This is a genomic window from Pseudomonas sp. CG7 (assembly GCF_023701885.1).
In the GTDB taxonomy this organism is placed as follows: domain Bacteria; phylum Pseudomonadota; class Gammaproteobacteria; order Pseudomonadales; family Pseudomonadaceae; genus Aquipseudomonas; species Aquipseudomonas zanjanensis.
In genome coordinates this window covers 1-55,731 of sequence record NZ_JABAEE010000045.1, presented here as the reverse complement: position 1 = coordinate 55,731, position 55,731 = coordinate 1, and the positions used below count along the sequence as shown (strand labels likewise).

Sequence of the window (55,731 nt, the reverse complement as noted above, 5' to 3'; positions counted from 1 at the left end):
GCCCCCCCCAGGGGTGTGGGTCCCCGCCCGGCCTGTCGGGCTGGCCCCTGGCTCCCGCTGGGCTGCGAAGCGGCCCCAAAAGATCTGTGAGCGCTACGCACTCAAGCGGGAGCAAGCTCCCTCGGCACAAAAACATCATTTTTTCATCTGAAAGAAGTGTGCTCAGCCAAAGAGTTTCTTGAAGAATTTCTGCATATCCGCCCACGATTTCTCATCGGCTTCCTTGTTGTAGGCGATGTCCGGTCCGCCATGGTCGCCGTGGCTCAAGCGGTCGGCGTCGGGGTTGCTGAAACCGTGCTTGGCGCCTTCGAGGTTGACGAATTTATAGTCGGCACCGGCCTTGTCCATCTCGCTCTTGAACGCGGTCACGTTGTCCTGGGTAACCATGCTGTCCAGGGCACCATGCTCCACCAGCACCTTGGCCTTGACGCTGCCTGGCGTGGCCGGGGGGTTGGTCACCAGCGCACCGTGGAAGCTCACCACGCCGGCCAGCGGCACACCCTGGCGCGCCGCGTCGAGCACGACTTTGCCGCCGAAGCAGTAGCCAATGGCGGCGAGTTTGTCCGGATCGGTCTGGGGCTGTTTCTTCAGCAGGTCGAGACCGGCCTGGAAGCGGGCGCTGGCCGCCTTGCCGTCCTTGAGCGCCGCCTGCATGAAGGCCATGGCGTCCTTGGGGTGCTCGGTGTTCTTGCCGTCGCCGTACATGTCGATGGCCAGGGCGCTGTAGCCCAGGCCCGCGAGATCACGGGCGCGGCGCTTGGCGTAATCGTTCAGCCCCCACCATTCATGCACCACCACCACGCCTGGGCGCGGGCCTTTGACGGCGTCGTCATAAGCGTAATAACCGATCAGCTGGGTGCCGTCGGCACTGGTGTAGGGGATCTCCTGGGTCTGGATGGCGGCGTGGCTCACACCGCTCATGGCCAGAAGTACAACAGCTAGCAGCCTGCGCATGACGGATCTCCTTATAAAAAGTGGTCCGCACAGATTAGCCGATTCATTCAGCGCCGGTTCAGAGAACGTTCAACGGGTGTTCAGGGACCGCTGGTTAAGGTGACGGCGACTCCACAACACATCCACGCTGCAAAGGAACTTGATCATGACTGCTATGAAAAAACTGCTGCTGGCTTTCACCGTGCTGGGCGCCAGCGCCATGGCCCACGCCGATGACAATATCGCCAGCCTGACCCTGGGCCAGACCAGCGACAAGGTGAAGATGTCCGACGCCTTGGACAGCGCCCTGAACCACCCGAACGCCGACGGCATCATCGGCAAGGACACCACTTATGGCCTGCGACTGGGCAAGCAGAACGACCAGGGCCGCTACTACGCCACCTACGACAACGTCTCTGGCACCCACAACGGCATCAAGTTGCGCCAGGAAAACCTGTTGGGCAGCTACGATGTGTTCTATCCGGTCACCGGCAGCACCAAACTGTTCGGTGGCGGCACGGCGGGCCTGACCAAGCTGACCCAGGATTCGCCTGGCTTCAGTCGCGACAGCGACATCGGCTACGCGGTGGGCTTGCAGGGCGGCGTGCTGCAACAAATTTCGCTAAACACCTCGATTGAACTGGGTTACCGTTACCTGCGCAGCAACGCCCGCACCGAGATGAGCCCGCACGGTGGCGCCAAGGTTGGCTCGCTGGACCTGACCAGCAGCGCCCAGACCTACCTGTCCGCCAACTACACGTTCTAAGCAGGCGAGGGCACGGTGAGGAAATCCAGCCGGATCGGTCGAAGACGATCCGGCGCCTTTCGTTGAGGTGCGCCGCGCCGGATTGTTTGATTTGCCTGGGGAGAGGCTCCATGAAATTACTGGTCGTCGAAGACGAAGCGCTGTTGCGTCATCACCTGCAAACCCGGCTCACCGACAGCGGCCATGTGGTGCAGGCCGTGGCCAATGCCGAAGAGGCCTTGTACCAGGCCCGGGAGTTCAACCATGACCTGGCGGTGATCGACCTGGGCCTGCCCGGCATCAGCGGGCTGGAGCTGATCCGCCGGCTGCGCGCCCAGGACAAGACGTTTCCGATCCTGATCCTGACCGCCCGCGGCAACTGGCAGGACAAGGTCGAAGGCCTGGCCGCCGGTGCCGACGACTACGTGGTCAAGCCGTTCCAGTTCGAAGAGCTGGAGGCTCGGTTGAACGCCCTGTTGCGCCGCTCCAGCGGCTTCACCCAGTCGACCATCGTCGCCGGGCCGTTGCTGCTGGACCTCAACCGCAAGCAGGCGTCCCTCGACGAGGAGCCGCTGGCGTTGACCGCCTACGAATACCGCATCCTCGAGTACCTGATGCGTCACCACCAGCAGGTGGTGGCCAAGGACCGCTTGATGGAGCAGCTTTACCCCGACGACGGCGAGCGCGATCCCAATGTCATCGAAGTGCTGGTAGGACGCCTTCGCCGTAAGCTGGAGGCCCCGGCCGGCTTCAAGCCAATCGACACCGTGCGGGGCCTGGGTTATCTGTTCAACGAGCGCTGCCAGTGATTCGTTCGCTTCGGCTGCGGCTGATGCTGGCCGCCATGACCCTGGCGGTGCTGTTCATGCTAGCCTTGTTGCCGGCCATGCAAGGGGCGTTCAGCCTGGCCTTGCAAGAATCCATCGAGCAACGCCTGGCCTCGGACGTGACCACGCTGATTTCCGCCGCCCGGGTGGAAAACAACCGCTTGAAGATGCCGGCGCAGTTGCCCGATGAACGCTTCAACCTCGCCGACGCCCGCCTGCTGGGCTACATCTATGATCGCGAGGGGCGGCTGGTCTGGCGGTCGAAAGCGACCCAGGAAGAAAACATCAACTACACGCCGCGTTATGACGGCCAGGGCAACCAGTTCGCCCGCATTCGCGAGAGCAATGGCCAGGAGTTTTTTGTTTATGACGTCGAGATCAAGCTGCTCGGCGGCCAGAGCGCGGCGTTCAGCATCGTCACCCTGCAACCGGTGCGCGACTACGAGGTGACCTTGCAGGGACTGCGGGACAATCTCTACCTGGGCTTTGGCGCGGCCCTGGCGGTGTTGCTGGCGCTGTTGTGGATCGGCCTGACCTGGGGCCTGCGGGCGTTGCGGCGCCTGAGCCAGGAGCTGGACGAAATCGAAAGCGGGGCCCGGGAAAGCCTCAGCACCGAGCACCCCCGGGAACTGTTGCGCCTGACCGGCTCCCTCAACCGCTTGCTTTATAGCGAGCGGGAACAGCGCAGCCGTTATCGCGACTCCCTCGATGACTTGGCCCACAGCCTGAAAACCCCGCTGGCGGTGTTGCAGGGCGTCAGCGAAGACATGGCCCGGCGCCCCGAGGACCGTGGCCAGGCCTGGGTGCTGCAAACCCAGATCGAGCGCATGAGCCAGCAGATCGGCTACCAATTGCAGCGCGCCAGCTTGCGTAAGAGCGGGCTGGTGCGTCATCAGGTGCGCTTGCGCCCGGTGCTGCAAAGCCTGTGCGACACCTTGGACAAGGTCTATCGCGACAAGCGGGTCACCGTCAGCTTCGATCTGCCGGAGCACTGCCAGGTGCCGATCGAACAGGGTGCCTTGCTGGAAATGCTCGGTAACCTGCTGGAGAACGCCTATCGGCTGTGCCTGGGCGAGGTGCGCGTGAGCATGCACCAGACCCTCGGCGGCACCGAGTTGAGTGTCGAGGACGACGGGCCGGGCGTGCCGCCGGATCAACGGGCGCGGATTCTCCAGCGTGGCGAGCGGCTGGATCGCCAGCATCCGGGGCAGGGCATTGGCCTGGCGGTGGTCAAGGACATCATCGACAGCTACGGCGCCCGCTTGACCCTGGGGGATTCAGAGCTGGGCGGGGCGGCGTTCCGGATTCACTTTCCGGTGGTTTGACTGGAATATTTTCGGTGTGTTTGCTGGCCTCATCGCGAGCAAGCTCGCTCCCACACTGGATTTTCGGCGCACACAAATCCCCTGTGGGAGCGAGCTTGCTCGCGATGAGGCCAGCCAGCACACCACAAAAAACCAATCCAGAAAATCAGCTCTCCAACTCCCGATAGGCCCCCGGCGTCACACCCGTCCACTTCTTGAACGCCCGGTGAAACGCCGAAGGTTCGGAGAAACCCAACTCCTCGGCAATCTGCTGCAACGACAGCTCGGCACGCCCCAGATGGTAGATGGCGATATCCCGCCGCAGTTGATCCTTGAGTTCCTGGAAGCTGGTGCCTTCTTCCCGCAGATGCCGGCGCAAGGTCTGCGGGCTGATGTGCAAATGGGCGGCGACGGTGTCCAGGTCGGGCCAGCGCGCCGTGTCGCGGCTGAGCAGGCGGCGCAGCTGGCTGCTGAGGCTGTGGCCATCGTCCGGGCGCGACAGCAGGTCGGCGGGGGAGTGTTCGAGGAAATGCTTGAGGGTGCGTTCGTCCTGCAACAGCGGCATGTCCAGGTAGCGGCTGTGGAACAACAGGCTGCTGCCGGGTGCGTCGAACGCCAATGGGTAGGGGAACAACAAGTCGTACTCAGCCGCGTGGGCGGGCTTGGTGTAGCCGAACGTCACCTGCTCCAGGCCGATCCGCTGGCCGATCAGCCAACTGGCGAGGCGATGCCAGACCACCAGCAGGCTTTCGGTCAGGAAGTGATCCGGGTCCCACAGCGTCGAATCGTCCAGTACCAGCCGCACGCGTTCGCCTTCGGTTTCCAGCGTCAGGCGCGGGGCGTCGGGGAATAACCCATAGAACAACAAGCCGCGCTGCAGGGCCTTGCCCAGGGTCCGACAGTGGATCAACGCGTGACACATCATCGCAAACGTCCCGGGTTTACTCGGTGCCCGGCCGAACCCCAAATATTCGTCCTCCATTGCCAGCCACAGGGCCTGCAACAGGCGGGCGAACTGCTCCGGCGCAATCCGCGCGCGCGGCTCATCCAAGAGTTCGGGGCTGATGCCCAGCTGTTGCAGCAAAGGCAAATAGTCGAAGCCTTGCCGACGCGCACCGCCCAAGGCGGCGCGGGCGAAGTGGCTGGCGATCGTGCGTTGGCGCATGGCAGAAATCCGTCCGTTAAGCGGGCGATGGTAGCAGGGGGCCGAGGTTGGACAAGGCGGATATCCGCCAAATCCCGGAGTGATAAACACCCTGTTGGCGGAAATCCGCCATGTTCTGCCGCCGTGTTTAACCGCTGAGGAATCCACAACGCCTTCTGTAATAACGGATGTAGGGCATTTCCAGAAAATGGCACGGGCTTTGCGATAGAGCCTGCAGGGCTGCCGCGTGCAGCCGAACAAAACAAATCCCTCCAGTGCAGGAGGGTTCGCAATTGAGGTGCCGTGGACGACAGGTGGAAGTCGTCATGCGGGACTCTTGAGGAAGGTTTGCCATGACGACTCGTCAGCCACTGTACAAATCCCTGTATTTCCAGGTGATCGTAGCCATTGCCATCGGCATTTTGCTCGGCCACTTCTACCCGCAGACCGGTGTTGCCCTCAAGCCATTCGGCGACGGGTTCATCAAACTGATCAAAATGGTCATCGCTCCCATCATCTTCTGTACCGTCGTCAGTGGTATCGGCGGCATGCAGAACATGAAATCGGTGGGCAAGACCGGCGGCTACGCGCTGCTGTACTTTGAAATCGTCTCCACCATTGCCCTGCTGATCGGCCTGGTCGTGGTCAACGTCGTGCAACCAGGCGCCGGCATGCACATCGACGTGTCGACCCTGGACACCAGCAAGATCGCTGGTTTCATCAATGCCAGTAAAGACCAGAGCATCATCGCCTTCATCCTCAACGTGATCCCGAACACCATCGTGGGCGCGTTCGCCAACGGCGACATCCTGCAAGTGCTGATGTTCTCGGTGCTCTTCGGTTTTGCCCTGCATCGCCTGGGTGCCTACGGCAAGCCGGTCCTGGACTTCATCGATCGCTTCGCCCACGTCATGTTCATCATCATCAACATGATCATGAAGCTGGCACCTATCGGTGCGTTCGGTGCCATGGCCTTCACCATCGGCGCCTACGGTGTCGGTTCGCTGGTGCAACTGGGCCAGCTGATGATCTGCTTCTACATCACCTGCGTGGTGTTCGTGCTGGTGGTACTGGGCGCCATCTGCCGCGCCCACGGCTTCAGCGTCGTCAAGCTGATCCGCTACATCCGTGAAGAACTGCTGATCGTGCTGGGTACTGCCTCCTCGGAATCGGCCCTGCCGCGCATGCTGATCAAGATGGAGCGCCTGGGTGCCAAGAAGTCGGTCGTAGGCCTGGTCATCCCGACGGGCTACTCGTTCAACCTCGACGGTACGTCGATCTACCTGACCATGGCTGCGGTGTTCATCGCCCAGGCCACCGACACCCCGATGGACCTGACTCACCAGATCACCCTGCTGCTGGTGCTGTTGCTGTCGTCCAAAGGTGCGGCTGGCGTGACCGGTAGCGGCTTCATCGTACTGGCGGCGACCCTGTCGGCCGTAGGCACCTTGCCGGTGGCTGGCCTGGCACTGATCCTGGGTATCGACCGCTTCATGTCCGAAGCCCGCGCCCTGACCAACCTGGTGGGCAACGCCGTTGCCACTATCGTGGTTGCCAAGTGGGTCAAGGAGCTGGACGAAGACCAGTTGCAGACCGAGCTGGCTTCCGGTGGTCGTGGTATCTCCGACGTCCGTGAAGATGACGAGCAGATCGCGGCGGCGCAGATTGCAGCGGCTGAAACCTCTGCTCCAGGCGCTATGAAGTAATCTTCAGGCTGCAATGAAAAACCCGCTTCGGCGGGTTTTTTATTGGTTCTCGATTTTGAAGCTGGCGCGCTTCTGTGGCCAGAGATTGCTCCCGCTGGGCTGCGCAGCGGCCCCCTGCGAATTACCTGAAGCTACGCGGTGGCAGATACATATTGGGGTTGCTTCGCAACCCAGCGGGAGCAAGCTCCCTCGCCACAATGGTCCCGGACTGAGCGGATTGGTCAGCCCGAACGATGCCCCCGGTGATTGCCCCACCCTCCATCCCTGCCTAGTCTTTCACCATCACCCTCTCGGAGATCGCCCATGCAAGGTCCACTGGCATCGCTCAAGGTTCTGGACTTCTCGACGCTGTTGCCCGGCCCGTTCGCCTCGCTGTTGTTGGCGGACTTGGGGGCCGAGGTGTTGCGCGTCGAGTCGCCGACCCGCCAAGACCTGCTGCGGGTGCTGCCGCCCCATGACCAAGGCGTATCGGCCAGCCATGCCTACCTCAACCGCAACAAGCGCAGCCTGGCCCTGGACCTCAAGCAGCCGGAAGCGTTGGAGGTGGTCACGCAGTTGCTGGGGGACTACGCCATCCTGCTGGAACAGTTTCGCCCCGGCGTGATGGAGCGGCTGGGCCTGGGCTACGAGACCTTGAAGGCCATTAATCCGCGGCTGATCTACGTGTCGATCACCGGCTACGGCCAGACCGGCCCCTATAAGGACCGTGCCGGTCACGACATCAACTACCTGGCCCTGGCGGGGCTGGCCAGCCACACCGGCCGTGCCGGCAGCGGGCCGTTGCCGCTGGGGATCCAGGCGGCGGACATCGCCGGTGGTTCATTGCACGGCGTGATCGGGCTGCTAGCGGCAGTCATCGCCCGTCAGCAGACCGGGCAGGGCCAGCACCTGGACGTGAGCATGACCGACTGCGTGTTCAGCCTCAACGCCATGGCCGGCGCCGGTTACCTGGCCTGTGGCGTGGAACCGGGTTGGGAGAACCAGATGCTCAACGGCGGCAGCTTCTATGATTATTACCGCACCCGTGATGGTCGCTGGATGTCGGTGGGCAGCCTGGAGCCGGCCTTTATGCAGGCGTTGTGCGAGGCTTTGGGGCGGCCGGAATTGGCGGCCACGGGGTTGTCGCCCAAGCCTGAACAGCAACACATCCTCAAGCAGGCGTTGCAGGCCGAGTTCGAGAAACGCGATTTCGCCGAGCTGTGCAGTTTGTTTGCCGGGATCGATGCGTGTGTCGAGCCGGTGTTGAGCCTGGAAGAAGCCGTGCGGCATCCGCAGCTACAGGCTCGGGAACTGGTGACACAGGTGCCCCGTGGGGAGGGTTCAAGTCAGGCGCAGATGGCCTGTCCATTGAAGTTTTCCCAAGGGCTGCCCGAGCCTCGGCATATAGGGGCGAGGCTGGGGGCGCATACGGATCAGGTGTTGGGGGCGTTGGGGTTCAGTGTTGAGCGGATCGACCCGGTGCTTACGCGCGGGGGGGGTTTGTAGCGCCTCTCCGGCCCCCTTCGCGAGCAAGCTCGCTCCCACATTGGATCTTCGGCGATCACAAAACCCCTGTGGGAGCGAGCTTGCTCGCGAAGGGGCCAGTCCAAGCACTACAAAAAATCGCTATTCGACTCGAGTCTCCCCACTGAACACCAAGGTACCGCGACAGCTGCGGCACAAATACCGCCGCCCCTGGCGCACCAGGCTGTGGCGCTGGGCCGTGAACGGAAAGTCGCTGCCGTCGCAAGGGCATTTATAGATATAGCGGGTCACGCTGCGGCGTTTGATTTCGTAGGTGTGGCAACGGTTGGGCGGCAGTTCGTACACCCCGCGCATGATCAGCTGCCATTCCTCGCCATGGGCTTGGATACGGTCGCCAAACAGTTGGTGGGCGATCAGGTGCGCGACTTCGTGGGCGACGGTCTGCTTGAGGAAGTCCTCGGCATTTTCCCGGTACAACTGAGGATTGAAGCGCAGCAGATTTTCATGCAGGTGCGCGACACCGGCCTTCTGGCCGCGCAATTTGAAGCTGACCACCGGGCGTTTGAAAGGACGTTTGAAAAAGGCTTCGGCTTGTTGGTAACACTCTTCGACGCGGGTATTGAGTTGCTCGAGCATGCTTTACGGGTCTCCAGAAGCCCGAGTATGCCGCAAGCGCCGGCCGTTGCGAATCGTCCAGGTGCCCAATGGTCGTTTCGCACACAGGAAGGCCGCCTTGCGGCGGCCTGTGTCGGCAGATCCTGCTTTTTTATGGGAGGGCGCTACGTCAGTTGGTATAGACCGGGCCGACGCCCAGCCCCCAGACGATCACTGTGAACGCCATGATGGCCACCAGCACCACCAGGCCGACGGCGAGCACCGAGCTGGAAAACAGAAAACCTTCGTCCTGGGGAATGTTCATGAACGTCGGCAAGCCGACGTACAACAGGTAGACCGTGTAGCAGATTGCTGCCGTGCCAACGATCATCCCCAGCCACATGTGCGGGTAGAGCGCCGCGAGGCCGCCGATGAACAAAGGGGTCGCGGTGTAGGTGGCGAACGCAACGCAACGGGCCAGGCTCGGATTGGCGTCATAGGTGCGCGCCATCCAGTGGATGAAGGCCCCCATGACCGCCACGCCGCCCAACATGGCCAGGTACGACATGATGGTCATCCACAGCGCGCTTTCCTGCGTGAGCATGACCGGTGGACGATTGCCGATGACCCATCCCACCTGCGTGGTGCCAATGAACGCCGAAACCGCGGGAATGGCCGCCAGGATCAGCGTGTGGGTGAGGTACATGTGGCTGATGCTTTCCTCCTGATCGCCACGGATTTCTTTCCATTCTTGATCAGGGTGGGTAAAGAGCCCCACGACATGATGGATCATAGTCAGTCACTCCTTTGTTATTGCCATCGCCCCCCAACGGAGCGCCTACGGGCCAAGTGGCCGGGTAAGTGAAGGTCTGTAAGTGTGTGCGACCTTATGCCGCAGTATAGAAAGGAGTTACCCCGAGGGGGATGGGGGGCTTAGAGCAAATCGCGCTGTAGCGGGACCGGTTAATCGCGGCTTGATCTGTATGCACAATTTCGCTGGCGAACAGATTCCCCTGTGGCGAGGGAGCTTGCTCCCGCTGGGTTGCGAAGCGACCCTCTGGGGCCGTCCTGGTGACGTCTGCTTCGCAGCCGAGCGGGAGCAAGCTCCCTCGCCACAAGGGCCGTGCCACAGCGGGGATTTTTTGCGTAAAATGCCGGCCTTTCGTCACACCTCACGGATTTCGCGTCATGGGCACTCTTACGGTCAACCAGAACAAACTGCAAAAGCGCCTGCGCCGCCTGGCCGGTGAGGCGGTCGCCGATTTCAACATGATCGAGGACGGCGACAAGGTCATGGTCTGCCTGTCCGGCGGCAAGGACAGCTACACCTTGCTCGACGTGCTGATGCATTTGCAGAAGGTGGCGCCGATCAAGTTCGACATCGTCGCGGTGAACATGGATCAGAAGCAGCCCGGGTTCCCCGAGCACGTGTTGCCGGCCTACCTTGAGTCGCTGGGCGTGGAATACCACATCGTCGAGAAAGACACCTATTCGGTGGTCAAGGAACTGATTCCCGAAGGCAAGACCACCTGTTCGCTGTGCTCACGCCTGCGCCGCGGCACGCTCTACACCTTCGCCGACGAGATCGGTGCGACCAAGATGGCGCTGGGGCACCACCGCGACGACATCGTCGAGACGTTCTTCCTGAACATGTTCTACAACGGCTCGCTCAAGGCCATGCCGCCCAAGCTGCGTGCCGATGACGGGCGCAACGTGGTCATTCGCCCGCTGGCCTATTGCAACGAGAAAGACATCCAGGCCTATTCGGATTTCAAGCAGTTCCCGATCATCCCCTGCAACCTGTGCGGCTCCCAGGAAAACCTGCAACGCCAGGTGGTCAAGGAAATGCTCCAGGAATGGGAACGCAAGACCCCGGGCCGCACCGAGAGCATTTTCCGCGGCTTGCAGAACGTCATTCCGTCGCAACTGGCGGACCGCAACCTGTTCGATTTCACCAACCTGCGCATCGACGAAAACGCCACGCCGCGGTTCGTCAATGTGGTGAACCTCTGACGGTCGCAGCGACGTCTATTCACGGCGCTTGCGAGCGCCGTTTTCATTTTTTAACCCAGGAGAGGGCATGCGCGATTACAAGTGGCTGCACGAGTACTGGCTGAACCGCTTCGGTTCGGCGGCTGAACTGGAAGCCCACCTGCCTGTTCCCAAGCCCCCGGCGCAACTGCGCAAGATCAGCGACGACCGCTACCTCTCGACCATGGCGCTGCGAGTGTTCCGCGCCGGGCTCAAGCACAGCCTGGTGGACGCCAAGTGGCCGGCCTTCGAAGAAGTGTTCTTCAAGTTCGACCCGGAAAAAGTCGTGCTGATGAGCGCCGAACACCTGGAGCGGCTGATGCAGGACGCGCGGATCATCCGCCACCTGGGCAAGCTCAAGAGCGTACCGCGCAACGCGCAGTTGATCTTGGACGTGGCCCATGAAAAGGGCAGCTTCGGCGCGCTGGTCGCCGACTGGCCGGTGACCGATATCGTTGGCCTGTGGACCTACCTGAAGAAGCACGGCCATCAATTGGGCGGCCTGTCGGCGCCGCGCTTCTTGCGGATGATGGGCAAGGACACCTTCGTGCCCAGTTATGACGTGGTGGCGGCGCTCAACGCCCAGGACATCATCGAAAAAGTCCCCACCAGCCTGCGGGACCTGGCGACGGTGCAGAATGCCTTCAACCAGTGGCATGAAGAAAGCGGTGGGCGGCCGATGTCGCAGATATCGATGATGCTGGCTTACACAGTGAATCATTGAGACCGCGTCGCGCCAATCGCGAGCAAGCTCGCTCCCACAGGGGATTTTCAGCGTTCAAAAATCCAGTGTGGGAGCGAGCTTGCTTGCGATGGCGGCCTATCAGGCAACGGAGGGTTCGCCTTCGCCAGCCAACCGCCGATTCAACTGAAACCGCCAGCGCACATACAGCAAGGCCGAGCAGAACACGGCCACGCTCGCCGCCATTTCCAGCACGCCGAACAGCTGCCGGTTCGGGTCATAGGCCGCCAATGCGCCCTTGATGAAATACAGGTTCACCACGAAGCACATCCACGAATGTCCACGGGCACTGCCGCTGAGCATGCCGGGTGCAAGTATCAGCAGCGGCACCAGTTCGATCAGCAGAATCACCCAGGGCCGGGCGCCGTGCAGGTCGGCGATCAGCAGGTAATACGCGCTGAGCAACCCCACCAGGCCGAAGAAGCACAGCAGGCTGAGGACGCGGGCCAGGCGTACGCGCGGTTCCAGCCATTGGATCGCAGGCAATATCTTCGGCTTCTTAGCCACGGCCGTTCTCCAGCAACAGGGCGGTTTTCGCCAGGCGCGAACCCAAGGCGCGGCAGAGGGCGACTTCATGCTCGTTCAAGCCACTTTTCCCGTCGGCCCCGGCGTGATGGCTCGGGCCGTAGGGCGTACCACCGCCCTGGGTGTCGATCAGGGCCGACTCGCTGTAGGGCAGGCCGGTGATCAGCATGCCGTGGTGCAGCAGTGGCAACATCATCGACAGCAGGGTGGTTTCCTGGCCGCCATGCAGGCTTGCCGTGGAGGTGAAAACCCCGGCCGGCTTGCCCACCAGCGCGCCGGTCAGCCACAGGTTGCTGGTGCCGTCGAGAAAGTACTTGAGCGGCGCGGCCATGTTGCCGAACCGGGTCGGGCTGCCCAGGGCCAGGCCGGCGCAGTTCTTCAGGTCATCGAGGCTGGCGTAGAGCGGGCCTTGCTCCGGAATGTCCGGGGACACCGCTTCGCACTCGGTGGAAATCGCCGGCACCGTACGCAGCCTGGCCTCCAGCCCGGCCTGCTCGACACCACGGGCGATCTGCCGGGCCATTTCGTTGGTGGAGCCGCTGCGGCTGTAATACAACACCAGGATATACGGCGTGGTCACGGCAGGATCTCCAGGATCTTTTCCGGCGGACGGCCGATCACGGCCTTATCACCGGCTTCCAGGATCGGCCGTTCCATGAGTTTCGGGTGGGCGGCGATGGCGGCGATCAACTGGTCCTGGCTCAGGCTTTCGTCGGCCAGGTTCAAGTCCTTGTATTCGTCCTCGCCGGTGCGCAGCAACTGCCGGGCGCTGATGCCGAGCTTGGCCAGCAGGCGTTCCAGTTGCGCGGCGTCGAGCGGAGTTTCCAGGTAGCGGACCACGGTCGGGTTCAGGCCGCGGGCCTGCAACAGTTCCAGCGCACCGCGGGATTTCGAGCAGCGCGGGTTGTGATAAAGCGTCTGATCGGTCATGAGCGGGTCGCATCTTGCGTAAGGTGGCGGCTATTCTACTGTGCCGCGAAGTCCCTAGCACCTTAGAGAGGCGAAGGGTCGCAGCAGCGTTCACATTCAAACAAGGATTGGCAGATGACAAGGCGATTGACGGCGGCACTGACATTCATGGGCATCCTGTTGCTCGCCGGTTGCGGAAACGACTACGGGGTGGACCAGAACGGCCAGGCTATCGCCTCCCAGCGGCTGGACAAACAATGGCTGGTGCTCAACTACTGGGCGGAGTGGTGCGCGCCGTGCCGCACCGAGATCCCTGAGTTCAATGCCCTCGCCGAACAGCTCAAGGGGCGCAACATCGGTGTGTTCGGGGTCAACTTCGACCAGGTGCAGGGCGAAGAACTCAAGAGTGCCAGCGACAAGATGGGGATTCGCTTCACGGTGCTGGCGCGAGACCCGGCCGAGATCTTCGACCTGCCTCGCAGCGAAGGGTTGCCGGTGACCTACATCATCGACAACCAGGGCAAGGTGCGCGAACAGTTGCTGGGAGAGCAGACGGCGGCGGGGGTGATGGCCAAGCTTGAGGCGTTGCAGGCACTCAAGTGATCCCCAACTGACATAGGGCGTTTGGTTATATAGGTTCTTTGTGACAGGGAGCTTTTGTGGCGAGGGAGCTTGCTCCCGCTGGGCCGCGAAGCGGCCCCAGATGTACCTGTCACGTTGATGTGTCAGACAGAATGGAGGGGGCCGCTGCGCAGCCCAGCGGGAGCAAGCTCCCTCGCCACAGGGTCAACCATGTCCCTGCGCAGGCTCAGGCCTCAGCCTTCCTCCAGCCACCACCGCAACGGCTTGCCCTGGGCCGGCCAGAAGCGCATTTGCTCGATGGGCGAGACGTCCCAGCGTTCGACCTTTTCCAAGGCCTGCAAGAAGCGCGTCTCCTGCTCCATCACCGCCGGGGCGCAGAGTTTGCGGGTGCTGCCGATCTTGCCGAAGCTCAAGCGGTGGCCTTCCAGGGTGTAGGGCGCGAACCAGTGGTTGCAGCCGCCGTTGCCGTAGGCGCGGCCGTCATCCCCAAGGGTGATGGTCAGGTGGCTGTAGTCCATCAATGGCCGCTCGCCGATCCACTCCAGGATGTAGCTGCGGTTAGGCTGCAACTGCACAGGTTCAGCGGCACACCCCATCAGGCTCATGCCGATCGACGCGGAGAGGGCCAAACGTTTCATCAGGCGGCTTCCTGGCATTTCGGGCACAGGTGTTTTTCACCCACGGTGGTCCAGCCCAGCTCGGCGATTCGTGCGGTGGCGGCCGGCTTCTCGGCCTTGACGCCAAGCTTGGCATCGACGGCGAATTCGAAGCTCAATTCTTTGGCGCAGCTATCGCAGTTGACCTGCCAGGTATGGATCGCCAGTTCGCCGAACACCGGGCCGGTGGTCATGGCGGTCCATTGGCCCATGGGCTTGAGCAGGTGCCGCACGGTGTCCACGGTCAGCCGCATGGACAAGTCCTTGCTGCCCTTGAGCGTGACGAGCAACACATCGTTGGCCTGGATCGAACCGCCATTGCCGGTGACCTGGTAGCGGCCCGGCGCCAGGGCGCGGACTTCGGTCAAGGTATGCTGCGGGTTCATCAGGGTGTAGCGGAAATCGTGTTCGGCCATGGGTCCTCCAAATAGGCGCGACATGCTAGCACGGGGCATGGGTTGGGATGGTCTCGATGGCGGCATCGGGAGATCGGGCCGACGAAACTCCATCCCCTGTGGGAGCGAGCTTGCTCGCGATAGCGGTGGGCCAGTCAACATGAATACTGACTGATCCGCCGCCATCGCGAGCAAGCTCGCTCCCACAGGGGGTGTGTTGGCTCGGGTTAGCTGTCTACCAGGTTTTGTGGCGTGCCAGCCGCCCAGGCGGCGATGTTGTCCAGGGTGGTCATGGCAATGGCGGCCAACGCCTCATGGGTCAGGAACGCCTGGTGGGCGGTGACGATCACGTTGGGAAAAGTCAGCAGCCGTGCCAGCACGTCATCCTGCAAAGGCAGGTCTGAGCGGTCCTTGAAAAACAACTGGGCCTCCTCCTCGTACACATCCAGGCCCAGGTAGCCCAACTGGCCGCTTTTCAAGGCCGCGATCAGGGCCGGTGTGTCCACCAGGCCGCCGCGCCCGGTGTTGATCAGCATGGCGCCGCGTTGCATCGCGGCCAGCGTTCGGGCGTTGATCAGGTGTCGGCTCTGTTCGTTCAGTGGGCAGTGCAGGCTGATGATCTGTGCTTGCGCCAGCAATTCGTCCAAGGGCAAATAGCGGGCGCCCAAGGCTTCGACCTGCGGGTTGGGGTAGGGGTCGTAGGCCAGCAACTGGCAGCCGAAACCGGCCATGATCCGTGCGAACGTAGCGCCAATCTGCCCAGTGCCGATCACCCCGACGGTCTTGCCCACCAGGTCGAAGCCGGTCAGCCCATGGAGACTGAAATTGCCGTCCCGGGTGCGGTTGTAGGCGCGGTGCAGGCAACGATTGAGGGCCATGATCAACGCCACGGCATGTTCGGCCACGGCGTGAGGCGAATAGGCCGGGACCCGGACGATGCTCAAGCCCAGGCGCTTGGCGGCGAGCAGGTCGACGTGGTTGTAGCCGGCCGAGCGCAGGGCGATCAGTCGCGTGCCGCCTGCGGCCAGCCGCTCCAGCACCGGGGCGCTGAGGTCATCGTTGATGAAGGCGCACACCACGTCATGCCGTTCGGCCAGGGCCACGGTATCCAGGTTCAGGCGGGCGGGCTGGAACTGCAACTGAAGGCCGGCGGGTGTCGAGGCCTGGGTGAAACTGTCGCGGTCGTAGGTCTGGCTGCTGAAAAAAATCACGCGCATGGCGGCCTCCTGGCAGAAAAAACAAGCCCGTAGGAGCTGTCGAGTGCAACGAGGCTGCGATCTTTGCGCTGACCATTGAATTGCAAGTGAAAGATCAAAAGATCGCAGCCTCGCTTCGCTCGGCAGCTCCTACAGTCCGGGGTAGGAGCATGGATTTTCAGCGATTCCGGTTCCAAGGATATTGCCCTGGATCAGGCACTGATACGCGCCTCGCTGGCCAGGCGATTGATGGCCCGCTCCAACTCTTCCAAGGCGACGGCGGCCTTGGGGTCCTGTTGCTTGAGCAGGGTTTCGCTGCGCTGGCAGGCCGCACGCAATTGCGGCACGCCGCAGTAGCGGGTGGCGCCGTGCAGGCGGTGGACCCGTTCGATCAAGGCGTTGTGATCGTTGGCCTCGCTGGCCTGGCGGATGGCTTCGCGGTCGGCTTCCAGGGACGCCAGCAGCATCGCCAGCATGTCCGCCGCCAGGTCGGCCTTGCCGGCGGCCAGGCGCAAGCCTTCTTCATGATCGAGCACCAGCAGCTCGCTGGCACCCTGGGCATCGTTGCTGCGCTCCGGCGACTGGTTGCGCAGGGCCAGGCCGGTCCACTTGAGCACCACCTGGGCCAGTTGCCGTTCGCTGATGGGTTTGGTCAGGTAGTCGTCCATACCGCTTTGCAGCAGGGCGCGCTTTTCGTTGGCCATGGCATGGGCGGTGAGGGCGACGATCGGCAGCGGCGTGCAGTGCCGCTCGCTTTCCCACTGGCGGATCGCCTCGGTGCTCTGGCGACCGTCCATGCCCGGCATCTGCACGTCCATCAACACTAGGTCGAAAGTTTCCTTCTGCACGGCCTTGACCGCCGCGTAGCCGCTTTCCACCGCCAGCACCTTGGCGCCCATGTCTTCGAGCAGGGTCTGCACCAGCAACAGGTTGGCCGGGTTGTCGTCCACGCACAGCACTTTCGGGGCGCGGCTGGAAACCGGCTCGCTGGGTTCGCTGCGGGTCGGGCGCGGGTTGACGAGGTCGGACAGCGAACGACGCAACTTGCGGGTGCAGGCCGGCTTGGCCTGCAACTGACTGTGAGGGTTGGGCACCGAGAGGTGGTACAGGGTCTGTTCGGTGGTGGGGCACAGCACGAGCACTTTGCAGCCCAGGTGCTCAAGGTCCCAGATGTGCTGGTTGAGGCGCTCCGGCGGCATGTCGTTGCTGGTGATGCCCAGCACGGCCAGATCGATCGCCTGGTCGGTCTGGTGGGCGACGGTGATGCCGTTGGTCAGGCTCTCCAGGGTGTTGAACGGCGTCACTTGCAGGCCGCAGTCTTCGAGCTGGTGCTGCAGGGCCTGGCGGGCCAGTTCATGATTCTCCAACACCGCCACGCGCCGGCCCAGCAATGGCGGGCCCGGCAGGTCCTCGGCATCGTCACGGGTCTTGGGCAGGCGCAGGCTGATCCAGAACTCCGAACCTTCGCCCGGTGTGCTGTCAACGCCGATCTCGCCACCCATTTGTTCCACCAGGCGCTTGGAAATCACCAGCCCCAGCCCGGTGCCACCCGGTTGCCGCGACAGTGAGTTGTCTGCCTGGCTGAACGCTTGGAACAGTGCCCGCACGTCCTGGCTGGACAGGCCGATGCCGGTGTCCTGGATGCTGATGCGCAACTGCACGCTGTCTTCGTGCTCGTCCTCGAGCATGGCCCGGGCGACGATGGTGCCCTCGCGGGTGAACTTGATGGCGTTGCTCACCAGGTTGGTGAGGATCTGCTTGAGGCGCAGCGGATCGCCCACCAACGACAGTGGCGTGTCCCGGTAGACCAGGCTCACCAGTTCCAACTGCTTGGCGTGAGCTGCGGGGGCGAGGATGGTCAGGGTGTCCTGCAGCAGGTCCCGCAGGTTGAACGGAATGTTGTCGAGCACCAGCTTGCCGGCCTCGATCTTCGAGAAGTCGAGGATCTCGTTGATGATCCCCAGCAGGCTGTCGGCGGATTTCTCGATGGTGCCCAGGTAGTCGAGCTGGCGCGGGGTCAGTTCGCTTTTCTGCAACAGGTGGGTAAAACCAAGGATGCCGTTGAGCGGTGTGCGGATTTCATGGCTCATGTTCGCCAGGAACTCGGATTTGATCCGGCTCGCTTCCAGCGCTTCCTTACGGGCCAGGTCCAGCTCGATGTTTTGGATCTCGATGGTTTCCAGGTTCTGGCGCACGTCTTCGGTGGCCTGGTCGATGCTGTGCTGCAATTCTTCCTGGGCGTTCTGCAAGGTGCTGGCCATGCGGTTGATGCCCGAGGCCAACTCATCCAGCTCCTGGCTGCCCAGTGGTGGCAGGCGCGTTTCCAGGTGGCCGTCCTTGAGTTGCGCCACGGCTTGCTTGATCTGGCTCAGCGGACGGTTGATCGTGCGGCCCATGCGCAAGGCCAGCAGCGCGGTCAGGCACAGGCCGGCGCCGATCAGCAACAGGCTGGCGAACAGGCTGCGATAACCGCGCAGCAACATGCCGCTGTGGGACAACTCCAGCTCGACCCAGCCCAGCAGGCGGTCGGCCTCTTCGGGGATCAGCTCGCCCGCCAGGTTGCGGTGCTTGCCGAATACCGGCAGCAGGTAGCGCGTGGCGTCATTGCCGGTGCGTTGCAGCAACTGCGCACCGTTGCCCTCCGGCGCCCGGTTGAGCATGGTCGGGCCGGCATGGGCCAGCGGCGCGCGGTCAGGGGCGAGGAAGGTCACGGCGCGCACGTCCGCCTGCTCGAGGGACTGGGTGGCGACGCGCTCCAGCAGATCGATGTCCTGGCGGCTCATGGCCGGAGCGACCAGCGGGGCCAACTGTTCGGCGATCATCTCGCCCCGTTGCAGCAACTGGGCATGCAGGTCCGCTTGCTGCATCCAAGTGAAATAGCCGCCCAGGACCAGCGCCATCAGGCTGGTCGGCAACAGGGTCAGCAACAGCACACGGCCTTTGATTCCCAGTTTCTTGAGCACACTTGTCTCCTGCATCCAGCGGTCTGATTGAACTGTGCGCGCATCCGGCGCGCACCACCTGCGCAGTGTAGCGATTTGCGGGCGGGTGATCTTTGGAAAATTCGTGTCCGCTGTGCATCGCCAGGCTCAACCCTGGAAACCCGTTTGATTCTGTTCTACCTCCCGACGCCTGTCTCCTGCCCGCTCACCCTCCCCAGTCACCAGCCACACTTCACTGACACTCAGCAACCGTGCCAATGGCTCCACCCGCTGTCGAGGTATACCCCGCGTGCTCCAGTTCGTCAGGCATTGCGGGCTGATACCGAGCACCTTGGCAAACCCTGAGGGAGAGATGCCGTACTCTTCCAATAGGTTGCGCAAGCGTTGCCCGCAAGCGCGCCGGGTGCTGGGTTGTGGATCCTTTTGTTTCGCGTCGACCATCGTTATTGCTCACATCTACTAATACGTTTAGCGGTACAACTTAGAGAACACGGAGCAAAGCCAGATACTCCTGACTGCTTGGTCATCAATACAAAAGGAAAGAGCCCACAAACAGGCAGGAGGAGTGCTTACAGACGATGCTTACAACAGAATGCATCGGCGATTTGAGCGCTAGGGTCTGTAGGAAAAGGACTGCGTGGTGTACCGAATCGACTCCACGAGCCTGAGCATTCCGCGCGCGCGAGGATCCGGTGGCGAGTGATCAAGCTCCCCCGCAAAGCAGCACACGCCTCGCTTATTCCCATAAGCCATAACCCCCTTACTTTGCGTGATATGGCCTTGCCGGGTTTGCCGGTATGATAGGCGCCCCCGCAGCCCGGATTGCGAATACGCCATGACTTTGCAGTACCCCACCATCGCCGATTGCGTCGGCAACACTCCGCTGGTCCGCTTGCAGCGCTTGCCCGGCGAGACCACCAATACGCTTTTGCTCAAGCTCGAAGGGAACAACCCGGCGGGCTCGGTCAAGGACCGGCCGGCGTTGTCGATGATCACCCGTGGTGAATTGCGCGGGCAGATCCGGCCTGGCGATACGCTGATCGAGGCGACTTCCGGCAATACCGGGATTGCCTTGGCGATGGCGGCGGCGATCAAGGGTTACAAGATGATCCTGATCATGCCCGATAACTCCAGCGCCGAGCGCAAGGCGGCGATGACGGCCTATGGCGCCGAGTTGATCCTGGTGACTCAGGAGGAGGGCATGGAAGGCGCCCGGGACCTGGCCGAGCGCATGCAGGCCGAGGGGCGTGGCAAGGTGTTGGATCAGTTCGCCAACGGCGACAATCCCGAGGCCCACTACACCACCACTGGCCCTGAGATCTGGCGCCAGACCGACGGCACGATCACCCATTTCGTCAGCTCGATGGGCACCACCGGCACCATCATGGGCACCTCGCGCTACCTGAAAGAACAGAATCCGAACGTGCAGATCATCGGCCTGCAGCCGATGGAAGGCTCGGCCATACCGGGCATTCGTCGCTGGCCCGAAGAGTATCTGCCGAAGATCTACCAGGCCGACCGCGTGGACCGCATCATCGACATGGCCCAGAGCGAAGCCGAGGATGTGACCCGTCGCCTGGCGCGTGAAGAAGGCATCTTCTGCGGCGTGTCTTCGGGCGGTGCCGTGGCGGGGATGCTGCGCCTGTCCAAGGAAGTGGAGCATGCGGTGATCGTCGCGATTATCTGTGACCGTGGCGACCGTTACCTGTCGACCGGCATTTTCGACGCGCCCAACTGATGGCCAAGCAAGAGAGAGGCCTGCGCTTCCAGCCCAGCGGCGGAAGCCGGGCCCCGCAAGTGCCCACCGGTAAAAAGCAGCGCTTGACCATTGAGCGCCTGGCCAACGATGGCCGGGGCATTGCGTTTGTCGACGGGCGGACCTGGTTCGTCATCGGTGCCCTGGCCGGTGAAGAGGTCGAGGCGCGGGTGCTCGGTGCCCATGGCAAAGTGGTCGAGGCGCGCACCGAGCGTGTGTTCCTGCCCAGTGAACTGCGCCGCCCAGCGCCGTGTGTCCATGCCGGTCGTTGCGGCGGATGCAGCGTCCAGCATTTGCCCCATGACGAACAACTCGCCCTGAAACAGCGCATGCTCGCCGAGCAGTTGTCGCGCGTGGCTGGGGTTGAGCCGCAAGAATGGGCCGCGCCGTTGAGCGGGCCTGAATTCGGTTACCGACGTCGCGCCCGGGCGGCGGTGCGTTGGGACCAGAAAGCGAAAAAGCTCGAAGTGGGGTTCCGCGCCGTCGCAAGCCAGGACATTGTCGCCATCGGTGATTGCCCGGTGCTGGTACAGCCCTTGCAGCCGATCATGAGCCGCCTGCCGGAGATGCTGCGACGCTTGAGCAAACCCCAGGCGCTGGGGCATGTGGAATTGTTCGCCGGTTCGTCCCTCGCGGTATTGCTGCGCCATATGGCGCCGCTGTCGGAGGCCGACCTGACGATCCTCAAGGATTTCTGCGCGTTTCATGAGGCCCAGTTGTGGCTGCACGGTGAAGGTGAGCCGCAACCGGTCGAACCCGGACAGGCGCTGGGGTTTCGCCTGGATGCCTGGGACCTTGAGCTGGCGTACCGGCCCGGGGATTTCATCCAGGTGAACGCCGGCGTCAACGAGGCGATGATCGCCCAAGCGTTGCAATGGTTGGCGCCCCGCCCCGAGGAGCGGGTGCTGGATCTGTTCTGCGGCTTGGGCAACTTTGCCTTGCCGCTGGCCAAGAACGTGCGCCAGGTGGTGGCTGTCGAAGGCGTGCAAACCATGGTGGACCGCGCGGCGGCCAATGCCGTCAGCAACAATTTGAATAACACTGCCTTTTTTCAGGCCGATTTATCCCAGCCTCTGGCGGATGCCGAATGGATCGGCGAAGGCTTTTCTGCGGTACTCTTGGACCCACCCCGTGACGGTGCTTTCGAGGTGGTGCGCAAGCTGTCGTCCCTGGGGGCCAAACGGTTGGTTTATGTATCGTGCAACCCGGCAACTTTGGCCCGGGATACGGTCGAACTGATCAAGCAGGGCTACCGGTTAAAACGTGCCGGGATTCTCGATATGTTTCCTCAAACGGCGCATGTCGAGGCCATGGCGTTATTTGAAGCGAGCCAGGATGGCTTGTCCGACTGACCCGTTCGTGCCAACCCGCCACAGCCCTGGGCGGAAACACGGACAGCGAAGGTCAGCGAAGTTGACGCATTGAATCTGCGTCGTAGGGAAGGTAAGTAAAGATGGTACAGGTGAGAGCACACCAGCCGATCAACACCGACGGCAGTATCAATCTCGAGGCTTGGCTCGATCATGCGGTCAGCGTCGACATGGCACTGGATCGCGAAGCCTTGAAGGCCGCCTGCGAGTTTGCGCGCGAGGCGGAACAGCAACACAACGCGGCGAAGAACCTCTGGTCCGAAGGCACCTCGAGTTTCCAGACGGGCCTGGAGATCGCCGAAATTCTCGCTGACCTCAAGCTCGACCAGGACTCCCTGGTAGCGGCGGTGCTGTACCGCGGCGTGCGCGAAGGGCAGATCCAGCTACCGGTGGTCAGCCAGCGCTTCGGCACCGTGGTGGCCAAGTTGATCGACGGCGTGCTGCGCATGGCGGCCATCAGTGCCAGCCTCAGCCCGCGCCAGTCCATGGTGCTGGGCACCCAGGGCCAGGTGGAAAACCTGCGCAAGATGCTGGTGGCGATGGTCGACGACGTGCGCGTCGCGCTGATCAAGCTGGCCGAACGCACCTGTGCGATCCGCGCGGTGAAGTCCGCCGATGACGAAAAGCGCAATCGCGTCGCCCGGGAGGGGTTCGACATCTATGCGCCCCTGGCCCACCGTCTCGGCATCGGTCACATCAAGTGGGAGCTGGAGGACCTGTCCTTCCGCTACCTGGAACCCGATCAATACAAACAGATCGCCAAGCTGTTGCATGAGCGGCGGCTGGATCGCGAGCGCTTCATCACCGACGTGATGACCCAGTTGCGCGAAGAATTGCAGGCCACCGGCGTCGAAGCCGACATCAGTGGCCGGGCCAAGCACATTTACTCGATCTGGCGAAAAATGCAGCGCAAGGGCCTGGAATTCAGCCAGATCTATGACGTTCGCGCCGTTCGCGTACTGGTCCCGGAAATGCGCGACTGCTACACCGCGCTGGGGATCGTCCACACCTTGTGGCGGCACATTCCGAAGGAGTTCGACGACTACATCGCCAACCCCAAGGAAAACGGCTATCGCTCGCTGCACACCGCGGTGATCGGTCCCGAGGGCAAGGTCCTGGAAGTGCAGATCCGCACCCACGCCATGCACGAGGAAGCCGAGCTGGGCGTCTGCGCCCACTGGAAATACAAGGGCACCGACGTCAAGTCCGGGTCCTCCCACTACGAAGAGAAAATCTCCTGGCTGCGCCAGGTGCTCGAATGGCATGAGGAACTGGGCGACATCGGTGGCCTGGCTGAACAGCTGCGCGTCGACATCGAGCCGGACCGGGTCTACATCTTCACCCCCGACGGCCACGCCATCGACCTGCCCACGGGCGCGACACCGCTGGACTTCGCCTACCGCGTCCACACCGAGATCGGCCACAACTGCCGTGGCGCCAAGATCAACGGGCGGATCGTGCCGCTCAACTACAGTCTGCAGACCGGTGAACAGGTCGAGATCAGCACCAGCAAGCACGGTACGCCGAGCCGCGACTGGCTGAACCCGAACCTGGGGTACATCACTACATCCCGGGCGCGGGCGAAAATCGTCCACTGGTTCAAATTGCAGGCCCGCGACCAGAACGTCGCCGCCGGCAAGACCCTGCTCGAGCGTGAACTCGGTCGCCTGGGCCTGCCGCAGGTGGATTTCGACAAGCTGGCCGAAAAAGCCAACATGAAGACCGCCGAGGACATGTTTGCCGCGCTGGGTGCTGGCGATCTGCGCCTGGCGCAGTTGGTCAACCTGGCCCAGCAACTGGTGGAGCCGGAGCGGGGCAACGAGCAATTGGAGCTGATCCCGCGCAAGGCCACCGGCTACAAGCCGGGCAAGCGCGGCGATATCCAGATCCAGGGCGTGGGCAACCTGATGACCCAGATGGCCGGTTGCTGCCAGCCATTGCCGGGGGATGCGATTGTCGGCTACATCACCCAGGGGCGCGGCGTGAGCATTCACCGCCAGGACTGCGCTTCGGTGCTGCAACTGGCCGGTCGCGAGCCGGAGCGAATCATCCAGGTCCGCTGGGGCCCGGAGCCGGTGCTCACCTACCCGGTGGACATCGTCATCCGCGCCTACGACCGATCCGGTCTGCTGCGTGACGTGTCCCAGGTGTTGCTGAACGAGCGGATCAACGTGCTGGCGGTGAACACGCGTTCGAACAAGGAAGACAACACCGCGCTGATGTCCCTGACCATCGAGATTCCGGGGCTGGATGCGCTGGGACGGTTGCTGGGGCGGATCTCCCAGTTGCCGAACATCATCGAGACCCGGCGTAACCGGACGCCGGGCTAAAGGTCAGGCACAGTCCAACAATGTGGGAGCAAGCTTGCTCGCGATTGCGGTTTATCAGGCGCATCAAGGTGATCTGACACACTGCAATCGCGAGCAAGCTCGCTCCCACAGGGTTTTTTGTCATGGGATGAATTGATGTACAGCCTCGAAGACCTGCTCCATCTGATGAATCGCCTGCGGGACCCGTAGTACGGCTGCCCGTGGGACATCAAGCAAACCTACGCCACCATCGTCCCCCATACCCTGGAAGAAGCCTACGAAGTGGCCGACGCGATCGAGCGCGGCGATTTCGATCACTTGCAGGGGGAGTTGGGCGACCTGTTGTTCCAGGTGGTGTACTACAGCCAGTTGGCCCGGGAAGAAAACCGCTTCGAATTCGCCGGCGTGGTCGACAGCATCACCCGCAAGTTGATTCGCCGTCATCCCCATGTGTTTCCTACCGGTGACCTGTATGCGCCCGTGGACATCCCGCGCCTGAACGAAGACCAGGTCAAGCAGCGCTGGGAGGAAATCAAGGCAGAGGAACGGGCTGAGAAGGCCACGGCGCCCGAGCAATTGTCGCTGCTCGACGATGTACCGTCGGCGCTGCCGGCGCTGTCCCGTTCGGCGAAGTTGCAAAAGCGTGCCGGCCAGGTCGGTTTCGATTGGCCGGGGCCCTTGCCGGTGCTCGACAAAGTCCGGGAGGAACTGGATGAAGTGCTCGAAGCCATGGCTGACAACGATCCGGTGGCCATCAGCGACGAGATCGGCGATCTGCTGTTCAGCGTGGTGAACCTGGCGCGCCACCTCAAGGTCGACCCGGAAACCGCGCTGCGCGACGCCAACGGGAAATTCGAGCGACGCTTCCGATTTATCGAACAGGCATTGCGCGACACCCATCGCCCAATGGAAGATTGCACCCTCGAAGAGTTGGACGCCTTGTGGGGCGAAGCCAAACGTCAGGAAAAGAATTTGCCCAGCTGTGGCTGAGGCCGTTGCCTAAGTGAGTAAGCACCATGAGCCTTTCCCTTCGCGACCAGTTGCTCAAAGCAGGGCTGGTCAACCAAAAGCAGGCCAAGCAGGTCGGCAAAGAGAAACAGAAGCAGCAACGCCTGGCCCATAAAGGCCAGATCGAACTGGATGATTCCCAGCAGCGCGCAGCGCAGGAAGCCATGGCCGAAAAGGTCAAGCGCGACCAGGAACTCAACCGGCAGCAGCAGGAAAAGGTCGAGCAGAAGGCCCGGGCCGCGCAGATCAAGCAATTGATCGAAGTCTCGCGCCTGCCGAAGCTGACTACCGAGGACTACTACAACTTCGTCGACGACAAGAAGGTCAAGCGCATCTCGGTCAATACGTTGATGCGCAACAAGTTGAGCAGTGGCTCCCTGGCGATCGTCCACCACGCCGGTGGCTACGAAGTGATCCCGCGCGAGGCCGCCCTGAAAATCCAGGAGCGCGACCCCAAGCGCATTGTCCAGCTCAACACCCAGACCGAAGAAGTGGATGCCGATGATCCGTACGCGGCGTATCAGATTCCTGATGATTTGATGTGGTAAGGCTGAACTGATCGCAAGACCTGTGGAAAACCTGTGGGAGCGAGCCTGCTCGCGAAGGCGGTGTATCAGCCAATATTGTTTGACTGATGTACCGCTTTCGCGAGCAGGCTCGCTCCCACATTAGGGAATGTGTTGCTTTTAGGATTGCGCGGTCTCCCGCGAACGCTGCCGCTCCTCGCGCTCCAGCTCAGCCCTGTAGCTATGGGCGTCCGTCTCGGAATGGAACATCCCTACCAGCAAATCCTGTTGATGCACGTCCCAGATCCGGATACCGGCGGCAATGCCTTCGTGGGACATGTGGGCGTCGTCGCGTTCAGTTACTTTCACAGTCATCTTGCAAGCTCCAATCTCTGTTATCTGCAGCAAGGCGTGTGCAGGACTTTGTTATAGGTTTGGATAGCGTGCTAAGTAAATGCCCCGGTTCGTTAAGAAGATTTCATGGGAAGTGCAACAATCCTGCAGGCCTGGCGGTGCGCGGCATTCGGTCGCAGGTGGCGTTCATGAAGAAGGTTTCATGTTGCCAGGCGTGAGCGCAAATAAAACCTGTGGGAGCGAGCTTGCTCGCGATAGCAGTGTGTCAGTTGATAGTGGAGTTGGCTGATCCGGCGCTATCGCGAGCAAGCTCGCTCCCACAGGGTCATTGGGTGGTCATGAAGTCTTGGCAAATAAAAAGCCCCGCATCGGCGGGGCTTGTTGTTATTGTCGTCGATCAGCTGCCCTTCACAGCCTTGCCGTTGACCGTACCGTCCTGGAGCATGATGTTGTACTCCTTGCCGTCGGTCTCGACCTGTTGCAGGCGCACCAGCAGGTAGTCCCAGTCCTTGGCGAACCAGAGCACGGTGATGCGCTTGCTTTGTGTCGGGTCGCGCACGCGCTCGACCTTGATCGCATCGATCTGGCCGGCCTTGGTGTCGACCTTCTCCGAGCCCAGGACGCGGAAGTCATAGGTATCGATCTCGCCATCGTCCACGACCTGGTAGCTCATGCTTTTCTTGCCGGCGGCCACGTCATGCTGCAGGGCCAACTGGTAAGTGGATTTGTCGACCATGCCACGGTTGAGCGGCAGCTTGACTGCGTCACCGCGATCGGTGCCGGTGACCATCTTGGTGTTCCAGTCGAAGTCCAGGTCGGCCTTCTTGGCCTTGCCCAGGCCACCGCGTTCGAAGTGGTAGGACTGTGGCAGCAGGGTGTCCTTGTCCAGGGTCAGGGTACTTTCTTCGGTCAGGCTGGCGATCATCATCGAAGCCTTGAAGCTCAGCTTCCAGGTGCCGTTGGCTTCCTTGGTCAGGCTGCGCTCGGCAGTGCCGCTCATGGGCAGCTGCTTCCAGTCGGCGGTGTAGCTGGCGGAGAACGGTTGAAGGTCTGCGGCCTGTGCCAGGGGCAAGGCAAGCAGAGCGCAAGCGAAGAGCAGGGCGCGACGCATAAAATCTCCTAGTATCGAATCAAATGGCCGCTGGCGGCGAGCAACTGGCCGTCCAGTGAGGCACCGCGATCGTCGAGGGTCAGCCTTCCTTCGGCAAACCAACGCACGGCCATCGGGTAGATCTGGTGCTCGCGGGCGTGAACCCGTTGCGCCAGGCTTTGCGGCGTGTCGTGCAACTCTACCGGTATTACTGCCTGTACGACCAGTGGTCCGCCATCGAGTTCCTCGGTGACGAAGTGCACAGAGCAGCCGTGCTCAGTGTCTCCGGCCTCCAGCGCGCGCTGGTGAGTGTGTAACCCTTTGTATTTGGGCAGCAGCGACGGGTGGATATTGAACAGGCGGCCCTGGTAGTGACGCACGAAGCCAGCGCTGAGGATGCGCATGAAACCAGCGAGTACGACCAGTTGCGGATTGAAGGTGTCGATCTGTTCGATCAGCGCGGCGTCGAAGGCTTCGCGGCCCTCGAACGCCTTGTGATCCAGGACGCGGGTGTCGATGCCTGCGTCCTTGGCACGTTGCAGGCCGTAGGCATCGGCGCGGTTGGAAATCACCGCGCGGATGCGGACCGGGCTGTCGCCGGCCCGCGTGCTGTCGATCAAGGCCTGCAAGTTACTGCCGGTGCCGGACAGCAGCACCACCACGTCACAGGTTGCGGACATCAGTGCGCCTTAAGGTTTTGCAGCTCGACCTGTGCTGCGCCTTCCGCCGCGGTGGCGATCTGGCCGATGACCCAAGGCTGCTCGCCGGCTTCACGCAGGACGTTCAGGGCGGTCTCGACGTGCTCCTGGGCCACGCAGATGACCATGCCCACGCCGCAGTTCAGCACGCGGTGCATTTCGGTTTCATCGACGTTGCCTTTCTCTTGCAGCCAGTCGAACACGGCCGGGCGGGTCCAGCTCGCCACGGCGACCACGGCCTGGGCGCCTTTTGGCAGCACGCGCGGGATGTTGTCCAGCAGGCCACCGCCGGTGATATGGGCCATGGCCTTGACGGCGCCGGTGTCTTTGATCAGCTTGAGCAGCGGCTTGACGTAGATACGGGTCGGGGCCATCAGCAGGTCGGCCAGCGGCTTGCCGTCGAGCTGGGTGTTTTCAATGTCGGCACCCGAGACTTCGATGATCTTGCGGATCAGCGAGTAGCCGTTGGAGTGCGGGCCGGAGGACGGCAGGGCGAGCAAGGCATCGCCGGCGGCGACTTTCGAGCCGTCGATGATCTCGGCTTTCTCCACGACGCCGACGCAGAAGCCGGCCAGGTCGTAGTCTTCGCCTTCGTACATGCCGGGCATTTCAGCGGGTTCGCCGCCGACCAGGGAGCAGCCGGACAGTTCGCAGCCGGCGCCGATGCCGGTCACGACCTGGGCGGCGGTGTCGACGTTCAGTTTGCCGGTGGCGTAGTAGTCAAGGAAGAACAGCGGCTCGGCGCCGCAGACCACCAGGTCGTTCACGCACATGGCCACCAGGTCGATGCCGATGCTGTCGTGCTTGTTCAGGTTCAGAGCCAGGCGCAGCTTGGTGCCGACGCCATCGGTGCCGGAGACCAGGACCGGTTGCTTGTAGCCGGCCGGGATCTCGCAGAGGGCGCCGAAACCGCCCAGGCCGCCCATGACTTCCGGACGCGCAGTGCGCTTGGCGACGCTCTTGATGCGTTCGACCAATGCTTCACCGGCGTCGATGTCTACACCGGCGACCTTGTAGCTCAGGGAGGGTTGCTTGCTCATGATCCAGGCCTTTAGGGGGGATTTCTGGGTAACGACCGACGCCGGGGCCATTGAATAACCGTTGTACGAATTATTCCGGGAGCCCAGCCATTGCCGGTCTGCGAAGGCGCGCGATTTTATCAGGCTTGAGGGGCAGCGGCCATCCTCGCGCCGACGGGCAGGGACATAATCCACGGAAAAAATCCGATATTTCTTATATTGGTACTGCGCAACGCCTCTGTATAAGGTGTAGCGGTAACCGGTTATGGTGATGATCGTGCGAAACTTCCACCGGGCGTGTGAATGTTTTGCCGGGTGCTGTGGTCACAGCCATGCTCAATCTTCTTCACACGGCCTGTTCCAGCCGTTATGTCCGGGAATCTTCCATGCGTTTGTTCAAATTCTTGTCCGTGGGCTGCTTGTCGCTGATCAGCCTGGCGAGCCATGCCGAAACCGTCAATGGCCTTTATCAAGTGCTCGAACCGGTCGCCAGCCAGACGCCGGAGGAGCGCAACCAGGCGACGCTGCGCGCCCTGGATACGTTGGTGCTGCGCCTGACCGGCGACGCCAAGGCGGCCCAGAATCCCGGGTTGGCGGCCATCCGCCAGGACCCGCAACAGATCATTCTTCAATATGGCTACGACGCCGGCCCGCCGGAAAGCCTCAAGGTGGACTTCGACCCGGCGAGCACCGACCGGGCACTGCGCTCGGCAGGCTTGTCGCTGTGGAGCGCGAACCGGCCGTCGATCCTCGGTTGGTGGCTGAACGACTCGGCCGAAGGCTCCAGCCTGGTGGGCGATGGCCAGGCCAGCGCCACGCCGCTGCGGCGTGCTGCGCAGCATCGGGGCCTGGCACTGCACCTGCCGCTGGCGGATTTGAGCGAGCAGATTGTTGCCACCGCGCCGAACCTGGACGGCAGCGACCCGGCACCTTTGCGTGATGCTTCGGAGCGCTACGCGACGGACGCCTTGCTGGCGGTCCATGCCAAGGAGGAGGGCGGACAGTGGCAAGGCACCTGGCGCCTGTGGCTGGGAGACCAGCGCGAACAGGGTACCGCCCAGGGCGCAAATCCTGCGGCCCTGGCCGATGCGGTCATGCTCGCGGTGAGCCAGCGCCTGGCGCCGCGTTTCGTCGCCAAGCCGGGCGTGGCCACCGAGCAACTGCTGGAAGTGCAGGGCATGAACCTGGAGCGTTATGCGGCGCTGGGGCGTTTGCTCGAACCGTTCGGTGGGCAGTTGCAGCGGGTCGAAGGGGAGCGGATCGTCTATAAGGTCAACGGCAGCGCCGAGCAACTGAAGGCGCAATTGGCCCTGGCAAAATTGCAGGAAATTCCAGCAGGCGAGGCTGTAGCGCCGGTGCCTGAAGCGCCGCCCGCAGCCGATGGCTCGGTTCCGGGTGCAACACCTGCGCCTGCACCGGCCGCCAACTTGCGGTTCCGCTGGTAGGTTGTCTTTCTTTATATAGCTAGGAGTGGTTCATGGGCGATACGCGGCGTTGGTTCTGGTGGGGTGGGGTCGCCCTGCTGTTCGCGTTTATCTATCTGCTGCACCCGATCCTCACGCCGTTCCTGGTTGCGTTGCTGTTGGCCTACCTGTTCGACCCGGTGGTGGATCGCCTGGAAAAACTCGGCCTGTCGCGGACATGGGGCGTGGTGACGGTCTTTGCATTGTTCACCTTGATCGTGGTCGCTTTGTTGCTGGTGCTGATCCCGATGCTCGCCAAGCAACTGCTGCGCTTGTACGAATTGGCGCCGCAGATGCTCGACTGGTTGCAGCACAGCGCGGTGCCGTGGGTGCAATCGAAACTGGGGTTGGCCGACGGCTTCTGGAAGTTCGACAAGGTCAAGGCCGCTATCAGCGAGCACATGGGCCAGACCACCGACATTGTCGGCGTGGTGTTGAGCCAGGCCACGGCTTCGAGCCTGGCGCTGATCGGCTGGCTGGCGAACCTGGTGCTGATTCCCGTAGTGGCCTTCTATCTGCTGCGGGACTGGGACTTGATGATGGCGAAGATTCGCAGCCTGCTGCCGCGTCATCGCGAAGAACGCATCATGACCCTGACCGGCGAATGCCATGAAGTGCTGGGGGCGTTCGTGCGCGGGCAACTGCTGGTGATGGTGGCCCTGGGTTTCATCTATGCGGCAGGGCTGATGCTGGTCGGACTGGAACTGGGACTGTTGATTGGCTTGATCGCCGGACTGGCGGCCATCGTCCCGTACATGGGCTTTGTGATCGGTATTGGCGCGGCATTGGTCGCCGGGTTGTTCCAGTTCGGCGGCGACTTGTACCCGATGGTTGGCATCGTGGCGGTGTTCATGGTCGGGCAGGCCTTGGAGGGCATGGTACTCACGCCGCTGTTGGTGGGCGACCGCATTGGCCTGCATCCGGTGGCGGTGATCTTTGCGATCCTGGCGGGGGGCGAGTTGTTCGGCTTCACCGGGGTCCTGCTGGCGCTACCGGTGGCGGCGGTGATCATGGTGCTGGTGCGGCATATGCATGATCTGTACAAGGATTCAGATATCTACAGTGGCGTCGAAGACCCCGACCTATAGGGCAAATCACGGGGCGGAGCGTCAGGGAAACTGACGCTCCGCCCCTTGTCGCTGCAAACCTTTGATTTTGCTCGTGGTCCGGCGCATTGTGCGGTCCGCGTCACGGGTATAAACTTTGCGCACTTTACACAGAGGCCACTAACGGTTCCCGAGGAACTGTTCAGTCAGCATGAAACCGATTCAGCTGCCCCTAGGTGTGCGTCTGCGTGATGACGCCACCTTTATCAATTACTACCCAGGCGCCAATGCCGCTGCACTCGGCTATGTCGAGCGGCTTTGCGAAGCCGACGCCGGCTGGACCGAAAGCCTGATCTATCTATGGGGCAAGGACGGGGTAGGGCGCACGCACCTGTTGCAGGCCGCGTGCCTGCGGTTCGAGCAACTGGGTGAACCGGCGGTGTACCTGCCATTGGCCGAGTTGCTTGATCGCGGTGTCGAAATCCTCGACAACCTTGAACAGTACGAACTGGTGTGCCTGGACGATCTCCAGGCCGTGGCCGGCAAGGCTGACTGGGAAGAGGCGCTGTTCCATCTGTTCAATCGACTGCGCGACAGCGGTCGACGCTTGCTGATCGCCGCCTCGACCTCGCCTCGGGAGCTGCCGGTGAAGCTGGCGGACCTCAAGTCACGTCTGACCCTGGCGCTGATTTTCCAGATGCGCCCGCTGTCCGACGAAGACAAACTCCGTGCCCTGCAGCTGCGCGCTTCCCGTCGCGGCCTGCACCTGACCGACGAAGTCGGGCATTTCATCCTCACCCGCGGCACCCGTAGCATGAGCGCATTGTTCGAGCTGCTCGAACGCCTCGACCAGGCCTCGCTCCAGGCCCAGCGCAAGCTGACTATTCCTTTTTTGAAAGAAACCCTGGGCTGGTAGAACCGGTCCGAATGGTGGCTCTTGGCCTGCTTTGGGCATGGCGAAACCCGCGGTCCTGCTGGGCGGCAGGCCACATGACGTTCAAAATGGGCTTAAGCGCTTAGATGTAAACGTAAAACCGAGAAGTCACATTTGCATCGATTGAATTTGCAAATGAGGTTGATAGAAGGCATAGTCTCGCCATCTTTACTACTTCAGCCACGGTCGTGCCCATGCTAAATCGCTTCGCACCCCTCGTGCCTCTCGCACTCGTTACCCTGTTGTTCGGTTGCGCTGCCCACACTCCGGTGTCCCAGCAAGCGCCCCAGCCACAGGTCCAGAACTCTGTTACTGCCCAGTCTTCCTCCGTTGCGTGCCAGGAAGAAATGGCGTCCGACAAAGAACTCGCAGCCTTCGCCGGCAGCAAGCCTTACCAGCTTCCAGTACTGGCTGACAGTATCCTGGAACGCGGCATGTCGTTGATCGGTACCCGCTACCGTTTTGGCGGTACCTCTGAAGCCGGCTTCGATTGCAGCGGTTTCATCGGTTACCTGTTCCGGGAGGAGGCCGGCATGAACCTGCCGCGTTCCACTCGCGAAATGATCAACGTGAACGCCCCCCTGGTAGCACGCAACCAGCTGGAGCCCGGTGACCTGCTGTTCTTCAGCACCAACGGTCGTCGTGGTCGCGTCAGCCATGCCGGTATCTACCTGGGTGACAACCAGTTCATCCATTCCAGCAGCCGCCGCAGCGGTGGCGTGCGGATCGACAGCCTGGGCGACAGCTACTGGAACAAGACCTTCATCGAAGCCAAGCGCGCCCTCGCCATGGCACCGACTGTGGTCACTGCTCGCAAGTAAGCACACAGTTTGTAAGGCAAACTTAAAGTCTTACTTGAAGTTTGCCATATAGCCGCTAGAATCCTTGATCATTGATTGATGGCAATCCGCCTGCGTACTCCGCAGGCGGATTTGTTTTCATGCCCACGGCAGAAAAGCCGCATCCAGATCAGGATTGTTCTGCATATGTCGACGTCGGCCCGCCTCGCGCTCATTTTCCTCGCCGCACTGCTCAGTGCATGTGCCAGCCGTACCCCGCCGCCAGCACCCGTGCGGGCACCGGTGGTCTTTGCTCCCGCGCAAACCTTTTCCCCAGCGGCTGAAGATGTATTGTTCCGGGCCCTGGGCCTGGTGGGCACGCCTTATCGTTGGGGCGGCAACACGCCGGATTCGGGCTTCGATTGCAGTGGCTTGATCGGTTATGTATACCGCGACGCCGCCGGCATTGCCTTGCCACGGTCCACGCGGGAAATGATCAGCATGCGGGCGCCAGAAGTGGGTAAGGACGCGTTGCAGAGCGGTGACCTGGTGTTCTTCGCCACCAATGGTGGTTCCCAGGTCAGCCACGCCGGGATCTATGTCGGCGAAGGGCGCTTTGTCCATGCGCCGGCCACGGGCGGCACGGTCAAGCTCGACAGCCTGTCCAAGGCTTATTGGCAGAGGGCCTATCTGGGCGCCAAGCGTGTGCTGCAACCGGAGCACCTGGCGCGCAATCCCTGACGATTGAGTTTTTGCGCCGCAGGAGCGCTCGGGGGGGCCGCGAGCTCGCCCCCGCGGGGTGGCGCTCCAGCCCCACGCTTAATGCGGTGGCTACCCAACGGCGGGGGAGCAAGCCCCCTCGCCACGGGGATCGGTTTCAGCCCTGTTTTTTCGACACCCGCCAAATCTTGTTCCCCACATCATCAGCCACCAACAACCCCCCCTGCTTGTCGATCACCACGCCCACTGGCCGGCCTTGGGCTTTTTCGTCGGCGTCCAAGAAACCAGTCAGCACATCCACCGGTTGTCCCACCGGTTTGCCGTCGTTGAACGGTACGAAAATCACTTTATAGCCACTGTGGGGCTTACGGTTCCAGGAACCGTGCTGGCCGATGAAAGCCCCTTCGGTAAACGGGGCGGGCAGGGTGCTGCCCTCAGCGAAGGTCAGGCCCAATGAGGCCGTGTGCGGTCCGACGGCGTAGTCCGGGGCGATGGCCTTCGCCACCAGGGCAGGGTTCTGCGGTTCGACCCGGGCATCGACGTTTTGCCCGTAATAGCTATAAGGCCAGCCATAAAAGGCGCCGTCCTTGACCGAGGTGATGTAGTCCGGCACCAGATCGCTGCCGATCTCGTCCCGCTCGTTCACCGCCGTCCAGAGCGCACCACTGCGCGGTTCCCAAGCCGGGCCGTTGGGGTTGCGCAGGCCTGAGGCGAAAATCCGGTGCTTGCCGCTGGCACGGTCCACTTCCCAAATGGCGGCGCGCCCTTCCTCGGCCTCCATGCCATTTTCCCCGACGTTGCTGTTTGAGCCAGTGGTGACGTACAGCTTGCTGCCGTCGCGGCTGGCAATCACATTTTTAGTCCAATGGTGGTTGAGGGTGCCGCCGGGTAGATCGACGACCTTGGTTGGCTGTGCATTGATTTGCGTGTCACCCTCTTTGTAGGGGAAGCGAATCAACCGGTCGGTATCGGCCACGTACAGGTCATTGCCCACCACGGTCATGCCGAACGGTGAGTTGAGGTTTTCCAGGAACACCGTACGGGTTTCGGCGATGCCGTCGTGGTTGGCGTCGCGTAACAGCGTGATGCGATTGGGGCTGGGCACCCCGGCACCGGCGCGGCCCATGACTTTTTTCATCACCCACCCACGGATGCCCTTGGAATCGTCCGGCTTGGGCGGGGCATTGGTTTCGGCCACCAGCACATCGCCATTGGGCAACACATAGAGCCAGCGCGGATGGTCCAGCCCTTCCGCGAAGGCGCCCACTTGCAGGCCTTGGGCCGGGGTTGGCTTGGCGCCTTGCGGCCAGCCGATGGCTTCGGCGATGTTGACGGTGGGGATCAGGGTCTTGTTCGGTTCGGGCAGTTTCGGTGCAGGGCCAGTGCCGTCGGAGACTTGCAAGGTGGACGATTCGCCACAAGCGACAAGCCCGGCGGCAAGGGCGACGATCAGAAGGTGAGGTGGCTTGAGCATGCTGGCGTCCCTATGAATGCATGTGGTTATTCATAGAGGAGCGTAGACGCGCGATGGTTCAACTGTGGGTAGGCCATCCCGCCAGCCAGGTCCCTGTGATTTTGTGATTGCTGAAAATCCACTGTGGGAGCGAGCTTGCTCGCGATGGCGGTGCATCAGCCTGTGTTGATGTTGACTGGCACACCGCTATCGCGAGCAAGCTCGCTCCCACATGAGGTCACCTCGCGGTTTCTTGCTGAACGAATCAACCATGGGCCTGCTTGAACAGCACCGCGATACCAGGATGGTACTGCCCGGCTTCGTTGCGCAATTTGCGATAGGCGTAAGGGAAGTACCAGGCCACGGCGCAGGTATTTTCTTTCTGCAGGTCGTCGATCATGTCCTGCAGCTCTTCGGGCGTGGCGCTTTGCTGGGCTTTTTGCGGCGAGACGAACAGGCAGCCCAGCTTCAGGTCGCTGGCGTAGCTGATGCGCTTGGCATCGCTGGTGGCTTCGAGCAGCGGTTGGGTCAGGTTCAGGTTGTTGACCTTGGGCCAGCGTTGGGTGGCCTGGATGAAGGCGCGTTCCTCCGTGCTGGCGATGAACAGGTCGGCGCTGACGTTACGTTCGCGTTCTTCGTTCTGCTTGCGGGTCGGGGCGTTCTGCAGCGTGACCATTTCGGCCATCCAGGCAGCGGCCGACAGCAAGCCAAGGTTGGCCCGTTCATCGAACCAGTAGGGCGTGTCGTTATCGCCGCGCACGGCGTTGTAGCGGTCGATACAATCAAACCAGCGTTCCAGCAGCGGGCGCAGGAATTCCAGCTTTGGATTGCTGATGAGCATGCCTTGCATGTTTTTGCCCTCTTGTTCTTGTGATATCGGGTCGTGATGCCTATTTGATATCACTTGCCGTAGCGTGGCACAAGATTGACGTCACTTTATTGATCGTGGCCAATGTTCCGTGCACGAGCCATGGCGGCTTTAATTGACGCTCCACCCCCAACCCTCTAACCTTCGCCGCTTGTTTCAGGTGCTCTGTGACCGCGTTCGACAGAGTGAAACAGGGAAGCCGGTGAGTGCACACGAACCCGGCGCTGCCCCCGCAACGGTAAATGAGTCAACGCTGCGTACAGGCCACTGTGTCGGATGACATGGGAAGGCGCGCAGCCAGGCACCACGCCGCTCATGAGCCCGGAGACCGGCCTGATCCATCCAACGGCATCACGGTGGGCGATGCCAGGCTTGTTGCCGTCTATTTTGTGCCCGCCCGCCGTTATCCAATCCCCTGCGGAGGCTTCCCCATGACCGACTCCCTCATCACCGATACGTCTGATCGCGACGAACGCCACCTGGCGCGCATGCTGCGCAAGAAAGCCGTGATCGACGAGCGCATCGCCAACTCGCCGAACGAATGCGGCTTGCTGCTGGTGCTGACCGGTAACGGCAAGGGCAAGAGCAGTTCTGCGTTTGGCATGCTGGCCAGGGCCATGGGCCACGGCATGCAGTGCGGCGTGGTGCAATTCATCAAGGGCCGCAACAGCACCGGTGAAGAGCTGTTTTTCCGTCGCTTCCCGGAGCAGGTGCGCTTTCACGTCATGGGCGAAGGTTTCACCTGGGAAACCCAGGACCGCCAGCGCGACATCGCCGCCGCTGAAGCCGCCTGGGCCGTATCCCGCCAATTACTCAATGACCCGTCCATTGGCCTGGTAGTGCTCGACGAGTTGAACATTGCCCTCAAGCACGGCTACCTCGACCTCGACCAGGTGCTGAGCGATCTACAGGCTCGTCCGCCGATGCAGCATGTGGTCGTGACCGGTCGCGGCGCCAAGCCCGAGATGATCGAGCTGGCCGACACCGTGACCGAAATGGGCATGATCAAGCACGCGTTCCAGGCGGGCATCAAGGCGCAAAAAGGCGTCGAACTGTGAGCGATGCGGCCATGACCCGCCACTGTCCGGCGGTGCTGATCGCAGCGCCAGCCTCGGGCCAAGGCAAGACCACCGTCACCGCAGCGCTCGCCCGGTTGCATCGTAACCAGGGCCGCAAGGTGCGCGTGTTCAAATGCGGCCCGGACTTTCTCGACCCGATGATCCTGGAGCGGGCCAGCGGCGCGCCGGTCTATCAATTGGACATGTGGATGGTGGGCGAGCAGGAAAGTCGCCGGTTGCTATGGGAAGCCGCTGCTGAAGCGGACCTGATCCTCATCGAAGGGGTGATGGGGCTGTTTGACGGCACCCCGTCCAGCGCCGACCTGGCGCGGCATTTTGGCGTGCCGGTGCTGGCGGTGATCGACGGCACGGCCATGGCCCAGACCTTCGGTGCCCTGGCCTTGGGCCTGGCCCGTTATCAACCGGACCTGCCATTCGCCGGGGTCTTGGCCAACCGGGTCGGCACCTTGCGTCACGCGCAATTGCTCGAAGGCAGCCTGACCGAAGGCCTGCGTTGGTACGGCGCGCTGTCCCGGGAAACCGGCATCGAATTGCCCAGCCGTCATCTCGGCTTGGTCCAGGCCAGCGAGTTGAACGACTTGGACGCGCGCCTCGACGCGGCCGCCGATGCCCTGGCCGGCAGTTGCGAAGTGACACTGCCGCCCGCCGTAGCGTTCGCCGCGCCCGAGGTGGTCGCCGTTGAGCCGTGGCTCGATGGGGTGCGCATCGCCGTGGCCCGTGACGAAGCGTTCGCCTTCACCTATGGCGCAAGCCTTGATCTGCTGCGGGCCATGGGCGCGCAGTTGCGCTTCTTTTCGCCGATCCATGACGGCGAACTGCCCGAGGCGGACAGCCTTTATTTGCCCGGCGGTTATCCGGAGCTGCACCACGTTGCGCTGGCCCGGAATGCGCCGATGCTGGCCGCGATCCGTGCGCACCATGCCGCCAATAAGCCGCTGCTCGCCGAATGCGGCGGTATGTTGTATCTGCTCGATTCACTGACCCACGTCGACGGCGTGCGCGCCGAACTCCTGGGGTTGCTGTCCGGCGATGCGCAGATGCAAAAGCGCTTGGCGGCCCTGGCGTTGCAATCGGTGGATTTGCCGGAAGGCAACCTGCGTGGGCATACCTACCATCACTCCCTGACCAGCACCGAGCTCGAGCCGATTGCCCGTGGCCACAGCCCGAATGGCGGGCGAGGGGCGGAGGCGGTGTTCCGACAGGGGCGGATGACGGCTTCCTATGTGCATTTTTATTTTCCGTCCAATCCGCGGGCGATTGCGGCGTTGTTTGCGCCTGACCTTGAGGCCGCTATCGCGAGCAAGCTCGCTCCCACAGGGGACCCAGTGAGCTCAAGTGCATCGCTAGCCCAAGGGGACCAAGTGATCTCAAGTGCACCGCTAGCCCAAGGGGACCCAGTGATCTCAAGTGCAACGCTAGCCAATGTGGGAGCGAGCTTGCTCGCGAAGAGGCCATGACTGACAACGCCTTTACCCAGGCCGAACGCGAAGCCGTCTACCGCGCCATCGCCGAGCGCCGCGACATGCGCCATTTCAGCGGTGGCACGGTGGAGCCGGCCTTGCTGCGCCGTCTGCTGGAAGCCGCGCACCAGGCCCCCAGCGTCGGCCTGATGCAGCCATGGCGATTCATCCGCATCAGCGATCGCGCCTTGCGTGGGCAGATCCGCCAACGGGTGGAAGAAGAACGCATCCGTACCGCCGAGGCCCTCGGCGAGCGCAGCGACGAGTTCATGAAGCTCAAGGTCGAAGGCATCGACGACTGCGCCGAAGTGCTGGTGGCGGCCTTGATGGAGGATCGCGAGCGGCACATCTTCGGTCGCCGGACCTTGCCGGAAATGGACCTGGCCTCGCTGTCCTGCGCGATCCAGAACCTGTGGCTGGCCTCCCGTGCCGAAGGGTTGGGGATGGGCTGGGTGTCGTTGTTCGAGCCCCAGGCCCTGGCCGACCTGCTGGGGTTGCCCGCCGGGGCCAAGCCGCTGGCGATTCTTTGCCTGGGCCCGGTCGAGGGTTTCTACCCGGCGCCGATGCTCGCCCTGGAAGGGTGGGCGCAACCGCGTCCGCTCAATGAACTGCTGTATGAAAACCGTTGGGGAACGAGCCCATGAGTGTGGCCTTGCTCAGTGCCGCCGCGGTGGCGCTGGATGCGCTGCTGGGCGAGCCCCGGCGCTGGCACCCGCTGGTGGCGTTCGGCGGTTTTGCCGATCGCATCGAACAACGCTTCAACGCCGGCGGACGCGGCTGGCGCAGCCACGGCGTGACGGCGTGGGTCATCGCGGTGGTGCCGTTGACCCTGCTCGCCACGGCCTTGTCGTGGGCGCCGATGGTGGGCTGGTTGGTGGAAATCCTGGCGTTGTACTGTGCCCTCGGCCTGCGCAGCCTCGGTGAACATGTCGAGCCGGTGGCGCGGGCGCTGCGCAGCGGTGATCTGGACGAGGCACGCAAGCGTGTCGGTTACCTGGTCAGTCGCGAGACGGCTGAACTGGATGAAACCGCCGTGGCCCGCGCCGCCACCGAGTCGGTGCTGGAAAACGGCAGCGACGCGGTGTTCGCCGCGTTGTTCTGGTTCGCCGTGGCCGGCGCGCCGGGTGTGGTTTTGTACCGCCTGAGCAATACCCTCGACGCCATGTGGGGCTATCGCAACGAACGCTTCGAGCGCTTCGGCTGGGCGGCGGCCAAGATTGATGACGTACTCAACTACATTCCGGCGCGCCTGGTGGCATTGACCTACGCGCTGCTTGGTAAAACTCGCCTGGCGCTCAGATGCTGGCGCACCCAGGGCCCGACCTGGGACAGCCCCACCGCCGGGCCGGTGATGGCCGCCGGGGCTGGAGCGCTGGGGGTCGAGTTGGGCGGGGCGGCGGTTTACCACGGTGAACTGCACCAACGTCCGCCTTTGGGCGAAGGCGTGCCGGCGAGTGCCGATTCCATTGATCGCGGCTGGCAATTGGTCCAGCGCGGGGTATGGTTGTGGTTGCTGATTCTCTGCCTGGGAGCTGAGTTCTATGCTTGAGCACGGCGGGCGCTTGCGCAACGCAGCCCGGCAATACGGCATTGCCGAGGCCGATTGGCTCGACTTGTCCAGCGGCCTCGCGCCTTGGCCGTTCGACGTTCCGGCGATTCCTTTGCGGGCCTGGGCGCGCCTGCCGGAAACCGATGACGGCTTGGAACAGGCCGCCTGCGATTACTACGGTGCGTTGGACGTGCTGCCGGTGGCCGGTTCGCAGATGGCCATCCAGCTGTTGCCGCGCCTGCGCCGCAGCGGCAAGGTCGGCGTCCTGTCGCCCTGTTACGCCGAGCACGCCGAAGCCTGGCGCCGTAGCGGCTATATCGTGCGCGAGGTGCTGGAGGCGGAAGTGGATTTCTTCCTCGACAGCCTCGACGTGCTGGTGGTGGTCAATCCGAACAACCCCACGGGCCTGAGCCTGGCCCCGGAGCGCTTGCTGGACTGGCATGCCCGCCTGGCCCAGCGCGGTGGCTGGCTGGTAGTAGATGAAGCGTTCATGGACGTCACCCCGGCGCTGAGCCTGGCGGCGCATACCCAGTTGGTCGGGTTGATCGTGCTGCGTTCGTTCGGCAAGTTCTTTGGCCTGGCCGGGGTGCGCCTGGGGTTTGTCTTGGCTGAGCGGCGCTTGCTCAAGTTGCTCGCCGAACAAGTCGGGCCGTGGGTCGTCAGCGGGCCGACCCGGGTGCTGGGCCAGGCGTGCTTGCTGGACACCGACGCCCATGCGCGCCAGCGCCAACGCTGCGAAGCCACCAGCCAACGCCTGGCGCTGTTGCTCGAACGTCACGGCTTCAAGCCTCAGGGCGGTTGCGGATTGTTCCAATGGCTGGTCATCGAACAGGCCCAAGGGCTCCACGATTTCATGGCCCAGCGCGGCATTCTCCTGCGTCTGTTTGTGAATACCAGTAGCCTGCGCTTTGGGCTGCCGGCCGATGACAGCGAATTCCTGCGCCTCGAACAGGCTTTCGAGGCCTACGCCAAGGACAACCGATGACCACAGTGATGGTGCAGGGCACCACGTCCGATGCCGGCAAAAGTACCTTGGTCACGGCTTTGTGCCGCTGGGTCAGGCGCCAGGGTGTCGGTGTGGTGCCGTTCAAGCCACAGAACATGGCCCTCAACAGTGCCGTGACCGCCGACGGCGGCGAAATCGGCCGGGCCCAGGCGGTGCAGGCCCAAGCTGCCGGTCTCGAACCGCACACCGACATGAACCCGGTGCTGCTCAAGCCCAACAGCGATACTGGCGCCCAGGTCATCATTCATGGCCGCGCCGTCACGACCATGAACGCCGTGGCTTATCACGACTACAAAGCCATCGCAATGCAAGCGGTGCTGGCCTCTCATGCGCGCTTGAGCACGGCCTATCCGGTGGTGATGGTGGAAGGCGCCGGCTCGCCGGCGGAGATCAACCTGCGCGCTGGTGACATTGCCAACATGGGCTTTGCCGAGGCGGTGGATTGCCCGGTGCTGCTGATCGCCGATATCAATCGTGGCGGGGTGTTCGCTCATCTGGTGGGCACGCTGGAGCTGCTTTCCCCCAGCGAGCAGGCACGGGTCAAGGGTTTCATCATCAACCGTTTTCGCGGCGACATCGCCTTGCTGCAACCGGGCCTGGACTGGTTGGAAGCGCGCACTGGCAAGCCGGTGATCGGCGTGTTGCCCTACGTGATGGATCTGCACCTGGAAGCCGAGGACGGCCTCGACCGGCGCCAGATCGACAAGGCCGAGCAGGTGCTGAAAGTGGTGGTGCCGGTCTTGCCGCGCATCAGTAACCACACCGATTTCGATCCGCTGCGCCTGCACCCGCAGGTTGACTTGCAATTCATCGGCCCCGGCCAGCCGATCCCGCCGGCTGACCTGATCATCCTGCCTGGTTCGAAAAGCGTGCGCAGCGACCTGGCCTACCTGCGTACCAACGGTTGGGCGACGGCGATCCATCGTCACCTGCGCTACGGCGGCAAGCTGCTGGGCATCTGCGGCGGTTTGCAGATGCTCGGCCAGCAGGTCCACGACCCGCTGGGGCTGGAAGGCGCGGCCGGGTCCAGTGCCGGGTTGGGCCTGTTGGATTTTGAAACGACCCTGGAACACGAGAAGCAGTTGCGCAATGTGCGCGGGCGGCTGGCGTTGGAAGCGGCTGAGGTCAGCGGCTACGAAATCCACGCGGGCGTGACCAGCGGCCCGGCGTTGGAAAATCCGGCGGTGCATCTGGAGGACGGCCGTTGTGACGGTGCCCAGAGCCTCGACGGACAGGTGTTCGGCACCTACCTGCATGGGGTGTTCGAGTCGCCGGCGGCCAGTTGCGCGTTGTTGCGTTGGGCGGGGTTGCAGGATGTGCAGGCGGTGGACTACCACGGGTTGCGCGAGCGAGACATCGAGCGGCTGGCGGATCTGGTGGAGCGGTATCTGGATACCGGGATGTTGCGTGAACTCTGTGGGATCTAGGGGGGTGTACTTGCCTCATCGCGAGCAAGCTCGCTCCCACATTGGATCTCTGATGACCACGGCATTCATGTACACCCTGGACCAGCTGTGGGAGCGAGCCTGCTCGCGAAGAGGCCGGCCGCAACACCGCCAATAAAAGATACCCAATGTTCCAGCATCGGATCTGCGGGTATACATAAGTCCCCTGTGGGAGCGAGCTTGCTCGCGATGGCGCCAGTCGCCACACCGCCAATAAAAGGAATAACCCATGCTGCAACTGATTCTCGGCGGCGCCCGCTCCGGCAAGAGTCGCCTGGCTGAAAAACTCGCCACAGACTCCCAATTGCCCGTGACCTACATCGCCACCAGCCTCCCCCTGGACGGCGAGATGAACGAGCGTATCGCCCAACACCGCACCCGGCGGCCGGTCGAATGGGCGCTGGTGGAGGAACCGTTGGCGCTGGCGCGGGTACTGCAGGAAAACGCCACCAGCGATCGATGTTTGCTGGTGGATTGCCTGACCTTGTGGCTGACCAACCTGCTGATGCTCAACGATCCCGACCGGCTGGTCGCCGAGCGTGAATCGCTGCTGGACAGCCTGCCCGCGTTGCCCGGGGAGATCATTTTTGTCAGCAACGAAACCGGCCTGGGTGTCGTGCCGCTGGGCGAGCTGACGCGCCGTTACGTCGATGAAGCCGGTTGGCTGCATCAAGCCTTGGCCGAACGTTGTCAGCGCGTCGTGCTGACCGTCGCCGGCCTGCCCCTGACTCTCAAAGGTACTGCGTTATGAATCATCGCTGGTGGCTGGACCCGTGCAAGCCCGTCGATACCCAAGCGCTGGAACTGGCCACGGCCCGTCAGCAACAGTTGACCAAACCGGCCGGATCCCTGGGGCGGCTGGATTCGGTGGCGGTGCAACTGGCGGGCCTGCAAAGGCAGGTCAAGCCGAGCCTCGATCATCTGTGGATCGCGATTTTCGCCGGCGACCACGGCGTGGTAACCGAGGGCGTATCGGCCTATCCCCAGGAAGTCACCGGGCAGATGCTGCTCAACTTCGTCAGTGGCGGCGCGGCCATCAGCGTCCTGGCGCGGCAACTGGGCGCGTCCCTGGAAGTGGTGGATCTGGGCACTGTCACGCCTGCGCTGGACTTGCCCGGCGTGCGGCACCTGAACCTCGGGCCGGGCACGGCGAATTTCTCCCAGGGCCCGGCCATGACGGTGAGCCAGGGCGAGCAAGCCTTGCACGCCGGCCGCGACAGTGTGTTGCGTGCCGTCGCGGCCGGGGCGCAATTGTTCATCGGCGGCGAAATGGGCATCGGCAACACCACCGCCGCCAGCGCCCTGGCCTGCGCGTTGCTCGACTGCCCGGTGGCGCACTTGGTGGGGCCAGGCACGGGCTTGGACGCGGCGGGTGTCAGCCGCAAGGCCCAGGTGATCGAACGGGCCCTGGCGTTGCACGCTGCCCAAGGCAACGCCCCGTTGCAGACCCTGTTCAACCTCGGCGGCTTTGAAATCGCCGCGTTGGTTGGTGCGTACCTGGCCTGCGCCCAGCAAGGCGTGGCCGTGCTGGTGGACGGCTTCATCTGCAGTGTCGCGGCCTTGGTGGCGGTGCGCCTCAATCCGGCGTGCCGGCCATGGTTGCTGTTCGGCCATCGCGGCGCCGAACCGGGCCATCGCCACGTGCTGGAAACCCTCGGCGCCGAACCGCTGCTCGACTTGGGCTTGCGCCTGGGCGAGGGCAGTGGCGCGGCGTTGGCGGTACCGCTGTTGCGCCTGGCCTGTGACCTCCACGGGCAGATGGCGACGTTTGCCGAAGCGGCCGTGGCGGATCGCCCGGCATGACCTTGCGCCTGGACCTGCTGCGTCACGGCGAAACCGAATTGGGCGGCGGCTTGCGTGGCAGCCTCGACGACGCCTTGACGGCCAGGGGCTGGGAACAGATGCACGCGGCGGTCGAGCTAGGCGGGCCCTGGGATCGCCTGGTGAGTTCGCCCTTGCAGCGCTGCGCCCGTTTCGCCGAACAACTCGGCGCCCGGCTCAACGTGCCGGTGCACGTGGACAAAGACCTGCAAGAGCTGCATTTCGGCGCCTGGGAAGGGCGTAGCGCGGCGACGTTGATGGACACCGATGCCGAGGCGCTGGGCCGGTTCTGGGCCGATCCCTATGCCTTCACGCCGCCTGAAGGCGAGCCGGTGCTGGCGTTTTCCAGTCGCGTCCTGGCGGCGATCGAACGCCTGCACGCGACCTACGCCGGCCAACGGGTCTTGCTGGTCAGCCACGGCGGCGTGATGCGCCTGCTGTTGGCCCAGGCCCGCGGTTTGCCTCGCGAGCAGCTACTCAATGTCGAAGTCGCTCATGGCGCGCTGTTTTCCCTGACGGTGTCGGCCGGTTCAGTGCTCGAAGAGGTGCTTTGAACATGTTGCCGTTCTGGATCGCCCTGCAATTTCTCAGCAGCCTGCCGGTGCGCCTGCCGGGCATGCCCGAGCCCGAACAACTGGGCCGTTCGCTGCTGTGCTATCCCGTGGTGGGGCTGTTGTTTGGTGTCCTGCTCTGGCTACTCGATGCACTGCTGCTGGGTACACCGTCGCTGCTCCATGCCGCACTGTTACTGACAGCGTGGGTGCTGCTCAGCGGCGGCCTGCACCTCGATGGCCTGGCCGATAGCGCCGACGCCTGGCTCGGCGGTTTCGGTGATCGCGAGCGCACGCTGCTGATCATGAAAGATCCGCGCAGCGGTCCCATCGCGGTGGTCACCCTGGTGTTGGTGCTGTTGCTCAAGTTCACCGCGCTGGTGGCATTGATCGAGCAGGGGCAAACGTCGGCCTTGATCATCGTGCCGGTGCTGGGGCGTGCGGCGTTGCTGGGCCTGTTCCTGACCACGCCTTACGTGCGGGCTGGCGGCCTGGGTCAGGCGCTGGCCGATCATTTGCCTCGGCGCGCAGGATGGTGGGTGTTGGTGGCGTGTGCGTTGGGCTGCGTGCTGGCGACGGGGTGGGCTGCCGCTAGTGCGTTGGCGGTCGCCTTCGCGGTGTTCGTGGGCTTGCGGTGGATGATGCTGCGCAGGCTCGGGGGCTGCACCGGGGATACGGCTGGGGCGTTGGTGGAGGTGCTTGAGGTGGTGGTGTTGGTGGGGGTGGGTTTCTGGTGAGAAACAAAACCCTGGCGCCCCTGTGCAGATAACCACCTGTCAACTCTGACAGTTTCGCCCTATCCAAAAAAAGCGCTTACTTCTCGCCAGTGCAGAACGACGGGAAGCGTCTGGGTAGTGCCCGCTAATAATCGGTCTGCTTTCTCAAGCTGAAGCATCATGGGCGTCCATGGCTTCACGTTAAGAAGACGGAGAGCGACAACATGGCAGGTTCATATAACAAAGAGCAGTCTACCTCGAATGCAAGCGGATCCGGCGGAGCGGGTCCGCGTGACGTCCAGGCGCCGGTTGTGCACCCGGCTCCGCTACCAGGGTTGCCGGTGGGGCTTATTAGCAGGCCAAACCTTGATACGGGTCTGACCACAACAATCACCACCTGGGACGGTGATGACCCGGAAGGTGAGGAGGAGCAAATTCGACTGCAGTGGACCCGGGCGCAGAGTGATGAATGGACGACGTTGGAAGAACGTACTTTTACAAGGGTCGATCCATGGGAGCCGTTGGTTTTTAACATTCCCCCCGATTTCTTGTTGGATCCGGAGCATGAAGGACCTATCGACCTCCGATACCAGCATATGAACCACCTTGGTACCCCAGACGAATCGCCGCGAACGCTCATCCACATCGACAAGACTCCGCCCAATTCTGGCTCCATTCCGGGGAAAATGATATTCGATGTCGAACCGCCGATCACCGATGCAACGTTTGGTACGGATGATTATCTGGAAGCGACAATTCCGCCGTGGACGGGCGACAGAACCGATGTGCGAGTCGCGTACGGCTGGATAAAGGGTGTGCTGCCTGAGGATCCAGCGGATATTGATCTGATCGGTCCGGTGCCCATCGATCTGACTGGCAACAGAGTCGTGCGCATTACCAAGGAAAAGTTCGTGAACGCTGGAGATGGCCTATGCTGCGGCGGTTACGTCTTGCTCGACAAGGCCGGCAATATCAGCTACCTGTCTGAATATGAGCTTATGTCGGTTGCGCTCGGCCCCTTGCCTCCTAAACCCTTGAACGCACCCACGGTGGCGGATGCGACGGGTGGGGAGCTGTTGCGTTCGGATGTTATCGGCGGGCAGGTGCTCGTTAATGTCCCCCGTGTCCCCAATGGCAAGTCAACCGATAGAGTTGTCGTTAAATGGGGCACCAAGGACGTCACGCCGGGAACGCCTCTAGGCGGCAACCCAACGGGCGGGATCAACATCCCCGTGCCTTGGGCGATTCTCTGGACCGAATATGGCAGCACCACGACGGGCGGGAAGGATACGCCAGTTTCCTACACGGTGCTGCGGGGTGCAGAACCTTTTGGCTCAAATGAAGCCACCGTTCGATGCAACTTTTCCGGCACCGGGCCAATCAACCCAGACCCGGATCCCGGCAACGACCTGCTGGAAGCGGTCACGGTTGTGGGCAAGTCGGGTGTCGACAATGAACTGGAGGCCGGCGACGAAAACGAGCCTGTCAAGGCCAAGATCGAACTGGTCGCGCCCTTGACCGATGGCGACACGTATCAAGTCATGTGGAATGGCAACACCATTGGCGATCCCTATGTGATTGACGTCGCTGATGACACGGCGGGGGATATCATCGAGATTGACCTCGATTGGGACACCATCCGTTACGAAGGCCCTAGCGATGCCATGCCGGTCTGGTACGTGTTGACCAACGTGGCCCATGAAAACCCGCAAGAGCCTAAAGAACGCACCGCGGTCAAGATCGATTTCCTGGTGCAAGCCTTGCCCCCAGCCGAACCGCTACACACCGTCAACAACAACCTGACCTGTCTGTCATTGCGTTATGAGGGGGACAAATATGGCTTCCAGTACAGGGTCCCGCCGAGCCGTTTTTTGCAGGTAGGCGACGATGTCGAGGTGGTGTGGAAGGCCTATACGAACTACAGCAACCCGGTGGAGGTACCCAGCGCCGGCAAAACTGTGACGTTCCAGAATGTCACGCAAGAGCAAGTCACCAACGGAATTACGTGGCTCATCGAACCCTACGCGGATCATATCCTGCCCACCTGGTCGAGATCTTTCCCGTTAGGCAAAGGCGAAGTGAGCTACAGGATAATCGGAAAAGGTTATCGGCCTACACCCAGCGATAACCGGGTGGGACTATCCCAGGGCGAGACCAGCTGCAACGTGCCGCCGCCTAAGAATTCGTGAGCGGGGGGCACTCAGGGATGCCAGACGGAAAATGGAAGTGCCAAATACGGGTCATGTAGGCTGCAATGCATAGGGAAACTGTGGTGAGGGAGCACGCTCCCTCGCCATTTGCAGCTGCTTGACGGATCGGCGTGAGACCGGCCGGCGAGCGTACCTTTTGGCTTGTTCATCGTTTGTGCCGGTGGGTTTCGGAATAATCCTACATATCCCGGTGTCGGCGTTCTGTAGTCTGCGCGCCTTTCTACATCCGATCACAGGTGGCTGTATGTCCTTGCCTAAATCCTTTTCGCTGCACCCGTTGTTCCGAGCGTTGACGCTGCTGTCCATATCACCTTTATTGCTAGTCGCTGAGGTGGCGTACGCAAGGGTTCTCAACCCTGGGGAGGTAGTAAACATCGACAGTGCCACCGCGCCCGATGAATATGTGTTGAATGGCGAATCGACATTAAATGCCGATGGTGCCCAGACCCGGGATATCACCGTCAACCATTCAACCTTGAATCTCACGGGTACCAATGTCCAGGCAACGGGCAACCATGGCGTTCTGTTGAACGCCGGTCGGGCGAACATTGGCAACAGTCATATTACGAGCGACCGGATAGGGCTGGTGGTCAGTCGTGACGCTGCGGGTAACCAAGGTTCTACCGCGACTGTGAGCGACAGCACCATTATCGGGGGAACCACTGGCGTTTCGGTCACGGCTTTGAGTGACGTGACGTTGCTGCGAACCACCGTCATGGGCACCGGCGCCAATGCTAAAGGTCTGCGTTTGTTTGGCGGTGCCGCCACCGCCATCGACAGTGCGATTATCGGTACCAAGGATGGGATCGAAATCGGTGTTGATCCAGGCATGGTTACTCCCTCGACTCTGAACCTGGACGGTACTCATGTCGAAGGCCTCGACGGCTCGGCAATCGTCGTCGGGGGAGCAAGCATCGCCAATATCTCCGTGGCCAACGGCTCCACGTTGTCGGCCAGCAATGGCATCCTGATGGACGTGCGCAATGGTGCCGAGGGCAATTTGAATGTCAGCGGCAGCACACTGGTTGGCGATATCGTCGCGGACGACAGCAGCACCGCCAATGTGTTGCTCGAAAACGCCGCGACCCTGACCGGGAATCTGCAGAACGTGCGGGACCTGGGTATCAGCAGTAACGCTCGGTGGGTGATGGTCGGTGACGGCGAGGTCGAGAACCTGGTCATGAATGGCGGCTCTGTCCAGTTTGGTAACCCGGGCGAGTTTTTCAAATTGAACGTAGGCACGTTGTCGGGCGATGGCGGTACGTTCTACATGCACACCGATTTCAAGACCGGACAGGTCGATACCCTGACGGTAACCGGCACGGCCACCGGCAACCACACCATAGCCATTGACGCCAGTGGTTCAGAACCCGTAGGTGCCGGCTCCATCGCGGTGGTGAAGATTGGCGGCGGCGATGCGACGTTTGCTTTGGCCGGTGGGGAAGTCGACCTGGGGGCTTATTCATACGATTTGATCAAACAAGGCAATGACGCCTGGTACCTCAATACCCTCACGCGCACGATCAGCCCGGGCACCCGTTCGGTAATCGCGCTGTTCAACGCTGCCCCAACCGTCTGGTATGGCGAACTCAGCACCTTGCGCAGCCGCATGGGTGAAGTGCGCATGAACCCTGGCCAGAGCGGTGGCTGGATTCGCGCCTACGGCAACAAGTTCAATGTCAGCGCAAATTCCGGTGTCGCTTACCAGCAAGTGCAGCAAGGTTTGTCGTTTGGTGCGGATGCGCCGTTGCCAGTGGGCGACGGCCAATGGTTGGTCGGTGTGTTGGGTGGCTTCAGCAAGTCGGACCTTGACCTGAGCCGTGGCACCAGCGCAACGATCAACAGTTACTATTTGGGTGCCTATACCACATGGCTGGATGAGCAGAGCGGCTATTACTTCGACGGCGTGCTCAAGTTCAACCGCTTCCAGAATGAGTCCGATGTGCAGTTGAGCGATGGCAAGAAAACCAAGGGGGATTACGACAGTCATGGCGTCGGTGGCTCCCTGGAATTCGGCCGGCACATCAAGTTGGCGGACGACTATTTCGTTGAGCCGTTCACTCAGTTGTCGGGTGTGGTCATCGAGGGCAAAGACTACAAGCTGGACAATGGTCTCTCTGCCGAAGGGAGTCGGTCGCACTCTCTGTTGGCCAAGGCCGGTGCGACCGTCGGACGGGATTTCATCTGGGGTGAAAAGGTTGTACAGCCCTATATCCGTGCTGCTTATGTACACGAATTTGCCAACAATAACGACGTACGGGTCAACAACAACCGCTTCAACAACGACCTTTCGGGTTCCCGGGGTGAGTTGGGTACCGGTGTTGCCATGACCCTGACCGACAAGGTCTCGATTCATGCCGATTTCGATTACAGCAATGGTAATAAGATCGAACAACCGTGGGGTGCCAATGTGGGCGTGCGCTATCTCTGGTAGGTAGTGGTGACTGAGGCGGGCAGGCATGCCGGGAACTGATCGCCGGGTGCTACGCCACTCGCGGGATTGGAGTGTTCATTAGCGTTCCGCCCCCCAGCCTTGCTGGGGGGTTAATGTTCAGCGATGGAGAACATGAACAATGTCATCGACCAAGTCCACCGAGCTCCCGCCCACTATGACTGCGCCCTGGACCGAGCCCGAACCGTTGGCGGATGTTCCTGGCGGCGAGCCGAATCTACTGCACCGTTCGGCCTGGAGCGATCCGGCCAACCCGCTGAAGGTCATGCTTGAGCCCTGGTACGATGAGGATCCGCCGGGCGGTCCCTACACCGAGCGGGTCGATGTTTTCCTGGGTGACAACGAGAGCAATATCATTGGGTTCCAAGAATGGAGCCTGCCCATGGATCCGGATGATTACTACGTACCGATCAGTGCCGAGCGGCTGCCTTCCGGGACGCATGCGCTCAGTTTCATCATGACCAACTTTCTGGGTACGCCGGCGCGATCACATCCATTTACTGTCACTGTCGATAAAACCCCTCCCGTACTGGCCACCACCAGCGAACTGGAATTCCCACGCGAAGTCCTCCCCCCTAACAAACTCACTGCTCACTACCTTGAGCAAAACAATGATGAATTAAAGGCAAATCTCCCGGGATACACCGACCCCCGACCCTGGGATCGGATCACCTGGTACTGGGGACGTTCGCCGGGCAATCAGGATCAGGGTGGTGTCATCGAGCTGGATGACCAGAACTATGCCAATCCCATCGTCGTTACGATCTCGGCTGATTTGATACAGGACCGGGGTGATGGCTTACGGTATGTGTGGTATCAGGTAGAGGATCGGGCGGGTAATCCGAGCCGGACTTCGGCGTCGGTTGAGCTGGATGTTGCCGCCACGCCGATCCCCCGTGTTTTGCCTTGGCCTTCCGTTGAGAGGGCCACGGGAACCGGGGAGCAGCAAACCTTGGATCCTGTGCTATTTGAGTCCGGAGCGGTGGTGGTCATACCCGCTGATGCGGTCATTTATCCTGGGGAGAAGGTCTGGGTACAGTGGGGGGAGCCTGGCTCCGTGGGGGCCTGTCGGACAGATCAGGAAATATCGGCAGGTTCGCGTCGTTATGCAGTCCCCATGCGCTCGATTGCCGCGTATATCGGTAAGCGCTTGCCGTTGTCTTATAGCGTCACTGTCAGCGAGGACGAGGTATTACCCTCTCAAACGCGGACGCTGAATGTACTGGAGGTAGACAGTACCCATTTTCCAACCGTCCAATGCCAAGAGGCTTTCGGTGGGCAATTGAGCTTTAGAGATGTTCCGTCCAATGGAGCGCAATTGAGGCTGGATCCATGGAAATTGGCGACGACGGACCAGAGAATCTGGATCAGCATGGCGGGGAATATCTCGTCGGGGCCGATTGAGCATTTTGCGATCAACGGGAGCAAGGTGACTCAGGCGCAAGTCGACCATGGGGTGCGGAGCGTGATCGTACCGAAAACTTTTCTGGAGAGGCTGACACGCAATAGGCCGTTAACGGGAAAGGTCTACGTCAGTTTCGATGGCGGGGAAAAGCCGATCTTTCCCAATTTTCCGCCGTTGAATTTGACACTGGTTGACTGAGCGTCGGGGTTCGAGGGCTGGGCTATAAATGAAAAACTCCCGCAGGGTGAGCTGCGGGAGTTTTAGGGTTATTTGAAATTGTTATCTGATTGTTCTCGTCATGCTATGCGAATCTCTCAATTGTCACTGGGGAAACGTAGGAGAACGAGGGGGAGTTATAGAGCCTGTGGGGGTTTTGGGATCAATACGCGGGATGTTCCATAAACTAATCAGTTCGGGGAGAGATTTTCTACCGTCAGCACTATTACTACGGATATTGTTCCCTCTCGACCCAGCCGCACCACTGGTACTGGTACTAGTACTGGTCCTACTTAGTCTAGCTGTGCCAGTCGCACCACTGGCACTGGTGCTACCTCGCCCAGTTATGCCAGTCGCAGCACTGATACTATTTTTATTTAGCCCAGCCGTACTGCCTCTTTTGGTCACGCTTATTAAAACAGGCTCAAAACCTGCACTCGCCTCAGCCGCAGCCTTAGCAGCCACAGCCGCCCTCGCCATAGCAATCCCAACCCCTGCCAGCAATCCGCCAACTGTGCCCACGGCGGTGCCAACAGCAGATAAGGTTTCGTTTTCCGTGACTGTGCCATAAACCTGCAGTCCCAAGCCCGCCGCCTGAAGACCTATCCCGGCCCATCCGGCTACGAATGCTGTTACACCGATGGTAGCCGGTGCGCTCCAGGGCATCGCCACGACAGAGACAACCAGGAACAATGCCGCCAGGCCTACGCCGATCCATTGAGCGATACCAGTACCAGGCTTTTTCGGTTGTGGGATCGGATCTTGATACCCAGGATAAGGATCTCGATAAGGCGTAACACCCTGGGAGCGATGGCCGCTGGGGTCTCGCCAGGCAATCGGGTTACCCAGGCAATAGCCGTAAGGGTTCAAGCCCCCGGCCCCGAATGGGCTGAATGAATCGGGGCTGTGGAAACGCATCAGCCCTGGGTCGTAGGCGCGGTAGCCGCGGCCCAGCAAATACCAACCGATCAAGGCTTCGCGCACTTCCCCGGCAAAGGCCAGCAACCCCTTCAGGCCGTTATCTTCACGGCGCTCGCCGTAAGCGCTGTAAGCGGTTTCATGCAACCCGTCAACACGATTTTCACCCAAGACGTTGTGGGCGGTGTCGGTCAGCAGCAGTAGGGTTTGATCGGTGCTATGGGCTGTTTGTTGAGCCAAGGGGCGATCACCCTCATATAAAAACTGGGTCAGCACATCGTTTTGCAAGGTGTAGCTGAGTTGAAACCCCTCGTAGAAACGCAAGGTCTCCGGTTCGCCGTCATGGCGTACCCCAACCAGTTGGTCATGGGCGTCATAGCGGTAATTGATCAACGAGGCTGCGTCGTCGGCGCTGCGCACTTCCAGCAGGCGACCCAAGGGGTCATAGCGCAGCCGCCGACCTTGGCCATCATTGAGTTGATGGCCGTCGGCATCATAATCAAAGGCTTGTGACGATGGATAAGCGGGGTGGCTGTGGCTGACCTCCCTGAGCTGGCATTTGTCATCTTCGTCATAGGTGAAGCGCGCGCTGTCGGTGCTACCGTCGGCAAAATAGGTGGTTCGACGTTCGATGTTGTCCAGGGCGTCAAAGCGAAACACCTGCTCGGTCATGGCATTGCCGTACTGATCGGTCGGCAGCGCTTCGCCGACGCAGCGGTGTCGAGTCAGGCGGTTACGTGTGTCGTATTCAAACGCTTCTTCCAGCAGCACCAGGCCGGCTTTTTCCAGGCGACGGCTGCGTAATTGATCATCGTCCTGCCAAACCAGGGACAAAACCCGGTCTGCCTCGCCGTCCACTTTCAGGGTGCGCTGGATTTCGCGGCCGTGTTCATCGTACGCCAGCTCGGTGACCAGGCGCTGGTCGCTGGCCCGGTTGATCGTGGTGCTGCGTTCGAGCAGGCCGTCGAAATTGTAAGTGAATTCGGCTTCGAGGCCGTCGGCTCCACCCTGGCTGACATGCCGCAGTCTGCCTGCTGTGTCGTATTGGTACTGGGTGGGGGCGGCGCCGTCATCTTCACGACGCAGTTGCCTACCCTGCAACGAGGTGGCGTGAAAGGTTTTCTTATCCACGCCGTTGCTGCGCCAGCGCTCCGAGGCCAGGGCGCCTTCGAGCGTGTACTCATAGTCACGTTGACCCTGGTCGTTGATCGCCTGGGTGATGGCGGCGCTCAACGGGTCATATTCATAGGTGGACTCGGGGCCCTCGGCCAGTCTGATAACCGACGGCTGTTGGCTCAGGGCCAGATTGTAGCCGTAGGTCAGCGTCTGGTTGCCGGGCGTGATCCGTTGATGAATCTGTACGTGCCCGCCTTCGTAGCGGTAGCGTTCAGTGCGCGGACCCACCGTGCGCTCGGTCAGGCGTTCAAGATCGTCAAATTGTTGTGTGCCGGCAACCAGGGAAGGGTGCGCGCTATTGGCGGGTGTGACCTGCAGGCGCGTGGGCAACTCACTGATGCTGTGCTCGGCGAAGGTACGTTCGACACTGTCGCCGTTCGGTAGCACGGTGCGCAGTACGCGGCCCCAGGCGTCGTATACGTATTCGGTGGTCCGTTGTAGAGACTCCAATGCTTCGCGCTGCGGATTTCTCAGCGTTTCGATCTCGCGAATGCACTGTCCATAGCCGTCGTAGACGTAGTCGCGGCTGCCCGCCGTGTTGTCTTGGGCGTCCAGGCGCCGGACCTTGTCGGGGCTGTCGAACAGGTTGTAGTGGGTCTCGCTTCTTTGTACGTGCACGTCGGGTCGTTCGGCATGTTCCTGCCACGTGCAAATGACCAGCCGGTTGTTGTCGAATCGGCGCTCGCTGACCTGGGCGACGCCGTCGGGGCCGGTGGTTCTGCAGACTTCGCCCCAATCGTCATAGGCCAGTTGGCTGGTCAAGGGCAGGGGCGTGTCGTCGAGCCAGTCGTAGACTGTTTCGCTGATCTGGCGTCCGAGAGCGTCGTGCACGGCGGTATAGGGTTGGCGCCAGACCAGGCTGCCGCTGGGGCCTTGCCGTTGACGTTGTTCTTCGACCACCCGGTTGCCGCCATCGAACAATGTCCGAGTCTTGACGCCCTTGACGTTGGTGAGCACCTGTTCGGCTTGCTGGCCGTCCGTTGACGCCAAGCTGTAGCTGAATTGTCGGCCAGCCTCGACGGGAGTATCCAATGCCACGCGTTCTTCCAATAACCGGCCAAGGACGTCGTACCGATAGGACGACTTGACGCCATCGAAATCCTCTCTCCAGACGATTTCGCCATCGAATCGGGAGGCCCGTGTGGTGGTGACCTGGTGGCTGCCATTGTATCCGGTCAGGGTTTCTATCGTTTGGTGCAGAGTCCTGGCGCCAAGTTCTCCGTCGGCCTGGCTGTATCGCCAACTGACGGTGGCGGTTTTGCCCTTGCCTTCATTGTCGTAGAGCGTTTCTTCCTGGCGATCCGGGCGGCCGTGCAGCAAAGGCTTGTCGGTCATATCGAGATAGAAGCGACGGGTACTTTGCAGCGTTGTTTCAGCAATGGCCCCGACTTGGCTTAGCGCTTCGTGGCTTACCACCAGGAAGTCTTCCGCCAGGCTATTGTCCAGCGGCGGCAGTTCCCTATAGCGATACCGGGTGCGCAAGACCGGCGCCTGACCCTCGTGCCCTTCGGCCGGGTGCACCGTTTGGCAACGCAGATTGCGAACGAAACCGTGCGGGTCGGCGGGGCAATGCACGTCACCGTCGTCATCGACGTAGCCGTCGACCGGGTAGTATTCGTAGTCCGTGGTTATACCGTTGGGCTGGCGCTCTTGCAGCAG

General features: G+C 62.0%; 48 protein-coding genes, 1 pseudogene and 1 riboswitch. Of the genes and pseudogenes, 31 read left to right on the top strand and 18 right to left on the bottom strand.

Features of this window, described 5'->3' with window-relative positions; genetic code table 11:
* Positions 1 to 162 precede the first annotated feature (162 nt).
* Entirely contained in the window at positions 163 to 954 is a 792-nt protein-coding gene (locus HGO40_RS18640; RefSeq protein ID WP_250964205.1) for a dienelactone hydrolase family protein, read from the bottom strand.
* A 145-nt stretch (positions 955 to 1,099) separates the two neighbouring features.
* On the opposite strand from HGO40_RS18640, the gene HGO40_RS18635 reads away from it, so the two are divergent.
* The 3 genes from HGO40_RS18635 to HGO40_RS18625 all read left to right on the top strand — a co-directional run bounded on the left by HGO40_RS18635 (position 1,100) and on the right by HGO40_RS18625 (position 3,830).
* Positions 1,100 to 1,699, top strand: coding sequence for a porin family protein (locus HGO40_RS18635; protein WP_250964204.1), 600 nt, complete (start codon positions 1,100 to 1,102; stop codon positions 1,697 to 1,699).
* 110 nt (positions 1,700 to 1,809) lie between these two features.
* Complete coding sequence (locus tag HGO40_RS18630; RefSeq protein ID WP_053124352.1) at positions 1,810 to 2,487, top strand: response regulator; 678 nt, start codon at positions 1,810 to 1,812, stop codon at positions 2,485 to 2,487.
* Positions 2,484 to 3,830 carry an ATP-binding protein gene (locus HGO40_RS18625; protein ID WP_250964203.1) on the top strand — a complete coding sequence of 449 codons (1,347 nt, stop codon included), beginning with the start codon at positions 2,484 to 2,486 and terminating at the stop codon, positions 3,828 to 3,830. The genes HGO40_RS18630 and HGO40_RS18625 overlap by 4 nt, the downstream gene beginning before the upstream one ends.
* A gap of 145 nt (positions 3,831 to 3,975) precedes the next feature.
* Here the strand turns inward: HGO40_RS18625 and HGO40_RS18620 are convergent, their stop codons facing one another.
* Positions 3,976 to 4,974, bottom strand: coding sequence for an AraC family transcriptional regulator (locus HGO40_RS18620; protein WP_250964202.1), 999 nt, complete (start codon positions 4,972 to 4,974; stop codon positions 3,976 to 3,978).
* Positions 4,975 to 5,306: 332 nt separating this feature from the next.
* Here HGO40_RS18620 and HGO40_RS18615 point away from each other — a divergent pair, with 332 nt between their 5' ends.
* Positions 5,307 to 6,659: a dicarboxylate/amino acid:cation symporter gene (locus HGO40_RS18615; protein ID WP_250964201.1), complete on the top strand. Its 1,353-nt coding sequence runs from the start codon at positions 5,307 to 5,309 to the stop codon at positions 6,657 to 6,659.
* A 303-nt stretch (positions 6,660 to 6,962) separates the two neighbouring features.
* Positions 6,963 to 8,144, top strand: coding sequence for a CaiB/BaiF CoA transferase family protein (locus tag HGO40_RS18610; RefSeq protein WP_250964200.1), 1,182 nt, complete (start codon positions 6,963 to 6,965; stop codon positions 8,142 to 8,144).
* 120 nt (positions 8,145 to 8,264) lie between these two features.
* On the opposite strand, the gene HGO40_RS18605 is transcribed toward HGO40_RS18610, so the two are convergent.
* Both HGO40_RS18605 and HGO40_RS18600 read right to left on the bottom strand, forming a co-directional pair.
* On the bottom strand, positions 8,265 to 8,759 hold the full coding sequence (locus HGO40_RS18605; RefSeq protein WP_250964199.1) for a SprT family zinc-dependent metalloprotease: 495 nt from the start codon (positions 8,757 to 8,759) through the stop codon (positions 8,265 to 8,267).
* Positions 8,760 to 8,907: 148 nt separating this feature from the next.
* On the bottom strand, positions 8,908 to 9,510 hold the full coding sequence (locus HGO40_RS18600) for a Yip1 family protein (RefSeq protein WP_039591896.1): 603 nt from the start codon (positions 9,508 to 9,510) through the stop codon (positions 8,908 to 8,910).
* A 395-nt stretch (positions 9,511 to 9,905) separates the two neighbouring features.
* Here HGO40_RS18600 and ttcA point away from each other — a divergent pair, with 395 nt between their 5' ends.
* Together ttcA and HGO40_RS18590 are read left to right on the top strand one after the other, a co-directional pair.
* Positions 9,906 to 10,730 (top strand): tRNA 2-thiocytidine(32) synthetase TtcA, encoded by an 825-nt coding sequence (gene ttcA, locus HGO40_RS18595; RefSeq protein WP_003178962.1) that lies wholly within the window; start codon positions 9,906 to 9,908, stop codon positions 10,728 to 10,730.
* 67 nt (positions 10,731 to 10,797) lie between these two features.
* On the top strand, positions 10,798 to 11,472 hold the full coding sequence (locus HGO40_RS18590; protein WP_250964198.1) for a DNA-3-methyladenine glycosylase I: 675 nt from the start codon (positions 10,798 to 10,800) through the stop codon (positions 11,470 to 11,472).
* Positions 11,473 to 11,571: 99 nt separating this feature from the next.
* Here HGO40_RS18590 and HGO40_RS18585 read toward each other — a convergent pair whose 3' ends face one another.
* The 3 genes from HGO40_RS18585 to arsC are packed head-to-tail and all read right to left on the bottom strand — an operon-like array spanning position 11,572 to position 12,945.
* Positions 11,572 to 11,997, bottom strand: coding sequence for a DUF2069 domain-containing protein (locus tag HGO40_RS18585; protein ID WP_250964197.1), 426 nt, complete (start codon positions 11,995 to 11,997; stop codon positions 11,572 to 11,574).
* Positions 11,990 to 12,595 carry an NAD(P)H:quinone oxidoreductase gene (wrbA, locus tag HGO40_RS18580; RefSeq protein ID WP_207965678.1) on the bottom strand — a complete coding sequence of 202 codons (606 nt, stop codon included), beginning with the start codon at positions 12,593 to 12,595 and terminating at the stop codon, positions 11,990 to 11,992. Before wrbA ends, HGO40_RS18585 begins: the two co-directional genes overlap by 8 nt.
* On the bottom strand, positions 12,592 to 12,945 hold the full coding sequence (gene arsC, locus HGO40_RS18575) for an arsenate reductase (glutaredoxin) (protein WP_250964196.1): 354 nt from the start codon (positions 12,943 to 12,945) through the stop codon (positions 12,592 to 12,594). The genes wrbA and arsC overlap by 4 nt, the downstream gene beginning before the upstream one ends.
* A gap of 114 nt (positions 12,946 to 13,059) precedes the next feature.
* On the opposite strand from arsC, the gene HGO40_RS18570 reads away from it, so the two are divergent.
* Positions 13,060 to 13,527, top strand: a complete 468-nt coding sequence (locus HGO40_RS18570) for a TlpA family protein disulfide reductase (protein ID WP_250964195.1) — start codon at positions 13,060 to 13,062, stop codon at positions 13,525 to 13,527.
* 212 nt (positions 13,528 to 13,739) lie between these two features.
* Here HGO40_RS18570 and HGO40_RS18565 read toward each other — a convergent pair whose 3' ends face one another.
* From HGO40_RS18565 to HGO40_RS18550, 4 genes are all read right to left on the bottom strand, one after another.
* On the bottom strand, positions 13,740 to 14,144 hold the full coding sequence (locus HGO40_RS18565; protein ID WP_186707027.1) for an META domain-containing protein: 405 nt from the start codon (positions 14,142 to 14,144) through the stop codon (positions 13,740 to 13,742).
* Positions 14,144 to 14,578: a hypothetical protein gene (locus HGO40_RS18560; protein ID WP_003204688.1), complete on the bottom strand. Its 435-nt coding sequence runs from the start codon at positions 14,576 to 14,578 to the stop codon at positions 14,144 to 14,146. The genes HGO40_RS18565 and HGO40_RS18560 overlap by 1 nt, the downstream gene beginning before the upstream one ends.
* Positions 14,579 to 14,784: 206 nt before the next feature.
* Positions 14,785 to 15,774, bottom strand: coding sequence for a 2-hydroxyacid dehydrogenase (locus HGO40_RS18555; RefSeq protein WP_250964194.1), 990 nt, complete (start codon positions 15,772 to 15,774; stop codon positions 14,785 to 14,787).
* Positions 15,775 to 15,965: 191 nt separating this feature from the next.
* Positions 15,966 to 18,716 (bottom strand): response regulator, encoded by a 2,751-nt coding sequence (locus HGO40_RS18550; protein ID WP_250964193.1) that lies wholly within the window; start codon positions 18,714 to 18,716, stop codon positions 15,966 to 15,968.
* Positions 18,717 to 19,530: 814 nt separating this feature from the next.
* On the opposite strand from HGO40_RS18550, the gene cysM reads away from it, so the two are divergent.
* From cysM to HGO40_RS18525, 5 genes and pseudogenes are all read left to right on the top strand, one after another.
* Complete coding sequence (cysM, locus tag HGO40_RS18545; protein WP_250964192.1) at positions 19,531 to 20,433, top strand: cysteine synthase CysM; 903 nt, start codon at positions 19,531 to 19,533, stop codon at positions 20,431 to 20,433.
* Positions 20,433 to 21,803, top strand: coding sequence for a 23S rRNA (uracil(1939)-C(5))-methyltransferase RlmD (rlmD, locus tag HGO40_RS18540; protein WP_250964191.1), 1,371 nt, complete (start codon positions 20,433 to 20,435; stop codon positions 21,801 to 21,803). Before cysM ends, rlmD begins: the two co-directional genes overlap by 1 nt.
* A gap of 101 nt (positions 21,804 to 21,904) precedes the next feature.
* A complete protein-coding gene (gene relA / locus HGO40_RS18535) occupies positions 21,905 to 24,151 on the top strand; it encodes a GTP diphosphokinase (protein ID WP_250964190.1) in 2,247 nt (748 codons plus the stop codon).
* A 135-nt stretch (positions 24,152 to 24,286) separates the two neighbouring features.
* Positions 24,287 to 25,120: pseudogene (gene mazG / locus HGO40_RS18530) on the top strand (nucleoside triphosphate pyrophosphohydrolase).
* A gap of 26 nt (positions 25,121 to 25,146) precedes the next feature.
* Complete coding sequence (locus HGO40_RS18525) at positions 25,147 to 25,686, top strand: DUF2058 domain-containing protein (protein WP_053124301.1); 540 nt, start codon at positions 25,147 to 25,149, stop codon at positions 25,684 to 25,686.
* A gap of 138 nt (positions 25,687 to 25,824) precedes the next feature.
* Here the strand turns inward: HGO40_RS18525 and HGO40_RS18520 are convergent, their stop codons facing one another.
* From HGO40_RS18520 to purM, 4 genes are all read right to left on the bottom strand, one after another.
* The gene (locus HGO40_RS18520; protein WP_186707017.1) at positions 25,825 to 26,019 is read right to left on the bottom strand and encodes a hypothetical protein; all 195 of its coding nucleotides are present in this window, start codon (positions 26,017 to 26,019) and stop codon (positions 25,825 to 25,827) included.
* Between the two features lie 376 nt (positions 26,020 to 26,395).
* Complete coding sequence (locus HGO40_RS18515) at positions 26,396 to 27,109, bottom strand: DUF3108 domain-containing protein (protein ID WP_186707016.1); 714 nt, start codon at positions 27,107 to 27,109, stop codon at positions 26,396 to 26,398.
* Positions 27,110 to 27,117: 8 nt separating this feature from the next.
* On the bottom strand, positions 27,118 to 27,768 hold the full coding sequence (gene purN / locus HGO40_RS18510; RefSeq protein WP_186707015.1) for a phosphoribosylglycinamide formyltransferase: 651 nt from the start codon (positions 27,766 to 27,768) through the stop codon (positions 27,118 to 27,120).
* Positions 27,768 to 28,826 carry a phosphoribosylformylglycinamidine cyclo-ligase gene (purM, locus tag HGO40_RS18505; RefSeq protein WP_250964189.1) on the bottom strand — a complete coding sequence of 353 codons (1,059 nt, stop codon included), beginning with the start codon at positions 28,824 to 28,826 and terminating at the stop codon, positions 27,768 to 27,770. Before purM ends, purN begins: the two co-directional genes overlap by 1 nt.
* 365 nt (positions 28,827 to 29,191) lie before the next feature.
* Here purM and HGO40_RS18500 point away from each other — a divergent pair, with 365 nt between their 5' ends.
* The 5 genes from HGO40_RS18500 (at position 29,192) to HGO40_RS18480 (ending at position 33,768) form a co-directional block, all read left to right on the top strand.
* A complete protein-coding gene (locus HGO40_RS18500; RefSeq protein ID WP_250964188.1) occupies positions 29,192 to 30,250 on the top strand; it encodes a DUF2066 domain-containing protein in 1,059 nt (352 codons plus the stop codon).
* Between the two features lie 32 nt (positions 30,251 to 30,282).
* The gene (locus tag HGO40_RS18495) at positions 30,283 to 31,356 is read left to right on the top strand and encodes an AI-2E family transporter (protein WP_250964187.1); all 1,074 of its coding nucleotides are present in this window, start codon (positions 30,283 to 30,285) and stop codon (positions 31,354 to 31,356) included.
* Positions 31,357 to 31,525: 169 nt separating this feature from the next.
* Positions 31,526 to 32,230: a DnaA regulatory inactivator Hda gene (gene hda, locus HGO40_RS18490; RefSeq protein WP_003178999.1), complete on the top strand. Its 705-nt coding sequence runs from the start codon at positions 31,526 to 31,528 to the stop codon at positions 32,228 to 32,230.
* Positions 32,231 to 32,442: 212 nt separating this feature from the next.
* A complete protein-coding gene (locus HGO40_RS18485) occupies positions 32,443 to 33,069 on the top strand; it encodes a C40 family peptidase (protein ID WP_250964186.1) in 627 nt (208 codons plus the stop codon).
* A 165-nt stretch (positions 33,070 to 33,234) separates the two neighbouring features.
* The gene (locus HGO40_RS18480) at positions 33,235 to 33,768 is read left to right on the top strand and encodes a C40 family peptidase (RefSeq protein ID WP_250964185.1); all 534 of its coding nucleotides are present in this window, start codon (positions 33,235 to 33,237) and stop codon (positions 33,766 to 33,768) included.
* A gap of 136 nt (positions 33,769 to 33,904) precedes the next feature.
* Here the strand turns inward: HGO40_RS18480 and HGO40_RS18475 are convergent, their stop codons facing one another.
* Together HGO40_RS18475 and HGO40_RS18470 are read right to left on the bottom strand one after the other, a co-directional pair.
* Positions 33,905 to 35,221, bottom strand: coding sequence for a PQQ-dependent sugar dehydrogenase (locus HGO40_RS18475; RefSeq protein ID WP_250964184.1), 1,317 nt, complete (start codon positions 35,219 to 35,221; stop codon positions 33,905 to 33,907).
* Positions 35,222 to 35,465: 244 nt separating this feature from the next.
* Positions 35,466 to 36,050 carry a hypothetical protein gene (locus HGO40_RS18470; RefSeq protein WP_250964183.1) on the bottom strand — a complete coding sequence of 195 codons (585 nt, stop codon included), beginning with the start codon at positions 36,048 to 36,050 and terminating at the stop codon, positions 35,466 to 35,468.
* Between the two features lie 159 nt (positions 36,051 to 36,209).
* Positions 36,210 to 36,419: riboswitch (cobalamin riboswitch) on the top strand.
* A gap of 80 nt (positions 36,420 to 36,499) precedes the next feature.
* On the opposite strand from HGO40_RS18470, the gene cobO reads away from it, so the two are divergent.
* The 13 genes from cobO to HGO40_RS18405 all read left to right on the top strand — a co-directional run bounded on the left by cobO (position 36,500) and on the right by HGO40_RS18405 (position 51,960).
* Positions 36,500 to 37,126 (top strand): cob(I)yrinic acid a,c-diamide adenosyltransferase, encoded by a 627-nt coding sequence (gene cobO / locus HGO40_RS18465; protein ID WP_284739158.1) that lies wholly within the window; start codon positions 36,500 to 36,502, stop codon positions 37,124 to 37,126.
* Between the two features lie 11 nt (positions 37,127 to 37,137).
* Complete coding sequence (locus HGO40_RS18460; protein ID WP_250964182.1) at positions 37,138 to 38,604, top strand: cobyrinic acid a,c-diamide synthase CobB; 1,467 nt, start codon at positions 37,138 to 37,140, stop codon at positions 38,602 to 38,604.
* Positions 38,601 to 39,251, top strand: coding sequence for a 5,6-dimethylbenzimidazole synthase (gene bluB, locus HGO40_RS18455; RefSeq protein WP_250964181.1), 651 nt, complete (start codon positions 38,601 to 38,603; stop codon positions 39,249 to 39,251). Before HGO40_RS18460 ends, bluB begins: the two co-directional genes overlap by 4 nt.
* Complete coding sequence (cbiB, locus tag HGO40_RS18450; protein ID WP_250964180.1) at positions 39,248 to 40,156, top strand: adenosylcobinamide-phosphate synthase CbiB; 909 nt, start codon at positions 39,248 to 39,250, stop codon at positions 40,154 to 40,156. Before bluB ends, cbiB begins: the two co-directional genes overlap by 4 nt.
* Entirely contained in the window at positions 40,149 to 41,141 is a 993-nt protein-coding gene (gene cobD / locus HGO40_RS18445) for a threonine-phosphate decarboxylase CobD (RefSeq protein ID WP_250964179.1), read from the top strand. The genes cbiB and cobD overlap by 8 nt, the downstream gene beginning before the upstream one ends.
* On the top strand, positions 41,138 to 42,589 hold the full coding sequence (locus HGO40_RS18440) for a cobyric acid synthase (protein ID WP_250964178.1): 1,452 nt from the start codon (positions 41,138 to 41,140) through the stop codon (positions 42,587 to 42,589). Before cobD ends, HGO40_RS18440 begins: the two co-directional genes overlap by 4 nt.
* A 247-nt stretch (positions 42,590 to 42,836) precedes the next feature.
* Positions 42,837 to 43,358, top strand: a complete 522-nt coding sequence (gene cobU, locus HGO40_RS18435) for a bifunctional adenosylcobinamide kinase/adenosylcobinamide-phosphate guanylyltransferase (protein WP_250964177.1) — start codon at positions 42,837 to 42,839, stop codon at positions 43,356 to 43,358.
* On the top strand, positions 43,355 to 44,410 hold the full coding sequence (gene cobT / locus HGO40_RS18430) for a nicotinate-nucleotide--dimethylbenzimidazole phosphoribosyltransferase (RefSeq protein WP_250964176.1): 1,056 nt from the start codon (positions 43,355 to 43,357) through the stop codon (positions 44,408 to 44,410). The genes cobU and cobT overlap by 4 nt, the downstream gene beginning before the upstream one ends.
* Positions 44,407 to 44,982 (top strand): alpha-ribazole phosphatase family protein, encoded by a 576-nt coding sequence (gene cobC, locus HGO40_RS18425; RefSeq protein ID WP_250964175.1) that lies wholly within the window; start codon positions 44,407 to 44,409, stop codon positions 44,980 to 44,982. The genes cobT and cobC overlap by 4 nt, the downstream gene beginning before the upstream one ends.
* A 2-nt stretch (positions 44,983 to 44,984) precedes the next feature.
* The gene (locus HGO40_RS18420) at positions 44,985 to 45,716 is read left to right on the top strand and encodes an adenosylcobinamide-GDP ribazoletransferase (RefSeq protein WP_250964174.1); all 732 of its coding nucleotides are present in this window, start codon (positions 44,985 to 44,987) and stop codon (positions 45,714 to 45,716) included.
* Positions 45,717 to 45,919: 203 nt separating this feature from the next.
* Positions 45,920 to 47,884: a hypothetical protein gene (locus HGO40_RS18415; RefSeq protein WP_250964173.1), complete on the top strand. Its 1,965-nt coding sequence runs from the start codon at positions 45,920 to 45,922 to the stop codon at positions 47,882 to 47,884.
* A gap of 265 nt (positions 47,885 to 48,149) precedes the next feature.
* Positions 48,150 to 50,339, top strand: coding sequence for an autotransporter outer membrane beta-barrel domain-containing protein (locus tag HGO40_RS18410; RefSeq protein ID WP_250964172.1), 2,190 nt, complete (start codon positions 48,150 to 48,152; stop codon positions 50,337 to 50,339).
* A gap of 139 nt (positions 50,340 to 50,478) precedes the next feature.
* Positions 50,479 to 51,960, top strand: coding sequence for an Ig-like domain-containing protein (locus tag HGO40_RS18405; protein WP_250964171.1), 1,482 nt, complete (start codon positions 50,479 to 50,481; stop codon positions 51,958 to 51,960).
* Positions 51,961 to 52,083: 123 nt separating this feature from the next.
* Here the strand turns inward: HGO40_RS18405 and HGO40_RS18400 are convergent, their stop codons facing one another.
* Positions 52,084 to 55,554 (bottom strand): RHS repeat-associated core domain-containing protein, encoded by a 3,471-nt coding sequence (locus HGO40_RS18400; protein WP_250964170.1) that lies wholly within the window; start codon positions 55,552 to 55,554, stop codon positions 52,084 to 52,086.
* Between the last annotated feature and the right edge of the window lie 177 nt (positions 55,555 to 55,731).

Coding starts and splice junctions, on each gene's coding strand:
- HGO40_RS18640 (WP_250964205.1), bottom strand. CDS start 954: ATGCGCAGGCTGCTAGCTGTTGTACTTCTGGCCATGAGCGGTGTGAGC.
- HGO40_RS18635 (WP_250964204.1), top strand. CDS start 1,100: ATGACTGCTATGAAAAAACTGCTGCTGGCTTTCACCGTGCTGGGCGCC.
- HGO40_RS18630 (WP_053124352.1), top strand. CDS start 1,810: ATGAAATTACTGGTCGTCGAAGACGAAGCGCTGTTGCGTCATCACCTG.
- HGO40_RS18620 (WP_250964202.1), bottom strand. CDS start 4,974: ATGCGCCAACGCACGATCGCCAGCCACTTCGCCCGCGCCGCCTTGGGC.
- HGO40_RS18615 (WP_250964201.1), top strand. CDS start 5,307: ATGACGACTCGTCAGCCACTGTACAAATCCCTGTATTTCCAGGTGATC.
- HGO40_RS18610 (WP_250964200.1), top strand. CDS start 6,963: ATGCAAGGTCCACTGGCATCGCTCAAGGTTCTGGACTTCTCGACGCTG.
- HGO40_RS18605 (WP_250964199.1), bottom strand. CDS start 8,759: ATGCTCGAGCAACTCAATACCCGCGTCGAAGAGTGTTACCAACAAGCC.
- HGO40_RS18600 (WP_039591896.1), bottom strand. CDS start 9,510: ATGATCCATCATGTCGTGGGGCTCTTTACCCACCCTGATCAAGAATGG.
- ttcA (WP_003178962.1), top strand. CDS start 9,906: ATGGGCACTCTTACGGTCAACCAGAACAAACTGCAAAAGCGCCTGCGC.
- HGO40_RS18590 (WP_250964198.1), top strand. CDS start 10,798: ATGCGCGATTACAAGTGGCTGCACGAGTACTGGCTGAACCGCTTCGGT.
- arsC (WP_250964196.1), bottom strand. CDS start 12,945: ATGACCGATCAGACGCTTTATCACAACCCGCGCTGCTCGAAATCCCGC.
- HGO40_RS18570 (WP_250964195.1), top strand. CDS start 13,060: ATGACAAGGCGATTGACGGCGGCACTGACATTCATGGGCATCCTGTTG.
- HGO40_RS18565 (WP_186707027.1), bottom strand. CDS start 14,144: ATGAAACGTTTGGCCCTCTCCGCGTCGATCGGCATGAGCCTGATGGGG.
- HGO40_RS18560 (WP_003204688.1), bottom strand. CDS start 14,578: ATGGCCGAACACGATTTCCGCTACACCCTGATGAACCCGCAGCATACC.
- HGO40_RS18555 (WP_250964194.1), bottom strand. CDS start 15,774: ATGCGCGTGATTTTTTTCAGCAGCCAGACCTACGACCGCGACAGTTTC.
- cysM (WP_250964192.1), top strand. CDS start 19,531: ATGACTTTGCAGTACCCCACCATCGCCGATTGCGTCGGCAACACTCCG.
- rlmD (WP_250964191.1), top strand. CDS start 20,433: ATGGCCAAGCAAGAGAGAGGCCTGCGCTTCCAGCCCAGCGGCGGAAGC.
- relA (WP_250964190.1), top strand. CDS start 21,905: ATGGTACAGGTGAGAGCACACCAGCCGATCAACACCGACGGCAGTATC.
- HGO40_RS18525 (WP_053124301.1), top strand. CDS start 25,147: ATGAGCCTTTCCCTTCGCGACCAGTTGCTCAAAGCAGGGCTGGTCAAC.
- HGO40_RS18520 (WP_186707017.1), bottom strand. CDS start 26,019: ATGACTGTGAAAGTAACTGAACGCGACGACGCCCACATGTCCCACGAA.
- HGO40_RS18515 (WP_186707016.1), bottom strand. CDS start 27,109: ATGCGTCGCGCCCTGCTCTTCGCTTGCGCTCTGCTTGCCTTGCCCCTG.
- purN (WP_186707015.1), bottom strand. CDS start 27,768: ATGTCCGCAACCTGTGACGTGGTGGTGCTGCTGTCCGGCACCGGCAGT.
- purM (WP_250964189.1), bottom strand. CDS start 28,826: ATGAGCAAGCAACCCTCCCTGAGCTACAAGGTCGCCGGTGTAGACATC.
- HGO40_RS18500 (WP_250964188.1), top strand. CDS start 29,192: ATGCGTTTGTTCAAATTCTTGTCCGTGGGCTGCTTGTCGCTGATCAGC.
- HGO40_RS18495 (WP_250964187.1), top strand. CDS start 30,283: ATGGGCGATACGCGGCGTTGGTTCTGGTGGGGTGGGGTCGCCCTGCTG.
- hda (WP_003178999.1), top strand. CDS start 31,526: ATGAAACCGATTCAGCTGCCCCTAGGTGTGCGTCTGCGTGATGACGCC.
- HGO40_RS18485 (WP_250964186.1), top strand. CDS start 32,443: ATGCTAAATCGCTTCGCACCCCTCGTGCCTCTCGCACTCGTTACCCTG.
- HGO40_RS18480 (WP_250964185.1), top strand. CDS start 33,235: ATGTCGACGTCGGCCCGCCTCGCGCTCATTTTCCTCGCCGCACTGCTC.
- HGO40_RS18475 (WP_250964184.1), bottom strand. CDS start 35,221: ATGCTCAAGCCACCTCACCTTCTGATCGTCGCCCTTGCCGCCGGGCTT.
- HGO40_RS18470 (WP_250964183.1), bottom strand. CDS start 36,050: ATGCAAGGCATGCTCATCAGCAATCCAAAGCTGGAATTCCTGCGCCCG.
- cobO (WP_284739158.1), top strand. CDS start 36,500: ATGACCGACTCCCTCATCACCGATACGTCTGATCGCGACGAACGCCAC.
- HGO40_RS18460 (WP_250964182.1), top strand. CDS start 37,138: ATGACCCGCCACTGTCCGGCGGTGCTGATCGCAGCGCCAGCCTCGGGC.
- bluB (WP_250964181.1), top strand. CDS start 38,601: ATGACTGACAACGCCTTTACCCAGGCCGAACGCGAAGCCGTCTACCGC.
- cbiB (WP_250964180.1), top strand. CDS start 39,248: ATGAGTGTGGCCTTGCTCAGTGCCGCCGCGGTGGCGCTGGATGCGCTG.
- cobD (WP_250964179.1), top strand. CDS start 40,149: ATGCTTGAGCACGGCGGGCGCTTGCGCAACGCAGCCCGGCAATACGGC.
- HGO40_RS18440 (WP_250964178.1), top strand. CDS start 41,138: ATGACCACAGTGATGGTGCAGGGCACCACGTCCGATGCCGGCAAAAGT.
- cobU (WP_250964177.1), top strand. CDS start 42,837: ATGCTGCAACTGATTCTCGGCGGCGCCCGCTCCGGCAAGAGTCGCCTG.
- cobT (WP_250964176.1), top strand. CDS start 43,355: ATGAATCATCGCTGGTGGCTGGACCCGTGCAAGCCCGTCGATACCCAA.
- cobC (WP_250964175.1), top strand. CDS start 44,407: ATGACCTTGCGCCTGGACCTGCTGCGTCACGGCGAAACCGAATTGGGC.
- HGO40_RS18420 (WP_250964174.1), top strand. CDS start 44,985: ATGTTGCCGTTCTGGATCGCCCTGCAATTTCTCAGCAGCCTGCCGGTG.
- HGO40_RS18415 (WP_250964173.1), top strand. CDS start 45,920: ATGGCAGGTTCATATAACAAAGAGCAGTCTACCTCGAATGCAAGCGGA.
- HGO40_RS18410 (WP_250964172.1), top strand. CDS start 48,150: ATGTCCTTGCCTAAATCCTTTTCGCTGCACCCGTTGTTCCGAGCGTTG.
- HGO40_RS18405 (WP_250964171.1), top strand. CDS start 50,479: ATGTCATCGACCAAGTCCACCGAGCTCCCGCCCACTATGACTGCGCCC.